This is a genomic window from Streptomyces sp. ADMS (assembly GCF_033441795.1).
Classification (GTDB): Bacteria; Actinomycetota; Actinomycetes; order Streptomycetales; family Streptomycetaceae; genus Streptomyces.
The window spans coordinates 1-57,671 of record NZ_JAVFVX010000036.1 but is presented as its reverse complement, the minus strand read 5'-3'; the positions used below and the strand labels follow the sequence as shown (position 1 = coordinate 57,671).

General features: G+C 68.9%; 50 protein-coding genes and 4 pseudogenes (1 of these 54 running past the window's edge). 23 read left to right on the top strand and 31 right to left on the bottom strand.

What is annotated here, in order from left to right; all coding sequences use genetic code 11:
• The 4 genes from RB628_RS17860 to RB628_RS17845 form a co-directional block, all read left to right on the top strand.
• On the top strand, positions 1-305 hold the 3' end of the coding sequence (locus tag RB628_RS17860) for a TetR/AcrR family transcriptional regulator (protein WP_318321452.1). It extends 388 nt beyond the left edge of the window; 305 of the gene's 693 nt are visible here — the last part of the coding sequence; its start codon lies beyond the left edge, outside the window; it ends in the stop codon at positions 303-305.
• A 299-nt stretch (positions 306-604) separates the two neighbouring features.
• A complete protein-coding gene (locus RB628_RS17855) occupies positions 605-1,585 on the top strand; it encodes an endonuclease/exonuclease/phosphatase family protein (RefSeq protein WP_412180679.1) in 981 nt (326 codons plus the stop codon).
• Between the two features lie 109 nt (positions 1,586-1,694).
• Positions 1,695-2,963: an MFS transporter gene (locus RB628_RS17850; RefSeq protein ID WP_318321450.1), complete on the top strand. Its 1,269-nt coding sequence runs from the start codon at positions 1,695-1,697 to the stop codon at positions 2,961-2,963.
• A gap of 335 nt (positions 2,964-3,298) precedes the next feature.
• Positions 3,299-3,871 carry a dihydrofolate reductase family protein gene (locus RB628_RS17845; protein WP_318321449.1) on the top strand — a complete coding sequence of 191 codons (573 nt, stop codon included), beginning with the start codon at positions 3,299-3,301 and terminating at the stop codon, positions 3,869-3,871.
• A gap of 242 nt (positions 3,872-4,113) precedes the next feature.
• Here RB628_RS17845 and RB628_RS17840 read toward each other — a convergent pair whose 3' ends face one another.
• Genes RB628_RS17840 through RB628_RS17825 form a run of 4 tightly spaced genes read right to left on the bottom strand, consistent with a single transcriptional unit; the run spans position 4,114 to position 5,481 of the window.
• On the bottom strand, positions 4,114-4,314 hold the full coding sequence (locus tag RB628_RS17840) for a hypothetical protein (protein ID WP_318321448.1): 201 nt from the start codon (positions 4,312-4,314) through the stop codon (positions 4,114-4,116).
• Complete coding sequence (locus tag RB628_RS17835; protein WP_318321447.1) at positions 4,311-4,478, bottom strand: hypothetical protein; 168 nt, start codon at positions 4,476-4,478, stop codon at positions 4,311-4,313. The genes RB628_RS17840 and RB628_RS17835 overlap by 4 nt, the downstream gene beginning before the upstream one ends.
• 32 nt (positions 4,479-4,510) lie before the next feature.
• Positions 4,511-4,963, bottom strand: a complete 453-nt coding sequence (locus tag RB628_RS17830; protein WP_318321446.1) for a hypothetical protein — start codon at positions 4,961-4,963, stop codon at positions 4,511-4,513.
• Between the two features lie 5 nt (positions 4,964-4,968).
• On the bottom strand, positions 4,969-5,481 hold the full coding sequence (locus RB628_RS17825; RefSeq protein WP_318321445.1) for an ATP-binding protein: 513 nt from the start codon (positions 5,479-5,481) through the stop codon (positions 4,969-4,971).
• 302 nt (positions 5,482-5,783) lie between these two features.
• Between RB628_RS17825 and RB628_RS17820 the strand changes: the two genes are divergently transcribed.
• The 5 genes from RB628_RS17820 to RB628_RS17800 all read left to right on the top strand — a co-directional run bounded on the left by RB628_RS17820 (position 5,784) and on the right by RB628_RS17800 (position 9,096).
• On the top strand, positions 5,784-6,653 hold the full coding sequence (locus RB628_RS17820; protein ID WP_318321444.1) for a helix-turn-helix transcriptional regulator: 870 nt from the start codon (positions 5,784-5,786) through the stop codon (positions 6,651-6,653).
• A gap of 29 nt (positions 6,654-6,682) precedes the next feature.
• Complete coding sequence (locus tag RB628_RS17815; protein WP_318321443.1) at positions 6,683-6,883, top strand: DUF397 domain-containing protein; 201 nt, start codon at positions 6,683-6,685, stop codon at positions 6,881-6,883.
• 140 nt (positions 6,884-7,023) lie between these two features.
• A complete protein-coding gene (locus RB628_RS17810) occupies positions 7,024-7,875 on the top strand; it encodes a hypothetical protein (RefSeq protein ID WP_318321442.1) in 852 nt (283 codons plus the stop codon).
• Positions 7,876-8,583: a hypothetical protein gene (locus tag RB628_RS17805; RefSeq protein WP_318321441.1), complete on the top strand. Its 708-nt coding sequence runs from the start codon at positions 7,876-7,878 to the stop codon at positions 8,581-8,583.
• A gap of 57 nt (positions 8,584-8,640) precedes the next feature.
• On the top strand, positions 8,641-9,096 hold the full coding sequence (locus RB628_RS17800) for a hypothetical protein (protein WP_318321440.1): 456 nt from the start codon (positions 8,641-8,643) through the stop codon (positions 9,094-9,096).
• A gap of 220 nt (positions 9,097-9,316) precedes the next feature.
• Here RB628_RS17800 and RB628_RS17795 read toward each other — a convergent pair whose 3' ends face one another.
• From RB628_RS17795 to RB628_RS17780, 4 genes and pseudogenes are all read right to left on the bottom strand, one after another.
• Positions 9,317-11,071, bottom strand: a complete 1,755-nt coding sequence (locus RB628_RS17795; protein WP_318321439.1) for an NAD+ synthase — start codon at positions 11,069-11,071, stop codon at positions 9,317-9,319.
• A gap of 130 nt (positions 11,072-11,201) precedes the next feature.
• Positions 11,202-11,444, bottom strand: a pseudogene (locus tag RB628_RS17790) (IS200/IS605 family accessory protein TnpB-related protein); the annotation flags it as partial.
• A 70-nt stretch (positions 11,445-11,514) separates the two neighbouring features.
• Entirely contained in the window at positions 11,515-12,138 is a 624-nt protein-coding gene (locus RB628_RS17785; RefSeq protein ID WP_318321438.1) for a DUF305 domain-containing protein, read from the bottom strand.
• Entirely contained in the window at positions 12,135-12,812 is a 678-nt protein-coding gene (locus tag RB628_RS17780) for a DUF3105 domain-containing protein (RefSeq protein WP_318321437.1), read from the bottom strand. The genes RB628_RS17785 and RB628_RS17780 overlap by 4 nt, the downstream gene beginning before the upstream one ends.
• A gap of 325 nt (positions 12,813-13,137) precedes the next feature.
• On the opposite strand from RB628_RS17780, the gene RB628_RS17775 reads away from it, so the two are divergent.
• On the top strand, positions 13,138-14,499 hold the full coding sequence (locus RB628_RS17775) for a glutamine synthetase family protein (RefSeq protein WP_318321436.1): 1,362 nt from the start codon (positions 13,138-13,140) through the stop codon (positions 14,497-14,499).
• A 74-nt stretch (positions 14,500-14,573) separates the two neighbouring features.
• Here the strand turns inward: RB628_RS17775 and RB628_RS17770 are convergent, their stop codons facing one another.
• Together RB628_RS17770 and RB628_RS17765 are read right to left on the bottom strand one after the other, a co-directional pair.
• Positions 14,574-15,020 carry a VOC family protein gene (locus RB628_RS17770; protein ID WP_318321435.1) on the bottom strand — a complete coding sequence of 149 codons (447 nt, stop codon included), beginning with the start codon at positions 15,018-15,020 and terminating at the stop codon, positions 14,574-14,576.
• Positions 15,021-15,063: 43 nt separating this feature from the next.
• Positions 15,064-15,579 carry a pyridoxamine 5'-phosphate oxidase family protein gene (locus RB628_RS17765; protein ID WP_318321434.1) on the bottom strand — a complete coding sequence of 172 codons (516 nt, stop codon included), beginning with the start codon at positions 15,577-15,579 and terminating at the stop codon, positions 15,064-15,066.
• 174 nt (positions 15,580-15,753) lie between these two features.
• Here RB628_RS17765 and RB628_RS17760 point away from each other — a divergent pair, with 174 nt between their 5' ends.
• Positions 15,754-18,759: a bifunctional [glutamine synthetase] adenylyltransferase/[glutamine synthetase]-adenylyl-L-tyrosine phosphorylase gene (locus RB628_RS17760; protein WP_318321433.1), complete on the top strand. Its 3,006-nt coding sequence runs from the start codon at positions 15,754-15,756 to the stop codon at positions 18,757-18,759.
• A 43-nt stretch (positions 18,760-18,802) separates the two neighbouring features.
• Here RB628_RS17760 and RB628_RS17755 read toward each other — a convergent pair whose 3' ends face one another.
• Entirely contained in the window at positions 18,803-19,684 is an 882-nt protein-coding gene (locus RB628_RS17755) for a phosphatase PAP2 family protein (RefSeq protein WP_318321432.1), read from the bottom strand.
• Between the two features lie 133 nt (positions 19,685-19,817).
• Positions 19,818-20,852 carry a LacI family DNA-binding transcriptional regulator gene (locus RB628_RS17750; protein ID WP_318321431.1) on the bottom strand — a complete coding sequence of 345 codons (1,035 nt, stop codon included), beginning with the start codon at positions 20,850-20,852 and terminating at the stop codon, positions 19,818-19,820.
• Between the two features lie 440 nt (positions 20,853-21,292).
• Here RB628_RS17750 and RB628_RS17745 point away from each other — a divergent pair, with 440 nt between their 5' ends.
• From RB628_RS17745 to RB628_RS17730, 4 genes are all read left to right on the top strand, one after another.
• Positions 21,293-22,567 carry an extracellular solute-binding protein gene (locus tag RB628_RS17745; protein ID WP_318321430.1) on the top strand — a complete coding sequence of 425 codons (1,275 nt, stop codon included), beginning with the start codon at positions 21,293-21,295 and terminating at the stop codon, positions 22,565-22,567.
• Positions 22,568-22,679: 112 nt separating this feature from the next.
• On the top strand, positions 22,680-23,684 hold the full coding sequence (locus RB628_RS17740; protein WP_318321429.1) for a sugar ABC transporter permease: 1,005 nt from the start codon (positions 22,680-22,682) through the stop codon (positions 23,682-23,684).
• Between the two features lie 19 nt (positions 23,685-23,703).
• Positions 23,704-24,603 carry a carbohydrate ABC transporter permease gene (locus RB628_RS17735; protein WP_318321428.1) on the top strand — a complete coding sequence of 300 codons (900 nt, stop codon included), beginning with the start codon at positions 23,704-23,706 and terminating at the stop codon, positions 24,601-24,603.
• A gap of 238 nt (positions 24,604-24,841) precedes the next feature.
• On the top strand, positions 24,842-26,527 hold the full coding sequence (locus RB628_RS17730) for a glycoside hydrolase family 13 protein (RefSeq protein ID WP_318321426.1): 1,686 nt from the start codon (positions 24,842-24,844) through the stop codon (positions 26,525-26,527).
• Positions 26,528-26,644: 117 nt separating this feature from the next.
• Here RB628_RS17730 and RB628_RS17725 read toward each other — a convergent pair whose 3' ends face one another.
• Complete coding sequence (locus RB628_RS17725) at positions 26,645-27,982, bottom strand: ferredoxin reductase family protein (RefSeq protein WP_318321425.1); 1,338 nt, start codon at positions 27,980-27,982, stop codon at positions 26,645-26,647.
• A gap of 312 nt (positions 27,983-28,294) precedes the next feature.
• Between RB628_RS17725 and RB628_RS17720 the strand changes: the two genes are divergently transcribed.
• The 4 genes from RB628_RS17720 to RB628_RS17705 all read left to right on the top strand — a co-directional run bounded on the left by RB628_RS17720 (position 28,295) and on the right by RB628_RS17705 (position 37,567).
• Positions 28,295-29,677 carry an alpha-amylase family protein gene (locus RB628_RS17720; RefSeq protein ID WP_318321424.1) on the top strand — a complete coding sequence of 461 codons (1,383 nt, stop codon included), beginning with the start codon at positions 28,295-28,297 and terminating at the stop codon, positions 29,675-29,677.
• Between the two features lie 103 nt (positions 29,678-29,780).
• Positions 29,781-35,285 (top strand): pullulanase-type alpha-1,6-glucosidase, encoded by a 5,505-nt coding sequence (gene pulA, locus RB628_RS17715; RefSeq protein WP_318321423.1) that lies wholly within the window; start codon positions 29,781-29,783, stop codon positions 35,283-35,285.
• 70 nt (positions 35,286-35,355) lie between these two features.
• Positions 35,356-36,978, top strand: coding sequence for a fused response regulator/phosphatase (locus RB628_RS17710; RefSeq protein ID WP_318321422.1), 1,623 nt, complete (start codon positions 35,356-35,358; stop codon positions 36,976-36,978).
• A gap of 232 nt (positions 36,979-37,210) precedes the next feature.
• Positions 37,211-37,567 (top strand): isomerase, encoded by a 357-nt coding sequence (locus RB628_RS17705; RefSeq protein ID WP_318321421.1) that lies wholly within the window; start codon positions 37,211-37,213, stop codon positions 37,565-37,567.
• A 51-nt stretch (positions 37,568-37,618) separates the two neighbouring features.
• Here RB628_RS17705 and RB628_RS17700 read toward each other — a convergent pair whose 3' ends face one another.
• The 4 genes and pseudogenes from RB628_RS17700 to RB628_RS17685 all read right to left on the bottom strand — a co-directional run bounded on the left by RB628_RS17700 (position 37,619) and on the right by RB628_RS17685 (position 41,567).
• Positions 37,619-38,338: a TetR/AcrR family transcriptional regulator gene (locus tag RB628_RS17700; RefSeq protein ID WP_318321420.1), complete on the bottom strand. Its 720-nt coding sequence runs from the start codon at positions 38,336-38,338 to the stop codon at positions 37,619-37,621.
• Between the two features lie 56 nt (positions 38,339-38,394).
• Positions 38,395-39,041, bottom strand: a pseudogene (locus tag RB628_RS17695) (flavin reductase family protein).
• Between the two features lie 47 nt (positions 39,042-39,088).
• The gene (locus RB628_RS17690; protein WP_318321419.1) at positions 39,089-41,017 is read right to left on the bottom strand and encodes a hypothetical protein; all 1,929 of its coding nucleotides are present in this window, start codon (positions 41,015-41,017) and stop codon (positions 39,089-39,091) included.
• 49 nt (positions 41,018-41,066) lie between these two features.
• Positions 41,067-41,567 (bottom strand): tetratricopeptide repeat protein, encoded by a 501-nt coding sequence (locus RB628_RS17685; protein ID WP_318321418.1) that lies wholly within the window; start codon positions 41,565-41,567, stop codon positions 41,067-41,069.
• A gap of 149 nt (positions 41,568-41,716) precedes the next feature.
• Here RB628_RS17685 and RB628_RS17680 point away from each other — a divergent pair, with 149 nt between their 5' ends.
• A complete protein-coding gene (locus RB628_RS17680; RefSeq protein ID WP_318321417.1) occupies positions 41,717-42,172 on the top strand; it encodes a hypothetical protein in 456 nt (151 codons plus the stop codon).
• A 77-nt stretch (positions 42,173-42,249) separates the two neighbouring features.
• Here RB628_RS17680 and RB628_RS17675 read toward each other — a convergent pair whose 3' ends face one another.
• From RB628_RS17675 to RB628_RS17650, 6 genes and pseudogenes are all read right to left on the bottom strand, one after another.
• Complete coding sequence (locus RB628_RS17675) at positions 42,250-43,806, bottom strand: DUF1996 domain-containing protein (protein ID WP_318321416.1); 1,557 nt, start codon at positions 43,804-43,806, stop codon at positions 42,250-42,252.
• Between the two features lie 221 nt (positions 43,807-44,027).
• Positions 44,028-44,538: pseudogene (locus tag RB628_RS17670) on the bottom strand (LuxR C-terminal-related transcriptional regulator); the annotation flags it as partial.
• Positions 44,539-44,666: 128 nt separating this feature from the next.
• Entirely contained in the window at positions 44,667-45,251 is a 585-nt protein-coding gene (locus RB628_RS17665) for a winged helix-turn-helix domain-containing protein (protein WP_318321415.1), read from the bottom strand.
• A 317-nt stretch (positions 45,252-45,568) separates the two neighbouring features.
• Positions 45,569-46,597, bottom strand: coding sequence for a glutamine synthetase (gene glnII / locus RB628_RS17660; protein ID WP_318321414.1), 1,029 nt, complete (start codon positions 46,595-46,597; stop codon positions 45,569-45,571).
• Between the two features lie 329 nt (positions 46,598-46,926).
• Complete coding sequence (locus RB628_RS17655) at positions 46,927-47,562, bottom strand: hypothetical protein (protein WP_318321413.1); 636 nt, start codon at positions 47,560-47,562, stop codon at positions 46,927-46,929.
• Between the two features lie 97 nt (positions 47,563-47,659).
• Positions 47,660-48,031, bottom strand: coding sequence for an arsenate reductase family protein (locus tag RB628_RS17650; protein WP_318321412.1), 372 nt, complete (start codon positions 48,029-48,031; stop codon positions 47,660-47,662).
• 129 nt (positions 48,032-48,160) lie between these two features.
• Here RB628_RS17650 and RB628_RS17645 point away from each other — a divergent pair, with 129 nt between their 5' ends.
• Positions 48,161-48,469, top strand: a complete 309-nt coding sequence (locus RB628_RS17645; RefSeq protein ID WP_318321411.1) for a hypothetical protein — start codon at positions 48,161-48,163, stop codon at positions 48,467-48,469.
• Between the two features lie 197 nt (positions 48,470-48,666).
• Here RB628_RS17645 and RB628_RS17640 read toward each other — a convergent pair whose 3' ends face one another.
• Positions 48,667-50,307 (bottom strand): alpha/beta fold hydrolase, encoded by a 1,641-nt coding sequence (locus RB628_RS17640; protein ID WP_318321410.1) that lies wholly within the window; start codon positions 50,305-50,307, stop codon positions 48,667-48,669.
• Positions 50,308-50,585: 278 nt separating this feature from the next.
• On the opposite strand from RB628_RS17640, the gene RB628_RS17635 reads away from it, so the two are divergent.
• On the top strand, positions 50,586-50,843 hold the full coding sequence (locus RB628_RS17635) for a hypothetical protein (protein ID WP_318321409.1): 258 nt from the start codon (positions 50,586-50,588) through the stop codon (positions 50,841-50,843).
• 22 nt (positions 50,844-50,865) lie between these two features.
• On the opposite strand, the pseudogene pspAB reads toward RB628_RS17635, so the two are convergent.
• The 4 genes and pseudogenes from pspAB to glnA all read right to left on the bottom strand — a co-directional run bounded on the left by pspAB (position 50,866) and on the right by glnA (position 54,477).
• A pseudogene (gene pspAB, locus RB628_RS17630) lies at positions 50,866-51,487 on the bottom strand (PspA-associated protein PspAB).
• 40 nt (positions 51,488-51,527) lie between these two features.
• Entirely contained in the window at positions 51,528-52,451 is a 924-nt protein-coding gene (htpX, locus tag RB628_RS17625) for a zinc metalloprotease HtpX (protein WP_318321408.1), read from the bottom strand.
• A gap of 149 nt (positions 52,452-52,600) precedes the next feature.
• Positions 52,601-52,867, bottom strand: a complete 267-nt coding sequence (locus RB628_RS17620) for a hypothetical protein (protein WP_318321407.1) — start codon at positions 52,865-52,867, stop codon at positions 52,601-52,603.
• A gap of 200 nt (positions 52,868-53,067) precedes the next feature.
• A complete protein-coding gene (gene glnA, locus RB628_RS17615) occupies positions 53,068-54,477 on the bottom strand; it encodes a type I glutamate--ammonia ligase (RefSeq protein WP_318321406.1) in 1,410 nt (469 codons plus the stop codon).
• Between the two features lie 197 nt (positions 54,478-54,674).
• Here glnA and RB628_RS17610 point away from each other — a divergent pair, with 197 nt between their 5' ends.
• Complete coding sequence (locus RB628_RS17610; protein WP_318321405.1) at positions 54,675-55,142, top strand: RDD family protein; 468 nt, start codon at positions 54,675-54,677, stop codon at positions 55,140-55,142.
• A gap of 110 nt (positions 55,143-55,252) precedes the next feature.
• Here RB628_RS17610 and RB628_RS17605 read toward each other — a convergent pair whose 3' ends face one another.
• The 3 genes from RB628_RS17605 to lipA form a co-directional block, all read right to left on the bottom strand.
• Positions 55,253-55,951 (bottom strand): DUF4191 domain-containing protein, encoded by a 699-nt coding sequence (locus RB628_RS17605; protein WP_318321404.1) that lies wholly within the window; start codon positions 55,949-55,951, stop codon positions 55,253-55,255.
• Between the two features lie 72 nt (positions 55,952-56,023).
• Positions 56,024-56,224 (bottom strand): hypothetical protein, encoded by a 201-nt coding sequence (locus RB628_RS17600; RefSeq protein WP_318321403.1) that lies wholly within the window; start codon positions 56,222-56,224, stop codon positions 56,024-56,026.
• A 303-nt stretch (positions 56,225-56,527) separates the two neighbouring features.
• Complete coding sequence (gene lipA, locus RB628_RS17595; protein WP_318321402.1) at positions 56,528-57,493, bottom strand: lipoyl synthase; 966 nt, start codon at positions 57,491-57,493, stop codon at positions 56,528-56,530.
• Positions 57,494-57,671: the final 178 nt, after the last annotated feature.

The window sequence follows — 57,671 nt, the reverse complement described above, 5'->3', positions numbered from 1 at the left end:
TGGTCAACCGGTCCTCGGCGTTCCTGCACAACGTCCAGGCCCAGATGAAGAGCAGCCCCAAACTCTGGGCCGCCTACCACGCCACCGTCATCGAACCGCGCCGTCTGCGCGGCGCCGAGCTCTTGCGCCGCGGCCAGCGCAACGGCGAGATACGCCCGGACCTCGACGCCTCGATGATGTACGACCTCTTCCTCGGCCCCATGCTCCTGCGCGTCGTACTGCGCCCCGAGGTGGATCTGCCGGAGGGCCTCGCGGAGCAGATCGTCGACACGCTGCTGGAAGGTCTGCGGCCGGTCGCCCCGTAATCGGCAGTTTGTACGCCCGACGGACCGCCCGGCGCTCGACTGTGCGTGTTTCGTCACAGAGGCCGTCCACCGGACGGGAACCGGAACTGGTCGCGCCGACTTGTTCGTCATCGTCCCCGTACGGCCGTCCTGGGACGGCGAGAACGGAACCGATCATCCCCTAGGGTCTTAGAGGCGGGGGGACGGACGGTGTGCACAGCAGGTTGTGAGGCGACGGTATGGCCCAGCAGGCGTACATGACGGAGACGGACAACGGAGGCTCGGCACCCGAGCGCCGGGGACCCCGGCTTCGGCGCCTGATGAGCCGTCTGGTGGCCGGCTGGCGGGGCGACCCGAGAATCTGGCGCCGGGGCCTGATCGTCGCGGCGCTGGCACTGCTGCTGGCCCTGGTGATGCTGCTGCACGCGCAGATCCCCAACCGTATCGGCAACCTCGGCAGCCTCACCGAGACGTTCCTGCCCTGGTTCGGCATCGTCCTCGTACCGCTGCTGCTGGTCCTGGCGCTGATCCGGCGCTCCGCGACCGCGCTGATCGCGGTACTGCTGCCCACGTTGGTCTGGTTCAGCCTCTTCGGCGGACTCCTCGGCAGCAACGCCGGCACCGGCGGCAACCTGACGGTGGCCACCCACAACGTCAACGCGGAGAACCCGGACCCGTCCGGCACCGCCCGCGAGGTGGCCGGCTCCGACGCCGACGTCCTCGCCTTGGAGGAGCTGACGGAGACGGCTGTCCCGACATACGCGAACGCCCTCGCGTCGACGTACAAGTACCACTCGGTGCAGGGCACCGTCGGCCTGTGGAGCAAGTACCCGATCAGCGTCTCCCGGCCCGTGGACATCAAGCTGGGCTGGACCCGCGCGATGCGCGCCACCGTGGCGACACCGGAGGGACCGGTCGCGGTGTACGTCGCCCACCTCCCGTCGGTACGGGTGAAACTGGAGGCCGGGTTCACGGCCCGTCAGCGCGACCGGAGCGCGAACGCGCTGGGCGAGGCGCTCTCCGACGAGAAGCTGACGCGCAAGATCCTGCTCGGCGACCTCAACGGCACGATGAACGACCGCGCGCTGAACGCGGTCACCGCCCAGATGCGCTCGACGCAGGGCGCGTCGGGCAGCGGCTTCGGGTTCAGCTGGCCGGCGTCCTTCCCGATGGCGCGGATCGACCAGATCATGGTGCAGGGCGTGGAACCGGTCAGCTCGTGGTCGCTGCCGCGCACGGCGAGCGACCACCTGCCGATCGCGGCGAGGGTGAGGATTCCCTCGTCCGCAACGGGCTCGTAACGCGGGAGAACCCCGCAGGAATACCGGGCGTGGCAGCGTTTGTTCCGTACTTGAACATAAACTGTACGGACCTACGCCCGCCGCACCCTTCGAAAGGCCCCGCGCTCTCATGTCCCGGCCCACGCCGACCACCCTGTCCGCCCGCAGGACCACACCCCTGGCCCTGCTCGCCCTCGCTGTGGGTGCTTTCGGCATCGGCACGACCGAGTTCGTGATGATGGGCCTGCTGCCGGACGTCGCAGGCGACCTGGGCATCTCGATCCCGTCCGCCGGGCACCTGGTCTCGGCGTACGCGCTGGGCGTCGTCATCGGCGCCCCGCTGCTCGCGGCGGTCACGGCCCGGATGCCGCGCCGGAAGGTCCTGATCGGCCTGATGGGCCTGTTCATAGCGGGCAACGCGCTTTCCGCGTTCGCACCGACCTACGACTACCTCCTGGCCGCCCGCTTCCTGAGCGGGCTGCCCCACGGCGCCTTCTTCGGCGTGGGCGCGGTGGTGGCCACGACGATGGTGGCCCCGGAGCGCAAGGCACGCTCGGTGTCCCTGATGTTCCTGGGCCTGACGGTCGCGAACGTGGTCGGCGTCCCGGTGGCGACGGCGATGGGCCAGCAGCTGGGCTGGCGGGCCACCTTCCTCGGCGTGAGCGTGATCGGCGTGGCGGCGATAGCTGCGCTGGCACTGCTGATCCCGGATGCGCGGGTGGAAACACCGGTGGCAGGCCTGCGAGGCGAACTGGCCGCGCTGAGGTCGCTGCCGGTCTGGCTGGCCCTCGGTACGACGGTGGCGGGCTTCGGCGCCCTGTTCTCGGCGTACAGCTACATCACGCCGATGCTCACGGACTCCGCCGGCTACGCCGACTCCAGCGTCACCCTCCTGCTGGCCCTGTTCGGCGTGGGAGCGACGATCGGCAACCTGCTGGGCGGCCGCCTCGCGGACCACGCGATGCGGGGCACGCTGTTCGGTGGCCTGGTGTCGCTGATCGTGGTGCTGGGCGCGTTCCCGCTGCTGATGAGTACGCCGTGGAGCGCGGCGCTGGCGGTCATGCTGCTGGGAGTGGCGGCGTTCGTCACGGGCTCCCCGCTCAACCTGATGGTGATGGAGAGGGCGTCGACGGCCCCGTCCCTGGCGTCCTCGGCGAACCAGGCGGCCTTCAACCTCGCGAACGCCGGGGGAGCGTGGGTGGGCGGTCTCGCGTTGGCGACGGGATTCGGCGTGACGTCTCCGGCGCTGGTCGGAGCGGGGCTGGCGGTACTGGGGCTGGGTGTCGCGGGGGTCGCGTACGTGGTGGACCGGCGCGGAGTGAGGGTGACTCCGTCGGCGGGCCGGGAGCGGTTGGTGGCGTCGCACGTGCCCGCGCAGGCGGAGAAGGTGCACCACTGAGGGGTGCTTTCCCCCACCCGCCCGTTGCCGGTCCGTTCGCCGGGCGCCGTCGAACTCCTCGACGCCGCCCGGCATTTCCCACCCACCCGGCGCCTTGGGGCGCCGGGCCGCTCAGCCTTCCTTCTCACCTCCCGCCCCCGCCGCTTCTTCGGTCAAGGCCGGGGCAGCCGCCTTTCCCCGCCCGCGCCGCCTACTGAGGCGGACGCATGGGCAATCGTCGTCGCGTTCGTGGCCGATGGCCGATGGCCGATGGCCGATGAGTTTCACCGCGCCCCGGAGTCAGTAAGTGAGAATCGGCTGAGAACCAGCCACGAGACACCCCCAGGAGCCCCGGGATGCGCACCCTGATCAGTACCGCTTTCGTCTCGCTCGACGGCGTAGTGGAGGCCCCGGGCGGCGAGCCCGGTTACCGGAACGCTGGCTGGACCTTCAAGGACATCGAGTTCCTCCCGGAGGCGTTCGAGATCAAGGACCGGGAGCAGAAGGAAGCCGCCGCGATGCTGCTGGGTCGCGTCAGCTACGAATCGTTCAGCTCAGTCTGGCCGGACATGGAGGACTTCGCGGACTACAAGGTGATGCCGAAGTACGTCGTCTCCACCACCCTCACCGAGGGCGACCTGGTCCCGAACTGGGGCGAGACCACGATCCTGCGCTCGCTCGACGACGTCGCCGCGCTGAAGGAGACCGAGGGCGGCCCGATCATCATCCACGGCAGCGCCACCCTCACCCGCGACCTCTCCGACGCCGGCCTCATCGACCGCTACCACCTGCTGGTCTTCCCGCTGCTGCTCGGCGCGGGCAAGCGCCTGTTCAGCGCCACGGACAAGGACACCCAGAAGCTGAAGCTCGTCGAGTCCGAGACGTACGCCAACGGCCTGCAGAAGAACGTCTTCGACGTCGTCCGCTGACGTCGTCTCCGACTCGTCGCCTAGTGAGAGTCCGAACTCCTGTACCCGCCCTCAGCCCTCACTCGCTCCGTTGACCGGGACCGGACTCAGATGGTGGCAACAGCACGTGCACACCAGATAATGCAGTCCCGGAATACCGCTCTCCCGGGGCTCCGCGTCCTGGCACCGGTCATGGGTGCCGATGGTGCAGAGGCTGGACAGGTACGGGGGTTCCGGAGGCCAGGTCGGCTGCGGGGTGTGGGTCACTCGTCCTTCCCCCGGTCGGTGTCGGTCATGGGGTAGAGCGGGATCACGTTCCAGGTGGCCCCCCATGGGTCCCGGTGGTCGCCGTTGTGCCCGTGGGGGAGGACGCACGCGCCTACCTCGCTGAGGATCGGAACGCGGTAGAACAGGGAGGCACGGACCGCCCCGCACCGGTTGGTGGGCGTCGATGGCGTGGTCATCGATCGCCTCCGGCGTAGGCGTGGCGGTAGCTCGCCCACAGTTCCCGCCCGCTCTCGCAGCCGTCCTGTGCTTTGCGTACGCGCTTACAGCCGTCGACGCACTTGCGGGTGTGCTCGTGCCACAGGCGGTAGGCGCGCAGCATGGGCAACTCTGCCTGCCTCACGGCCGCACTGACTCTGGTACCCCTTGCGCCGCTCATCGGACGCCATTCCCGGCCGGGACCGTGTGGATGGCGAGGCTGTCGAGGTCGAGACGGAAGTGGGCCGACAGCACCAGGACGCGCCGTCGCCTCCACCTCAACACCCGTTCCCGTGCCGTCCAGTACGGCCGTACACGGGCCGCACACAGTGCCGTGACCGCTTCCGCAGCCAGGCACTCGGTGAGGGCGGGCAGATACGGCCGTGACAGGCGGGACGCCGAACCGTCCAGAGGTGCCCGGTCGGTGCTGTACGGCGACCGGCGCGAAGGCGGCACCCGTGCGGAGAGGATCGGGTAGTCCCCTACGTTCTTACTGGTCGCGACAGTTCGAACTGCAATCGGCACCTTGTGGCGGGTGCCGGTGCCGGTGGCGGGCAGCAGGAGGGGCAGGCCCCAGAGGGCCAAAGCCACCAGTGCCCATTGCAGAGCCCCAGCGCTACGCTCGGCCATGTTCATCAACTCCCATGCGGTTGGTGGGCCACGCCCCCGGACGGTCGCCGAGTCGCGGGGGGTCTCTGTTCGCTGTTCGGGGCGGTGTTCACGCACACTCCTCTGGGGATCGAGAGGGAGCACCACGTCACCTCTCCACCGCGACTGACGCCCCACTCGCGCGCGATGGCGGCGACGATCAACAGCCCTCGGCCGCTCTCGTCGTCGTGCCCTGCCACGCGGGGTTTGGCCAACTTCGGGGTTCCGTCGGCGACTTCGACACGCAATTCGTCGGCGTACAGCTGCTGTACGCGGAGGTTCACCGAGGCGCCATCAGAGTGCTGGATGGCATTGGTGACCAACTCGGAGACGACCAGCGTCGCGGGTTCGATCATCGAGGGCAGATCCCACAGGCGCAGATGGGCGGCAGTGATCCTCCGTATGTGCCGGACGCGGGAGTAGGCGGGGGCGAAATACACCTCGAAGGCATGGAGCACGGCTGGCTCTGTGGCCGACAGGGCTTGTGAGGTCTTGCGCATGGTGCCCTCGCATCGTCGCTGGTGGTTGGGTGCTGCTTGCCGTACGGCCCCGAAGCCTCGTTCGGACCTGCCCCGCGCGCCCCGAGACGGCCGCTCTGGATCAGCGCGCTCAACTACCGTGCCGCGTGTGCGATTTACTGTGCAAGCTCAATTGTGGTGACGCTAAAATTGGCACATGCCCAAGCATGGGCAGGGGGTTGTTCAATGAGATGCAGAGGGTGGCACGCTCAGGGACAGGCCACCCGACGGCACTGAGCACAGGGCACGTTGAGCACCGGCAGGGTTGGGGAGAGGATTACGCAGTGGCAGCAAAGCGCGGAGCGACCTTCCGACGCAGGGAATTGGGCAAGGAGCTGCGCAAGCTCAGGGACAGGAAGGGTGAGACGCTCCAGGAGGTGGCCAATGCGCTCGGGTTCTCCCACACGAAGCTCGCGCGAGTGGAGATCGGCGAGAACGACCTGCCGCGTGTGAGTGACCTCGAAGGCCTCATCGACCACCTCGACATCGACCTCCCCCATGAAGACCGGGAGCTGCTGCTCCAACTGCACCGGGAGTCGTTGAGCAAGGAGCCGTGGATGCCGTACAAGGCGTTCATGCCGTCGAGGATGCCGACGTTCCGTGGCCTGGAGCAGGACGCGAGGGTGATGCGCGCCTGGCAGCCGTCCTTCGTCTTCGGACTGCTCCAGACGGAGGAGTACGCCAGCGCTCTGTACCGGATCGCGAAGCCGGTCGACGAGACGACGAGCGAGTACGTGGAGCAGAACGTTCGGCTGAGACTGGAGCGGAAGGAGCTGATCACCCGCTCGGAAGATCCGCTGGAACTGCGCGTCATCATGGACGAGACAGCGGTCCGACGGATGGTGGGCGGCCCCGAGGTGATGCGCGCTCAGTACGAGGAGATCGCGAAGTTGGGCGAGCTCGAGAACGTGACCGTCCAGATCCTGCCTCACGACGTTGTGACGTACCGCACGGAATCCAACTTCATTCTGCTGGACTTCTCCGAGACACTCGACCCTGTGGTGGAGGTCGACATGCCCAACACGATCAGCGTCACCGACGAGCGGCGGGATGTTCAGAGGCACATCCGCCGCTTCGACGCCATGCGCGACAGCGCCCTTCCCCCGGCTCGCACAGCCGGGTTCCTGGAAGCCCTAGCACGAGAGTGGACGTAGCCATCATTACCAAGATCACGGCCCTTGAAGTGGCCGACGAATCCGCCTGGTTCAAGTCCTCGTACAGCAACGACACGGGTGGCGCGTGCGTCGAGATAGCGGCGTGTGCCGACCACGTCGGCATCCGCGACTCGAAGGACAGAACCGGCCCCGCACTCGTCGTGCCGACTGAGGCCTGGGCCTCGTTCGTCGGCCTCGTGCACGCCGGGGATGGCGCATATCCCGTGTGACGACACCCTTGGCCCGACGTCGCCGTAACTCGAAGGCGCCGTCGGGCGAAAGTCGAGCTGTCAGTTCGAACAGCACCAAGACGCTGTCGTCCTGGCATGGGGTGCTCGACGGAGACGGCCGGCCGCAGCGGGTAGACCAGGTGCGGAACAACACCGGCGGCACCACGGCCAAGTCGGAGTACTACACCTACGACGAGGTCGGCCGACTGCGGAGCAACTGCTCATCCGCTACCAAGGCCGACAACTGCCCGTCCAGTTCGCCGACCACGACCTACACCTACGACAAGGTCGGCAACCGCCTGACACAGACCGCCCCCAGCAGCAGTACCGCCTACTTCTACGACATCGCGGACCAGCTCACCAAGGCAGTCACCGGCACCAGTACCACGAACTACAGCCACGATGCCGATGGCAACCGGACCACTGACGGAATCGATGCCCTCGCCTACGATGGCGCCAACCGTCTGAAGTCGAAGGGAACGACCACCTACACGTACGACGTCGACGGCAACCGCGCCACCTCGGTCAAGAACGGCACCACCACGTCGTACGCCTGGGACATCAACAACGAACTCCCGCTGCTGGCAGGGGAAAGCACTGGTTCCGGTGGCTGGTCGGCCGCCTACACCTACAACGAGCTCGGCCAGATCGAATCCACCAAACAGCCGCAGGGCACCTTCTACTACCACCACGACCTGATCGGCACGGTCACCGACCTCACCAACTCCACCGGCAGGGAAATCGCCAACTACACCTTCGGACCGTTCGGCGAGAACCCCACGAACCTGAACCTCGGGGCGGAGGACGCACCGCTCAACCGCTTCGGGTTCACAGGCGAGTACACCGACCAGACCATCAGGAACGACTTCGACGCGGTCGCCACCAGCATCAACCTACGGGCCCGGAACTACGATCCGAACACGGGCCGCTTCACCAGCCGCGACCCGTACGTCCCCGACGCGAGCACGCCCTACACGCAGGCCTACGCCTAGGTGGAGAATGCGCCCACCAGCCGCACCGACCCGAGCGGCATGTGCAGCATCACCACGCAGATGAAGGACCTGTTCACAGGCAAGTGGGGCTGGGGCAGCAACTGCGTCCAGGAGGACCGCGAGACCGCGCCGCAGCACCCGGCGGTCCAGTCTGCGAAGGCCATCTCCGACAAGGTCACCAGGGGAGCCGTCGAGGCAACGGGCCAGGCGAGCCTCGGCTTTCTCGACGGCCTCACGTTTGGCGCCTTCACCTCCCTCAGCGGTGCCCAGGTCACCTGCCAGCCGATGTACAACGCCGGCCTGTACGCGAGCATGGTGCCCTTCCCCGTAGGGGGAGGAAAGCACCTTGCCCTCGAAGGGGCTGAACACGTCACTGTCTCCGTCTGGACGAGGATTGCTGCCATGCAACCCGTGTACGCAAGCACGGTGCTGCCGAGGTCGTTCAACCTGCTGACCGCGGGTGGCCGCCAGGTCTGGGTGCATCCGAACGCGACGAAGCACATGGTCGAAGAGATCATGTACAACGCGTTCTCGCGCAATCTGAAGACCGAGGAGCTGTTGGTCAGCCTGACCAGAGCAGTAGATGCGGCGACCGCGAATGGCATGCAGTACGGTCGGAGGGTTCTCAGCCACGGTTGGGAGCTGATCATTGTTCCGGCAAAAGGTGGGGGCAATCCAGTGCTGAAGCATGCGCGAAGGCTCGGGTGACAGCGGATGCCGTTCACAATTCTGGGAGTAGGTCCGAATCGGGAGTTCCACGTCGAGGTGGACGAGTACGTCCCACTGACCGTTCAATGGGCGGGTTACTCGCGCCTCCGGGACGCACCGCGATCTGTGGTGCTCGACATCGGGGATTCCCTGGTCGAGATCAAGCCAGACCGGAACGACGGCGAGGTGGTGGAAGTCGTGCTGGTCGAACTAGTTCGACCAGAGTGCTTCGACGACTTGCTCGATATTGCCGAGACGACCGAGATTGAGATCAATCCTGGTGTCCCGTGCGTGTCGTTCGACGAATCCGACCAGGAAGATTCCGAGGGGAGCGTGCGCCTGTACACAGACGGTTTGCGGATTCGCTTCGCGGGCGGGCGGGCGGTAAGGAGAGTCGGTGACATGAAAGCGATGTTTGGCTTCTCCGATCTGGGGCATCTGGTCGAGTTCGCTGTGAGGCTTGAGCCTGACCTGATGGCTCGGTTGCGGGCGTTGTGCGATGGGGCCAGGTAAGCGGGCACATCGCCGAAGACACCTCCCGTGTTCATCGAACACGGGAGGTGTCTTCTGGTCATCGCCAAGCCGACGCCCACCGCGTGGTCCGACCGACGCTGGTGGTCGCGTTCGAGGAGCCCCACCGCGAGGTGATCGGCAAGATCGCGGCAGCCGAACCGGTGCTCGGAGGACTGCTGTCCGCATGCCTCGCCAAGCAGCCCGCGCGAGCCCCCGCCCCCTACACCGACTCCCGCCACCCATTGGTAATAGGCAGCCGCCGATCCTTCCCGAACCCCTTCGCCGAGATCTTCGTCCCCGGCGGATACTGCCGCCGCTTGTACTCCGCCGTGTCCACCATGCGCAGCACCCGCGTCACCAACTCCGCGTCGTACCCGGCCGCGACAATCGCATCGGCACCCGAGTCCCGGTCCACGTACAGCTCGAGAATCGCGTCCAGCACCGGATAGTCCGGGAGCGAATCCGTGTCGATCTGTCCCGGACGCAACTCCGCACTCGGCGGCTTGGTGATCGAGTTCTCCGGGATCGGCGGAGTCTGGCCCCGCTCCTCCGCCGCGCGGTTGCGCCACTCCGCCAGGCGGAAGACCGACGTCTTGTACACGTCCTTGATCGGGCCGTACGCGCCCACCGAGTCGCCGTACAGCGTCGAGTAACCCACCGCCAGTTCGCTCTTGTTTCCCGGCGCCAGGACGATGTGGCCCTCCTGGTTGGAGATCGCCATCAGCATCGTGCCTCGCAGCCGTGACTGGAGGTTCTCCTCCGCCAGGCCCGTCAGGCCCAGCGAGTCCATGTACGCGTCGAACATCGGCGCGATCGGCACCGTACGGAGGTTCAGGCCCGTCCGCTTCGCAAGTTCCGCCGCGTCGCCGATCGAGTGGTCGGACGAGTACTTGGACGGCATCGCCACCCCGTACACGTTCTCCGCGCCCACCGCGTCGCACGCCAGCGCCGCCACCAGAGCCGAGTCGATACCGCCGGACAGGCCGATCAGGACCGACCTGAAGCCGTTCTTCGCCACGTACGCCCGCAGGCCCACCACCAGCGCCGAGTACATTTCCTCGTCGTCGTCCAGGCGCTCCGCGTACGCGCCCGTCAGCTCAGGGGCGTACGCCGGCAGCGGCTCCTCGGACACCACGACACGATCGATACGCAGACCGTCGTCCACCACCCCCTCCGGAGCGTCGGCCAGGGCCGCCGGAAGGTCCAGGTCCAGGACCACGCAGCCCTCCGTGAACTGCGGTGCCCTCGCGATCACCTCGCCGTCCCTGTCCACGACGATCGAGTCGCCGTCGAAGACCAGCTCGTCCTGGCCGCCGACCATCGCCAGGTACGCGGTCGTGCAGCCCGCCTCCTGGGCACGCTTGCGGACCAGCTCCAGGCGCGTGTCGTCCTTGTCGCGCTCGAACGGGGAGGCGTTGATCGAGAGTAGGAGGTTTGCCTTCGCGGAGCGCGCCGCCGGTACCCGGCCGCCGTCCTGCCAGAGGTCCTCGCAGATCGCGAGCGCCACGTCGACGCCGTGCACGCGCAGTACGGGCATGGTGTCGCCCGGCACGAAGTAGCGGAACTCGTCGAAGACGCCGTAGTTGGGGAGGTGGTGCTTGGCGTACGTCAGGAGCACCTCGCCGCCGTACAGGACGGCGCCCGCGTTGCGCGGGGAGCCGGCCGGGCGGCCGAACTTCGGCAGGTCGCTCTCGGAGCGGTCGAGGTAGCCGACGACCACCGGCAGCTCGCCGAAGCCCTCGTCGGCGAGGCGCGCGGCGAGCGAGCGCAGGGCCGCGCGGGACGCCTCCACGAAGGAGGAGCGCAGGGCGAGGTCCTCGACGGGGTACCCGGTCAGCACCATCTCCGGGAACGCGACGAGGTGCGCTCCCTGCTCGGCGGAGTGCCGGGTCCAGCGGAGGACCGAGTCCGCGTTTCCGGCGATGTCGCCGACGCGCGAGTCGATCTGGTTCAGGGCGAGGCGTAGTTGAGGCACGCCGCCAAGTGTAATCGTCAATGCGACGCGATGGGGTGGCGGAGAGGTGTGGGTCACCCCACGTCCCTCCGCCCCGGGTGACCGTCAGTACCTTCCTCAGTGGCGGTACGACTCCACGTAACCGTTCCTGGAGACCGAGCGGGAGTGAGTCCTGTTGCCAGGACCCATGCTCAGCCGAACGCCCCGGACGGTGTTGGGCGTTCTGGTTGCCCGTGTTCGTTCCGCGTCCGGGCCCGACGGACCGTGTCCGTGGTCCGGGGATGCGGGGGCGGGTTCCCTCACGCCCAGGAACACCCATTCCGGCCTGGACGGTCCGATGCCCCTGCTCATCTCTCCGGTGAGCAGGGGGTGGTGTCGTCCGTCGCTGGTCTGGGGCGTACGCCACGTACACCCCAACCATCCGGCTGACCCGCTTCCTTCCAGAAAAGGGCCCAGAAAAGGGTCTAGGAAAGGGCCTTGGCGCCGCGCTCCTTCAGCATCCCCGCCATCAGGGAGATCTCCGACTCCTGCGCGTCGACCATGCCCTGCGCGAGCCGCTTCTCCACCCCCACCTCGCACCGGTCCACACACCCCTCGGCCATGTGGACACCGCCCTGGTGGTGCTCGGTCATCAACTGGAGATAGAGGACCTCGGCCTGCTTGCCGCTGAGCTTGCCCAGCTTCGTCATCTCGGTGTTGGTCGCCATGCCCGGCATCAGCGCGCCGTCCTTGCCGTCGGCCATGCCCGCCATGTCCATCCAGGACATGGGCGCGGCCGAGGACACCTTCGGCAGCTCCCACAGATCGAGCCAGCCCAGCATCATGCCGCGCTGGTTGGCCTGCGTCTGCGCGATGTCGTAGGCGAGCCGCCGGACTTCCTCGTCGTCCGTCCGGTCGCGCACGATGTACGACATCTCGACGGCCTGCTGATGATGGACCGCCATGTCACGGGCGAACCCCGCGTCCGCCGAGTCGGCGGCGGGCGCCTTCATCCCGGAGTCGCCGCCGTCGGCGACCGCGTACGTGATCGCGCCGGCAGCGACGAGCGCCGTCGCGGCGGCACCGGCGATCCAGGGCGCCCGCCTCACTGGGACAGTCCGTTCGTGCAGGCGGCGCCCGGCTCGGGGGTCTGCTCGCCCTGCACGAACTCCTCGAGGAACTTGTCCACGTTCGGGTCGGTGGCACTGGTCACCGTGCGCTGCTTGCCCCACGCGGAGAGCATGATCGGGTCCGCCTGCTTGTCGTCCGGGCTCATCAGCGTGTACGGCGTCTTCTTCACCTTGGCCGCGAGCGCGTCGATGTCGGTCTTCGCCGCCTTGCTGTTGTACGTCACCCACACGGCGCCGTGTTCCAGCGAGTGCACGGCGTTCATGTTGTTGATCGCCTTGGTGTAGACGTCGCCGTTGCAGTTCATCCAGACCGCGTTGTGGTCGCCGCCGACCGGGGGTTCCATCGGGTAGTCGACGGTCTTGGTGACGTGGTTCTGGGTGAGCTTCGTGTCCCAGGTCTTCACACCGTCGGCGTCGGTGACGAACTTGCCCGTGCCCTTGGAGTCGGACGCCGCGGTGTCGCTGTCGTCGGACTGCGACCGCACGAGGACCGCCGCGCCGACGACGAGGCCGGCCACTACGACGACGCTCACACCGATCGTGAGGATCCGGTTCCGGCGCTCTCGCGAGCGCTCGGCGCGCCGCATCTCCTCTATGCGCGCCTTGCGCGCCGCGCTGCCACTGTCATTGGCGCTCTTCTTGGCGGAACCCATGGGATCGATCCTTCTGGGGAAAGGGGCGGTCGGTCGGACGATCGGTCGGTCCTCTGATCGTAATCCGTGGCCACTGATCGTAATCCTCGACCGTCCGCAACGGTTCCGGTCCGGGATCACCCATTACGGATGTCGCCGCGAGCAGGCAAGATGAGGGGCAGAGCAGTACACCTGTCGTACGTGAGGCGTTCAGTCCGAGGTCGGCTGGACGATCAAGGTGCGCAACGTGCATGAAATGCTGTTGTGGTGTGATGCTCAGGTGCCCGACCGCCTTCCGTGGTGCGGGAGACAGGCGGCCTGACCAGCAAGGATGGGGAAGCGGAAGATGGACAAGCAGCAGGAGTTCGTGCTCCGGACGTTGGAGGAGCGTGACATCCGGTTCGTCCGGCTGTGGTTCACGGACGTGCTGGGCTTCCTCAAGTCCGTGGCCGTGGCCCCGGCCGAGCTGGAACAGGCCTTCGACGAGGGCATCGGTTTCGACGGCTCCGCGATCGAGGGATTCGCTCGTGTATACGAGTCGGACATGATCGCCAAGCCGGATCCGTCGACGTTCCAGATCCTCCCGTGGCGCGCGGAGGCCCCCGGCACGGCCCGGATGTTCTGCGACATCCTCATGCCGGACGGCTCCCCGTCCTTCGCGGACCCGCGCTACGTCCTCAAGCGGGCCCTCACGCGCGGCTCCGACCTGGGCTTCACCTTCTACACCCACCCGGAGATCGAGTTCTTCCTTCTGAAGGACAAGCCGCTGGACGGCACCCGCCCGACCCCGGCCGACAACTCCGGCTACTTCGACCACACCCCGACCCACGTCGGCCAGGACTTCCGCCGCCAGGCGATCACCATGCTGGAGTCCATGGGCATCTCGGTCGAGTTCTCCCACCACGAGGGCGCCCCGGGCCAGCAGGAGATCGACCTCCGCTATGCCGACGCGCTCTCCACGGCGGACAACATCATGACGTTCCGCCTGGTCATGAAGCAGGTGGCGCTGGAGCAGGGCGTACAGGCGACGTTCATGCCGAAGCCGTTCTCCGAGCACCCGGGCAGCGGTATGCACACGCACCTCTCGCTCTTCGAGGGCGACCGGAACGCGTTCTACGAGTCCGGCTCGGAGTACCAGCTCTCGAAGGTGGGCCGCTCCTTCATCGCGGGCCTGCTGAAGCACTCGGCGGAGATCGCCGCCATCACCAACCAGTGGGTCAACTCCTACAAGCGCATCTGGGGCGGCTCGGAGCGCACCGCGGGCGCCGGCGGCGAGGCCCCCTCGTACATCTGCTGGGGCCACAACAACCGCTCGGCCCTGGTCCGCGTCCCCATGTACAAGCCCGGCAAGACGGGCTCGGCGCGCGTGGAGGTCCGCTCCCTGGACTCGGGCGCGAACCCGTACCTGGCGTACGCCGTCCTGCTGGCCGCCGGCCTCAAGGGCATCGAGGAGGGCTACGAGCTCCCGCCGGGCGCCGACGACGACGTATGGGCCCTCTCGGACGCGGAGCGCCGCGCGATGGGCATCGAGCCCCTCCCGCAGAACCTGGGCGAGGCGCTGACCCTGATGGAGCGCAGCGAGCTGGTCGCCGAAACGCTCGGCGAACACGTGTTCGACTTCTTCCTGCGCAACAAGCGCCAGGAGTGGGAGGAGTACCGCAGCGAGGTCACGGCCTTCGAGCTGCGGAAGAACCTGCCGGTGCTGTAGAGCGGGCAGGCGAGTGGGCGGGACATTCCCGAGGCCGCAGCGGCGGCCCCGGGAACACACCGGGGAAATGGCCGCTACCGTGCGTCGGCCGCCATCTCCGTCAGGAGCGTGTGCAGCGGCTTCGCCGCCCGTTGCCGGTACTCCTGGATCGCCCAGCCGTTGCCGTCCGGGTCCTTGAAGTACATGAACGTGGCGCCGTCGTCCGGCGTGTACTGCATCGGCTCCGACACCTCCAGGCCGCGTTCCACCAGCTCGGCGTGGGCCGCCTTGATGTCGGCGACGCACAGCTGGAGGCCCTGGTAGGAGCCCGGTGCGGGCGTCGGGCCGTCCATCGTCTCCCAGAGGGAGTCGCTGAGGGCGATCGAACAGCCCGAGCCCGGTGGCGTGAGCTGGACGATGCGCATCCCCGGCATGACCTCCTGGTCGATGTCGACGTGGAAACCGGCCTTGTCGCGGTAGAAGTCACGGGCCCGGTCGATGTCGCTCACGGGCAGCGGGATCACTTCGAGCGTGTACTGCATCGCTGGTCCTCCAGATAGCTTCACGTCGTCCCTGACGGGCGCATCAGCCGAACCGCCACCGAGTCTGGCTGAACGGCTCACCCTTACCGAAGCCGAAAACCGTGCGGGGCGCCACCGAAAAGACCACGGCGTGTCCGGGACCGTGGTGGAAGAACCCGTTCCGCACCTCGAAGTGCCAGAAGCCGCCGTACTTGGTCTCCCAGGCCGTGGCCAGCTCGCGCAGACGGCCGTCGTCCGAGACCCGGACGGCCTCGCCCTCCACCACCAGGTCGTAGCCCTTGTTCCAGGTGCTGGTGCCCGTAGTCAGCACGACCTGCGGGTTCTGTTCGAGGTTTCTCGCCTTGCGCTCCTCGGGGCCCGTGCAGAAGTGCAGTGCGCCGTCCGACCAGACCGCGGGCAGCGGGGTGACGTGAGGGCGGCCGTCGGCCCGCACCGTCGAGATCCAGAAGAGCTCGGCCTCGGCGAGCATCCTTTCCGCGTCGGCCCAGGCGGTCGTGGTGGCGGCGCTGTCGCTGTAGCGGGGATCGAGCCGGGTCTGCGGGGTGGGTGAGCCGGACATGGGGCGGCCTCCTCGACATAGGTGTTCCCGTCTGGGTGCTGACCCCGGGCGGCGGTGGAAATCATCGGTCCGGCCGGTGGACATCACTCCGGTCCGCCCGGCGCTTACCCCGGACTCTCCGGTTAGGCTCGTGCCCGTACGACCTTGATCCGATGGTCCGACGGGAGGCCCGGGATGATGGCGCCGGGGCGCAGGAGCAGTACCTTCACTCGGCTGCTGCGGCACGGCTTCACCGATCCCTCCGCCGCCGAGCGGCTCCTCGACAGCGTGGAACTCGCGCCCATGCGGGACGACCCGGTGCTGCTCGACGCGCTGGGCGCGACCGCCGACCCGGATCTCGCACTGCTCGGCCTCGTCCGGCTCGCCGAGGCGCAGGACGGCCGCACCGCCCGGCACGAGCTGCTCGACACGGTGATAGCGGCCAAACCGCTGCGCGACCGGCTGCTCGGAGTGCTCGGCGCCTCCGCCGCACTCGGCGATCACCTGATCCGGCATCCGCGCGACTGGCAGGCCCTCGTCACCTACGAGCCCCGGGATCTCCATCCCGGAGTGGAGGAGTTCGAACGGGGTCTCGCCGAGGCCACCGACCCCGTGTCACTGCGTGTCGCCTACCGGCGCTGCCTGCTGTCCATCGCCGCCCGCGATGTGTGTGGTACCACCGACATCGCCGAGACCGCCGCCGAACTGGCCGACCTCGCCACCGCGACCCTGCGCGCGGCCCTGGCCATCGCCCGCACCGCCGCGCCCGACGACGCCGCGCAGTGCCGGCTCGCCGTGATCGCCATGGGCAAGTGCGGTGGCCACGAGCTCAACTACGTGTCCGATGTCGATGTCATCTTCGTCGGCGAGGCCGTCGACGGGGCCGATGAAGGCAAGGCGCTGCGCGCCGCCACCCGGCTCGCCTCGCACCTGATGCGGATCTGCTCCGAGACCACCATCGAGGGGAGCATCTGGCCCGTCGACGCCAACCTGCGCCCCGAAGGCCGCAACGGGCCGCTGGTACGCACCCTCAGCAGCCATCTCGCCTACTACCAGCGCTGGGCCAAGACCTGGGAGTTCCAGGCCCTGCTGAAGGCCCGCCCGGTCGCCGGTGACGTCGAACTGGGGGAGGAGTACGTCGCCGCGCTCGCCCCGCTCGTCTGGCACGCCGCCGAGCGCGAGAACTTCGTCGTCGACGTGCAGAAGATGCGCCGCCGGGTCGTCGAGAACATTCCCGTCGCCGAGGTGGAGCGGGAGCTGAAGCTCGGCCCGGGCGGCCTGCGGGACGTCGAATTCGCCGTCCAGCTGCTCCAGTTGGTGCACGGGCGGGCGGACACCTCGCTGCGCAGCGGAACCACCCTGGACGCGCTCAACGCGCTCGCCGCGGGCGGGTACGTCGGGCGCGCGGATGCCGTACAGCTCGACGACGCCTATCGGTTCCTGCGGTCCATGGAACACCGCATCCAGCTGTTCCGGCTCCGGCGCACCCACCTCGTCCCCGAGAGCGAGGCCGATCTGCGGCGCATCGGGCGCTCGTTGGGGCTGCGCACCGATCCGGTCGCCGAGCTGAACCGGGAGTGGAAGCGGCACGCGTCCGTCGTACGACGGCTGCACGAGAAGCTCTTCTACCGGCCGCTGCTCGACGCCGTCGCCCAACTCGCCCCCGGCGAGAGCAGGCTGAGCATCGATGCGGCACGGGAACGGCTGGTCGCGCTCGGGTACGCCGATCCGGCCGCCGCGCTCAGGCACCTGGAGGCGCTGGCCAGCGGTGTGAGCCGGAAGGCGGCCATCCAACGGACGCTGCTGCCCGTCCTGTTGGGCTGGTTCGCCGACTCCGCCAACCCGGACGCCGGGCTGCTCAACTTCCGCAAGGTGTCGGACGCGCTGGGCCGAACCCCCTGGTATCTGCGGCTGTTGAGGGACGAAGGGGCCGCCGCCGAGAACCTGGCCCGCGTCCTGTCGGCCGGGCGCCTCGCCCCCGACCTGCTGATGCGGGCGCCGGAGGCCGTCGCGCTGCTCGGTGACGGCGACGGGGCGGGTGGGCTGGAGCCGCGCGAGCGGGACCACCTGGAGCAGGAGATACTGGCCGCCGTCGGCCGCGCCGGCACCGGCGAACAGGGCGTGTACGCCGCGCGCGGAGTCAGGCGCCGCGAACTGTTCCGTACGGCCGCCGCCGACATCGTCGGCTCCTACGGCACCGAGCAGTCGCCCGCCGAGGCCGACCAGGGCGCCCTGGTGAACCGCGTCGGCGGCGCGATCTCCGACATCACGGCCGCGACCCTGGCCGGAACCCTGCGCGCGGTCGTGCGGGACGGGTGGGGGGACACCCTGCCCACCCGGTTCGCGGTGATCGGCATGGGCCGCTTCGGCGGGCACGAGCTGGGCTACGGCTCCGACGCCGACGTCCTGTTCGTGCACGAACCCCGGGAAGGCGTCGACGAGCACGAGGCCGCCAAGGCCGCGAACGCCGTCGTGTCCGAGATGCGGCGACTGCTCCAGGCGCCCAGCGCCGACCCGCCGCTGCTCATCGACGCGGATCTGCGCCCCGAGGGCAAGTCGGGGCCGATGGTCCGGACCCTGACGTCGTACGAGGCGTACTACCGCCGCTGGTCCCTCGGCTGGGAGTCACAGGCGCTGCTGCGGGCCGAAGTCGTCGCCGGGGACGAGGAGTTGGGGCGCCGCTTCATCGAGCTGATCAACCCGCTGCGCTACCCGGCGCAGGGGCTCGGCGACGACGCGGTGCGTGAGATCCGGCGCCTGAAGGCGCGTATGGAGTCGGAGCGGATGCCCCGCGGCGCCGATCCGACCCTGCACACCAAGCTCGGGCGGGGCGGACTGTCGGACGTGGAGTGGACCGTCCAGTTGCTGCAACTCCAGCACGGGTGGGCCGAACCCGGGCTGCGGACGACCCGTACCCGCGAAGCCCTCGCCGCGGCCTGCGCCGCCGGACTGATCGCCGGGGAGGACGCGGCTGTCCTCGACGAGGCGTGGGTCCTGGCCACCCGGGTGCGCAACGCCGTGATGCTGGTGCGCGGGCGGGCCGGGGACACCTTCCCCTCGGACGGGCGGGAGCTGGGTGCGGTGGGACGGTACCTGGGGTACGGGCCGGGGCATGTCGGCGACATGATCGACGCGTACCGGCGGACCACCCGGCGGGCCCGCGGTGTCGTGGACACGCTGTTCTACGGGGCGTCGGTGTGAGAACGCAAGGTGTGAGAACGCAGGCCCGGCTGTCCCGCCGGGATCATGGTCTGACCGGGAGCAGCAGGCCGCCCTGCCCCCGCGCCGGGACCAGTTTCGGGAGGGCGTAAGGGAGTCTGCCGTACCAGAGGCGGGCCACCGCGAAGCCGAAGGCCAGGCACATGAGGCCGCCCACCGCGTCCAGCCAGAAGTGGTTGGCCGTGGCGACGATCACCACCAGGGTGGCCACCGGGTAGAGGAGCCCGAGCACGCGCACCCAGGGGACGGAGGCCAGGGCGAAGATCGTCAGACCGCACCACGTGGACCAGCCGATGTGCATCGACGGCATCGCCGCGTACTGGTTGGACATGTGCTTGAGGTCGCCGGAGGCCATCGAGCCCCAGGTGTGGTGGACCATCACCGTGTCGACGAAGTCGTTGCCGTTCATCAGGCGGGGCGGGGCCAGTGGATACAGGTAGTAACCGACCAGTGCCACCGCAGTCGTCGCGAAAAGGGTCAGACGTGTGGCCGCGTAACGGCCCGGGTGACTGCGGTACAGCCACACCAGGACACCGAGAGTGACGATGAAGTGCAGTGTGGCGTAGTAGTAGTTCATGCCCACGATCAGCCATGTCACCGAGTTGACCGCGTGGTTGACCGACTCCTCGACGGCGATGCCCAGGGTGTGCTCGGCCTTCCAGATCCAGTCCGCGTTGCGCAGCGCCTCGGCCTTCTGCTCCGGCACGGCGTTGCGGATCAGTGAGTACGTCCAGTAACTGACCGCGATCAGCAGGATCTCGAACCACAAGCGTGGCCGGCGGGGAGCACGCATCCGGCGCAGGAGTCCCCCGGCCACGCGGCCGTTCCCCTCCGCCGTCTCGTCCGGGACGGAGTGCGGTGCGGCCCGGTCGTGGCCTTCCCTTGTCGTCACGGTCGTCTCGCCCATGGACACAGAGTCTGCCAGATACGGTCCCTCACCCAGATCATCCCCTGGTCCTGTCCGACCCGCACGTTCTACGGCAGGGACACGCGGCCCGAACTCCTACCGGGGGATGGCCTGGAACGGGGCATTCTCCACCCTAGGAACGAGTGCGTTCCCCAGGGGCGGAGGCCGTCGAACCCCGGACCACCAGCTCCGGCATGAACACGAACTCGCTGTGCGGGGCCGGCGTACCGCCGATCTCCTCCAGGAGTGTGCGTACGGCGGCCTGGCCCATCGCCGGGACCGGCTTGCGGACCGTGGTGAGGGGCGGGTCGGTGAAGGCGATCAGGGGGGAGTCGTCGAAACCCACGACCGAGACGTCCCGGGGGACCTCCAGGCCGCGCTGCCGGGCCGCCCGTATCGCGCCCAGCGCCATCATGTCGCTCGCGCACACCACCGCCGTGCAGTCACGCTCGATGAGCGCCGCGGCCGCCGCCTGGCCGCCCTCCAGGGTGTACAGCGAGTGCTGGACGAACCGCGACTCGACGTCCTGTGCCGTCAGGCCCAGCAGATCCCGCATCGTCCGGACGAAGCCCTCGATCTTGCGCTGCACCGGCACGAAACGCTTCGGGCCCAGGGCCAGGCCGATGTGGGTGTGGCCGAGGGAGACGAGGTGGGTGACGGCGAGGTTCATCGCCGCTCGGTCGTCGGGGGAGATGAACGGCGCCTGAACCTTGGGGGAGAAGCCGTCGACCAGCACGAACGGCACGCCCTGGGCGCGCAGTTGCTCGTAGCGCTGCATGTCGGCGGAGGTGTCCGCGTGCAGCCCGGAGACGAAGATGATGCCGGCCACGCCCCGGTCGACGAGCATCTCCGTCAGCTCGTCCTCCGTCGAACCGCCCGGCGTCTGGGTGGCCAGCACCGGGGTGTAACCCTGCCGGGTCAGGGCCTGCCCTATGACCTGCGCCAGGGCAGGGAAGATCGGGTTCTCCAGTTCCGGGGTGATGAGGCCCACGAGGCCCTCGCTGCGCTGCCGCAGCCGGACCGGGCGCTCGTAACCCAGTACGTCGAGGGCGGCGAGAACGGACTGGCGGGTGGTGGCGGCGACGCCCGGCTTCCCGTTCAGGACCCGGCTGACCGTCGCTTCGCTCACCCCCGCCTGGGCGGCGATGTCGGCAAGCCGTGTGGTCACAGGGCTGGACTGTACCGGCCGGCCCTCGCCTTGCCCACCGAACGGACGCCGGGCACGGGCTGTCGAACGGCCCGCCGGACGGCCGGACCGGCCGCCCGCCGCTGGGGGTTGCTGCGTCATCGCGCTCCCTCGTGTGTCTGGCGTGTGTCTGATGGGGCGTACATGGCAAGAGCTTGCAGAGTCTTGCATAAGTGTCCCAGATCTCGCTGAGCGGCGGCAAAGTGCGGCAGGGTAAGGGATCTGGCGGTGGTCCGAGGGGTCACGGCGCGGTAACTGTCGTCGGTTCTTGCACTTTTTTTCTGCAAGGTCTTTCGTCGCGCTTGCATGGCTGTTACGTTCACGTCGCCCGGCGGCGGCAACGGCGCGGCCGGCAAGTCGGCGGAAACGGCGGACGGGGCCGTTACCGTCAGTACACGGGCTTTCACCCTCAAGGAGAACTCATGCGGCGTGGCATAGCGGCCACCGCGCTGGTGGCGTCCATCGCCCTCGCGGCGACGGCCTGCGGCGGAGACGACAGCGCCAGTGACAAGGCCGACGGTCCGGTCACCATCACCTGGTGGGACACCTCCAACGCCACCAACGAGGCACCGACCTACCAGGCCCTGGTCAAGGAGTTCGAGGCCGTCAACAAGGACATCAAGGTCAAGTACGTCAACGTCCCCTTCGACCAGGCGCAGAACAAGTTCGACACCGCCGCCGGTGCCTCCGGCGCCCCGGACGTGCTGCGCTCCGAGGTCGGCTGGACGCCCGCCTTCGCCAAGAAGGGCTTCCTGCTGCCGCTCGACGGCACCGAGGCCCTCACCGACGAGGCCAAGTTCCAGCCCAGCCTGATCGAACAGGCCAGGTACGAAGGCAAGACGTACGGCGTCCCGATCGTCACCGACACCCTCGCGCTGGTCTACAACAAGGAACTCTTCGCGAAGGCCGGCCTCACCGAGGCGCCCAGGACCTGGGCCGACCTGAAGACGGCCGCCGCCACCATCAAGACCAGGACGGGCGTCGACGGCTACTGGGGCTCCACCCAGGCCTACTACGCGCAGAGCTTCCTCTACGGCGAGGGCACCGACACCGTCGACGCCGCCGCCAAGAAGATCACCGTCAACTCGGCCGCCGCCAAGAAGGGTTACGGCACCTGGCTCGGCCTCTTCGACGGCAAGGGCCTGCACAAGGCGGACACCACCGCCGACGCCTACGCCCACATCCAGGACGCGTTCGTCACCGGCAAGGTCGCCGCGATCGTCCAGGGCCCGTGGGAGATCACCAACTTCTACAAGGGCGCCGCGTTCAAGGACAAGGCCAACCTCGGCATCGCCACCGTCCCGGCCGGCTCCAGCGGCAAGGCGGGCGCCCCGACCGGCGGCCACAACCTGTCCGTGTACGCGGGTTCGGACGCCGCGCACCAGAAGGCCGCGCTGAAGTTCGTCAACTTCATGACCTCGGCGAAGTCCCAGGAGACCGTCGCCCTGAAGAACTCCACGCTGCCCACCCGCGACGACGCCTACACGGCCGAGGTCAAGGCCGACCCGGGCCTCGCCGGCTACCAGGGCGTCCTGGCCGCCGCCCAGCCCCGCCCGGCGCTGCCCGAGTACAGCTCTCTGTGGGGCCCGCTCGACACCGAGCTGCCGCAGATCGCGGGCGGCAAGGAGTCCCTCGACAAGGGCCTGGCCAACGCGGAGACCGCGATCGCCAAGCTGGTCCCGGACTTCAGCAAGTGACCCCGAGTGGCCGTCGGAACTGCCCGGTCGGACCCGGGGGACAGTTCCGGCGGCCATCGGCCTGTCAGCCGTACCCCCTGATCTTCCAAGATCTTCCAGAAGGTGTCGAACCATGACAGTCGCCATCGACCGCGCGACCGGCAAGCGCCGCGGTGAGCCCGGGCAGCGCCCCGGACGGCTCGATCGTCTCAAGCACGCCTACCAGAAGTACTGGTACGCGTACGCGATGATCGCCCCCGTGGTCGTCGTGCTCGGCGGCCTCGTGCTCTACCCGCTCGTGCGCGGCTTCTATCTGACGCTCACGGACGCCAACAGCCTCAACTCGGCCCGTACGATCGGCGTCAACCACATCGACGCCACCTACAAGTTCATCGGCTTCGACAACTACGCCGACATCCTGTGGGGCGACACCGCGTACGACCGCTTCTGGTCGCACTTCATCTGGACGATCGTCTGGACCGCGCTCTGTGTGGCCCTGCACTACTGCATCGGCCTCGGCCTCGCCCTGCTCCTCAACCAGAAACTGCGCGGGCGCACCTTCTACCGGCTGATCCTGGTCCTGCCGTGGGCCGTGCCCACCTTCGTCACCGTGTTCGGCTGGCGGTTCATGCTCGCCGACGCCGGCATCATCAACTCGATGCTCGACGCCGTGCACCTGCCGTCACCGCTGTGGCTGGAGGACACCTTCTGGCAGCGGCTCGCCGCGATCATGGTCAACACGTGGTGCGGGGTGCCGTTCATGATGGTCTCGCTGCTCGGCGGTCTCCAGTCCATCGACTCCACGCTGTACGAGGCCGCGGACATGGACGGCGCGAACGCCTGGCAGCGGTTCCGGTACGTCACCCTGCCGGGCCTGCGCTCCGTCAGCTCGACTGTCGTACTCCTCGGCATCATCTGGACGTTCAACCAGTTCGCCGTGATCTTCCTGCTGTTCGGCAACACCGCCCCGGACGCGCAGATCCTCGTCACCTGGGCCTACTACCTCGGCTTCGGCCAACAGCCGCGCGACTTCGCGCAGTCGGCGGCCTACGGCATGCTGCTGCTGGCCATCCTCGTCGTCTTCACCTCCTTCTACCGCCGCTGGCTGAACCGCGATGAGCAGCAGCTCGCGATCTGAGGCAGGAGCTCCCGTACCCATGAGTGCCATGACCGTGCAGAAGTCCGAGCAGTCGGACCCGGCCGACACCACCGCAGCCCCGCAGCCCCGCGGGCGCCGGGGCCTCGCCACCACCCTCGCCTCCCACGGCATCCTGACCGTCGCGAGCCTGATCGCGCTCTTCCCGATCGCCTGGCTGCTCTTCCTGTCCCTCGGCCCGGACAAGGACGACTACCTCCACCCCGGGGGCATCTGGGACAAGATGACGCTCGACAACTACTCGTTCGTCCTCCAGCACACCAACTTCTTCGACTGGATGAAGAGTTCGCTGATCGTCTCGCTCGGTACGACGGTCATCGGGGTGATGGTCGCGGCGACCACCGGGTACGCGGTCTCCCGGATGCGCTTCCCCGGCTACCGCAAGTTCATGTGGGTGCTGCTGGTCACCCAGATGTTCCCGATCGCCGTACTCATCGTGCCGATGTACCAGATCCTCTCGGACCTCCAGCTCATCGACAACTACCTCGGTCTGATCCTCGTCTACTGCTCGACGGCCGTGCCGTACTGTGCCTGGCTGCTCAAGGGATACTTCGACACGATCCCCTTCGAGATCGACGAGGCGGGACGCGTCGACGGGCTGACCCCCTTCGGCACCTTCGCGCGACTCATCCTGCCGCTCGCCAAGCCGGGCCTGGCGGTGGCCGCGTTCTACAGCTTCATCACCGCGTTCGGCGAGGTCGCGTTCGCCTCGACGTTCATGCTGTCGGACACGAAGTACACCTTCGCGGTCGGCCTGCAGAGCTTCGTCAGCGAACACGACGCCCAGCGCAACCTGATGGCCGCCACCGCGGTACTGGTCGCGATACCCGTCTCCGCCTTCTTCTACCTGGTCCAGAAGAATTTGGTGACCGGCCTCACGGCGGGCGGTACGAAGGGCTGACGCCCGAGACCGGGAAGAGACTCCCGTACGCGCCTAGTCGTACGGTTTGGCGGGCCGCGGTGGCCATCCGACCTCGCTGTCACCGCGGGCCGCCCAAGTCCGCAGCGGTTCGGCAGCGCCGCCCCGAAAGGGCGCGGGGAACTGCGCGACCAGCCACGACGGACCCGCAGGTTCAAAACCGCCCCGCCCCAGCAGAAACCGACCCATGACCCGAACTCCGTTACGTACCAAGGACGTTATGAGCCAGCACACCGCCGCTCCGGCCCCGACCTCCGCCGTCACCGCCGCCGACCTCGCCGCTCGCGGTGACTGGTGGCGCGACGCGGTGATCTACCAGGTCTACCCCCGCAGCTTCGCCGACAGCAACGGCGACGGCATGGGTGACCTGGAGGGCGTACGAACCCGGCTGCCGTATCTGCGCGACCTGGGCGTCGACGCCGTGTGGCTCAGCCCCTTCTACGCCTCCCCGCAGGCCGACGCCGGCTACGACGTCGCCGACTACCGCGCCGTGGACCCGATGTTCGGCAACCTCCTGGACGCCGACGCCCTGATCCGCGACGCCCACGAACTGAACCTCAGGATCATCGTCGACCTGGTCCCCAACCACTCCTCCGACCGGCACGAGTGGTTCAAGCGGGCGTTGCACGACGGCCCCGGCTCACCGCTGCGGGACCGTTACCACTTCCGCCCCGGCAAGGGCGAGAACGGTGAACTCCCGCCCAACGACTGGGAGTCCATCTTCGGCGGCCCGGCCTGGACGAGGATCACCGAGCCGGACGGCACCCCCGGCGAGTGGTACCTGCACCTCTTCGCTCCCGAGCAGCCCGACTTCAACTGGGAACACCCGGCCGTCGGGGACGAGTTCCGCTCGGTCCTGCGGTTCTGGCTCGACATGGGCGTCGACGGTTTCCGTATCGACGTCGCACACGGACTGGTGAAGGCGGCAGGCCTACCGGACCTGGGTTCCCACGAGCAACTCAAGCTGCTGGGCAACGATGTCATGCCGTTCTTCGACCAGGACGGCGTACACGCCATCTACCGCGAATGGCGCCTGGTCCTCGACGAGTACGCGGGAGAGCGGATCTTCGTCGCCGAAGCCTGGACCCCGACCATCGAGCGCACGGCGAACTACGTCCGCCCGGACGAACTCCACCAGGCGTTCAACTTCCAGTACCTGGCGACCTATTGGGAGGCGGCGGAGCTGAAGGTCGTCATCGACCGCACCCTGGACGCCATGCGCCCGGTCGGCGCCCCCGCCACCTGGGTCCTTTCCAACCACGACGTCACCCGCCACGCCACCCGCTTCGCCAACGAGCCCGGCCTCGGCACACAGATCCGCCTCGCCGGAGACCGCGCGCTGGGCCTGCGCAGGGCCCGCGCGGCAACCCTGTTGATGCTGGCGCTGCCGGGTTCGGCGTACGTCTACCAGGGCGAGGAGTTGGGCCTGCCGGACGTCGTCGACCTCACGGACGAGGTCCGCCAGGACCCCGCGTACTTCCGGGGTGAGGGCCAGGACGGCTTCCGCGACGGCTGCAGGGTGCCGATCCCGTGGACCCGCGAGGGCTCGTCGTACGGCTTCGGCGACGGCGGCTCCTGGCTTCCGCAGCCCGCGGAATGGGCCGAGTTGAGCGTCGAGGCGCAGGAGGGTACGGCGGGCTCGACCCTGGAGCTGTACCGCGCCGCCCTCACCGCCCGACGCGAACACCCCGGCCTCGGCGCGGGCGACTCCGTCGAGTGGCTGAAGGCGCCGCAGGGCGTCCTCGCCTTCCGGCGCGGCGAGTTCGTGTGCGTCGCCAACACGAGTGGCGAGGCGGTCACGATCCCGGCGTACGGCGAGATCCTGGTCGCCAGCGCCGAGGTGACCGTGGTGGACGACGAGGCGAAGCTGCCGGCGGACACGACGGTGTGGTGGACGACGGTCTGAGAGTCCCGCGAGGACACGCTTCTCGCAAGCACCTCCGGTCCAACCTGCAGTGCCCGCCGCCCAGTTCGGGGCGGCGGGCACTGCTGCGGTCAGTAGGGGATGCCGACTTGTTCCCGGTCAGGCCAGGCCGAACTTCTCGGCGTGCACCTGTCGCGCGGGGACCCGCAGGGCTCGCAGGCCGGCGAGCGCGGCCGCGGTCATGGCGGGCGGGCCGCAGACGTACACGTCGCGTTCGATGACGTCGGGGACCAGCCGGTGCAGACTGTCCGGACCGAACGGCGGGGCGCCCTCGGCGGTCCTGCCGGTGAGCAGGTGCAGCCGGCCGCCCCGGAGCGCGACCAACTGGCGCACCTCGTTCAGCAGCACGGCGTCGGCCTCGCTGCGAACCCGGTACAGCACGACGACGTCACCAATCGCCTGTTCCTCGAGCATCGCCCGCACGGGCGTGATCCCCACGCCGCCGGCGATCAGGAGGGCGCCGGGCCGGGTCCGGTGCAGCGAGGTGAACGCCCCGTACGGCCCCTCGACGAAGGCGCGGCTGCCGACCGGGACGTTGCGCAGGCCGGCGCTGGCGCTGCCGACCGCCTTCGCCGTGAGGCGCAGCCCCCGTCCGTCGGGCGCCGCCGACAGGGAGAAGGGGTTGGCCAGCCACCAGTGGTTGTGCCCGGGGAACCGCCAGATGCAGAACTGGCCCGCGCGGGCGGGGAGTTTGTCGAGGTGTCGGCCGGTGACGTACACGGAGACCACGTTGTCCGACTCCGGCACCACGGCCGTGACATGGAACCGGTGGTAGGCGTTGCGCCACAGGGGCACGGCGATCCGCCCGGTCACCAGGGCGCCGAAGGAGAACAGCCACAGGAACCACCAGTACGCCGTGGCGAACGTGGAGGACGCGAACGTCGTCGTCTCCTCCAACTGGTGGACGAACGCCAGGCCCAGGGCCACGTAGAGCAGCAGGTGCAGCCCGTGCCAGACCTCGTACCGCAGTCGCCGCCGCAGGGGCCGGGTGGAGATCACGGCGATCACGAGGATGAAGGCCGCGGCCCACATGCCCAGCAGAGAAGCCACCACCCCGCTCAGGGCGACGAACGTCTTCCCCATGGACGCGTCGTCGAGCGTCGCGTACCCGAGCACCACCAGCGTGGCGTGGGTGAGGACGGTCCACAGCAGGGAGAAGCCGACCCAGCGGTGCCACACCGTGAGCCGGTCCATCCCGATGCGGCGGTCCAGCCACGGCAGCCGGGCCACCAGCAGCAGCTGGAACAGCATCAGCAGGGCCGCGTGCAGTCCGAAGAACTTCGCGACCGTGAGCACCCCGTTCTTGCCTGAACCGGCGCTGAGGAACAGTGCCTCGACAGTCACCACGTTGACGATGACGAAAGTCCACATCGCCCATCGCGCCGCGTCCACCGGAAGCACGGTGCCGCTGCGCACCGGATTGCTCGTCGCCGCCATGGTTGCCTCTCATCCCCCGTGGCCGCGGTACTCGCGGCCCGTACGCGCAAACCCCATGAAGACCGAGGGATTCGGCTGAACGCACACCTCGATCGGGAAAGGATACGGCGGGCGGGACCGATCTGTTCATGCCGGAACCAGTGAATCTGACCGCTTTCGGCGGGTTGGGCGCACGCGAAGAGGGAGCAACCCCAAGGGTTGACGGCTCGGCAGGCGACTCGTACCTTCTGGTCGGTTGAAAATTTTCAGCCATCTTGCAGCAAGAACCGGCAAGAGATCTTGCTTGGACCTTCAACGGAGAAGGACCCCCACATGGCCAGTAGAACCCTCTCCGGCGCGCTCGCCCTCGCGGCGGGCGCGTCGATGGCGCTCGCGGTCCCGACGGGCACCGCCAACGCCTCCCCGCCCGGCGCCAAGGACGTCACCGCCGTCCTCTTCGAGTGGAACTTCGCCTCGGTGGCGAGGGAGTGCACCAACAGCCTCGGCCCCGCCGGCTACGGCTACGTCCAGGTCTCCCCGCCCGCCGAGCACATACAGGGCTCGCAGTGGTGGACGTCGTACCAGCCGGTGAGCTACAGAATCGCGGGTCGGCTCGGTGACGCCACCGCCTTCAAGAGCATGATCGACACGTGTCACGCGGCCGGCGTGAAGGTCGTCGCCGACACCGTCATCAACCACATGTCGGCGGGCAGCGGCACCGGCACCGGCGGCTCGTCGTACGGCAAGTACAACTACCCCGGCCTGTACTCCTCCTTCGACTTCGACGACTGCACGGCCACCATCAGCGACTACACCAACCGCGCCAACGTCCAGAACTGCGAACTCGTCACCCTCGCCGACCTGGACACGGGCGAGGACTACGTCCGTTCCGCCATCGCCGGGTACATGAACTCCCTGCTCGGCCACGGCGTCGACGGCTTCCGCATCGACGCGGCCAAGCACATCCCGGCCGCCGACCTGGCCAACATCAAGTCGCGGCTGAGCAACACGTCGGTGTACTGGAAGCAGGAGGCCATCTTCGGCAGCGGCGAGGCCGTCCAGCCCACCGAGTACACGGGCAACGGCGACGTCCAGGAGTTCCGCTACGCGTTCGACCTCAAGCGGGTTTTCAACAACGAGAACCTCGCCTACCTGAAGAACTACGGCGAGGGCTGGGGCTACATGAGCAGCGGCGTCGCCGGTGTCTTCGTCGACAACCACGACACCGAGCGCAACGGCTCCACGCTCAGCTACAAGGACAACGCCGACTACACCCTCGCCAACGTCTTCATGCTCGCCCACCCGTACGGAGCCCCGGACATCAACTCTGGCTACGAGTTCTCCGACACGGACGCCGGGCCGCCCAACGGCGGTACCGTCAACGCCTGTTGGCAGGACGGCTGGAAGTGTCAGCACGCCTGGCCGGAGATCCGGCGCATGGTCGCCTTCCGCAACGCCGCGCGCGGAGAGTCCGTCACCAACTGGTGGGACAACGGAGGCGACGCGATCGCCTTCGGGAGGGGCGGTAAGGGCTACGTCGTCATCAACCACGAGTCGAGCGGTCTGAGTCGTACGTACCAGACCTCGCTGCCCGCCGGGACGTACTGCGACGTCCAGAACAACACGACGGTCTCCGTGAACAGTTCGGGTCAGTTCACCGCGACCCTCGGCTCCAACACCGCCCTGGCGATCTACCTCGGCAAGTCCACTTGCTGAAAGTTCTTACTGTTATTTTCACGACCCTTGCTGTAAACCTTTCGGCGGCGGTACGGTCGCGCGGGGTCGGACCCGAAGAGCCGTGATCGCAAGGAGTCCATCCGTGATACCGAGATGGCCGTCGCCGACAAGGCGCCGCACAGCCCGTACCACCCACGTTGCCCGTACCACCCGTACCACTCACGCCGCCCACGCCGGACGAGTCGCCGCGCTCACCGTGATCGCGCTGACCGCGGCCCTCGTCCAGCCCCTGGCTGCCGGAACCGCCGGGGCCGCCACCCCGCCCGCGCCCCCATCCGACGCGAAGCTGGCGAAGACCGCCGCCCGTAACGACCTGACCCGCGAGCAGTTCTACTTCGTGCTGCCGGATCGTTTCGCCAACGGCGACAAGGCCAACGACAAGGGCGGCCTCACCGGCACCCGCCTCACCACCGGCTACGACCCCACCGACAAGGGCTTCTACCAGGGCGGCGACCTCAAGGGCCTCACCAGCAGGCTCGACTACATCAAGGGCCTCGGCACCACCGCCCTCTGGATGGCCCCGATCTTCAAGAACGAGCCCGTACAGGGGACCGGGACTGGGGGTACCTCCCAGGCTTTCGGCTCTGGGGGAGCCTCCGCCGGGTACCACGGATACTGGATCACCGACTTCACCCAGGTCGACCCGCACTTCGGCACCAACCGGGATCTCGAAACCCTCATCTCCAAGGCGCACGCCAAGGGCATGAAGGTCTTCTTCGACGTCATCACCAACCACACCGCCGACGTCGTCGACTACGAGCAGAAGTCCTACGACTACCTCTCCAAGGGTGCCTTCCCGTACCTCACCAAGGACGGCGAGCCCTTCGACGACGCGGACTACGCGGACGGCACCAGGGCCTTCCCGAAGGTCGACACCGGCTCCTTCCCGCGCACGCCCGTCGTCCCGGCCGCGAAGAAGAACACCAAGGTCCCGTCCTGGCTCAACGACCCGACGATGTACCACAACCGGGGCGACTCCACCTGGGCCGGTGAGTCGGCCACGTACGGCGACTTCGTCGGGCTCGACGACCTGTGGACCGAGCGTCCCGAGGTCGTCAGCGGCATGGAGAAGATCTACGAGAAGTGGGTACGGGACTTCGGCATCGACGGCTTCCGGATCGACACCGTGAAGCACGTCAACATGGAGTTCTGGACCCAGTGGGCCACCGCGCTGGACGCGTACGCGGCCAAGAAGGGGCGCGACGACTTCTTCATGTTCGGTGAGGTGTACTCCGCCGACACATCCGTGACCTCGCCGTACGTCACCCAGGGCCGTCTGGACGCGACGCTCGACTTCCCCTTCCAGGACGCGGCACGCTCGTACGCGTCCCAGGGCGGCAGTGCCCAGAAGCTCGCCTCCGTCTTCGGCGACGACTACAAGTACACGACCGACAAGGCCAACGCGTACGAGCAGGTCACTTTCCTCGGCAACCACGACATGGGCCGGATCGGGACGTTCCTGCGACAGGACAACCCGGACGCCACCGACGCCGAACTGCTCGCCAAGGACAGACTCGCCAACGAGCTGATGTTCCTCAGCCGCGGCAACCCGGTCGTCTACTACGGCGACGAGCAGGGCTTCACCGGCGCGGGCGGTGACAAGGACGCCCGCCAGACGATGTTCGCCTCGAAGGTCTCCGACTACCTCGACGACGACGAACTCGGCACCGACCGCACCCACGCCGAGGACGCCTACGACACGAGTGCACCGCTCTACAAGCAGATCGGCGCTCTCGCCAAGCTCCGCAGGGCCAACCCGGCCCTCGCGGACGGCATCCAGACCGAGCGCCACGCGGCCGACGGCGCCGGCGTCTACGCCTTCTCCCGCACCGACGCCAAGTCCGGCACCGAGTACGTCGTGGCCTTCAACAACGCGGCCGAGGCGAGGACGGCGACCTTCGCCACCGGCTCGGCGGACATGGCCTTCAAGGGGATTCACGGCACCGACACCAAGGTGACCAGCGGCACCGACAGGAAGATCACCGTCACCGTCCCGGCCGGCTCCGCGATCGTCCTCAAGGCCGCCGGCAGGCTCGCCACGCCCACCACCAAGCCCTCCCTCACCCTCACCGCCCCGCCCACCGGCGCCACCGGCACGGTGAACATCACCGCCGATGTCGACGGCGGCGGGCTCAACCGGGTCGTCTTCGCCGCCCAGGCCGGAGGCGGCAGGTGGCAGACCCTCGGCTCCGCCGACCATGCCCCCTACCGGGTCACCCAGACCATAGGCAAGGACGTTGCCGCCGGAACGTCCTTGCGCTACAAGGCAGTTGTGATCGACCGCGCCGGACGTACGGCGAGCGCCACGGCGACCTCCGTCACGGGCACCCCGCCCGCCCCCGAGGTCCCCACGGCGTCCTCGCGTGACCACGCGATCGTCCACTACAAGCGCGCGGACGGTGACTACACCGACTGGCGCCTGTACGCCTGGGGCGACATCGCCGACGGCGAGGGCACGACCTGGCCCGCCGGCCACGGCTTCGTCGGGCGGGACGCGTACGGCGCCTTCGCCTACGTCGAGCTCAAGCCCGGTGCCTCCAGCGTCAGTTACCTCGTCATCGACAAGGACGGCAACAAGGACGTCTCCGCCGACCGCTCGATCGACGTCACGAGAACCGGCGAGATCTGGGTCGAACAGGGCAGGGAAGCCGTCCTGACGGAGAGGCCCACCGCCGACCACCCCGAGCAGGACACGACCAAGGCGGTCCTCCACTACCACCGCGCTGACGGCAACTACGACGGCTGGGGTCTGCACGTCTGGTCCGGCGCCGCGAACCCCACGGACTGGTCGCAGCCCCTGGAACCGGTGCGGACCGACGCCTACGGCGCGGTCTACGAAGTACCGCTCAACGAGGGCGCCACCAGCCTCGGTTACATCATCCACAAGGGTGACGAGAAGGACCTCTCCACCGACCAGGCCCTCGACCTCAGGACCGACGGCCACGAGGTCTGGCTCCTGAACGGCCAGGAGAAGTACTTGCTCCCGCAACCCGAGGGCAGCTCGGCCGCCCTCGACCTGACCACCTCCGAGGCCGTCTGGATCGACCGCGACACAGTTGCCTGGAACGGCAACGACACCGCCGCCTCCACCCAGCTGCTCTACTCCCGCACCGGCTCGATCACGGCGAAGGACGGCGCGCTGACCAGCACCGACGAGCGTCGGCTCCGCCTCACCAGGTCGTCCCTCACCGACGCCCAGAAGGCCAGGTTCCCGCACCTGAAGGCGTACACCGCCTGGACGGTCGACATGCGCGACCGCGACCGGGTCCGCGAGGCACTCCGCGGCCAGGTCGTCGCCTCACAGCGCGCCGCGAACGGAGCGGTGCTCGCCGCCACGGGCGTCCAGATCGCCGGCGTACTGGACGACCTCTACGACGGATCGGACGCCGATCTCGGGCCGGCGTTCCGCAAGGGCCGTCCGACGCTCTCCGTGTGGGCGCCGACGGCGCAGTCGGTGAAACTCGACCTCGACGGCTCCACGGTCGCCATGAAGCGGAACGACACCACCGGCGTCTGGTCCGTCACCGGCGGCAAGTCCTGGAAGAACAAGCCATATCGGTACGTCGTGAAGGTGTGGGCCCCGAGCGTCGCCGAGGTCGTCACCAACGAGGTCACCGACCCCTACTCCGTCGCTCTGACCGCCGACTCCGAGCGCAGCCTCGTCGTCGATCTCGACGACAGGTCCCTGGCGCCGGGCGGCTGGACGTCGTACAGCAAGCCCAAGGCCGCACCGCTCACCGACGCCCAGATCCAGGAGCTGCACGTCCGGGACTTCTCGGTCGCCGACAACACCGTGCCCGCGAAGGACAAGGGCACCTACCTCGCCTTCACCGACAAGGACAGCGACGGCTCCAGGCACCTCCGCGCGCTGGCGAAGGCCGGCACCTCGTACGTCCACCTGCTGCCCGCCTTCGACATCGCCACCATCCCCGAGAAGAAGGCGGACCAGGCGGCCGTCGACTGCGACCTGTCCTCCTTCGCCGCCGCCTCCGACCAGCAGCAGGAATGCGTGGCCAAGACCGCCGCGAAGGACGCGTACAACTGGGGCTACGACCCGTACCACTACACCGTTCCGGAGGGCTCCTACGCGAGCGACCCGGACGGAACGCGCCGCACCGTCGAGTTCCGGCAGATGGTGAAGTCGCTCAACAGCGACGGGCTGCGAGTCGTGATGGACGTGGTCTACAACCACACCCCCGCCAGCGGCCAGGCGAAGACGAGTGTCCTCGACAAGGTGGTCCCCGGCTACTACCAGCGCCTTCTCGCCGACGGCTCGGTGGCCAACTCCACCTGTTGCGCCAACACCGCGCCCGAGAACACCATGATGGGCAAGCTCGTCGTCGACTCGATCGTCACCTGGGCCAGGGATTACAAGGTCGACGGCTTCCGCTTCGACCTGATGGGCCACCACCCCAAGGCCAACATCCTGGCGGTCAGGAAGGCCCTCGACGCGCTCACCCCCAGGAAGGACGGCGTCGACGGAAAGAAGATCATCCTGTACGGGGAGGGCTGGAACTTCGGTGAGGTCGCCGACGACGCCCGCTTCGTGCAGGCCACCCAGAAGAACATGGCGGGGACGGGCATCGCGACCTTCTCCGACCGCGCCCGTGACGCCGTGCGCGGCGGCGGCCCCTTCGACGAGGACCCGGGCGTCCAGGGCTTCGCGTCCGGGCTGTACACCGACCCCAACTCCTCGACCGGCAACGGCACTCCGGCCGAGCAGAAGGCCCGCCTCCTGCACTACCAGGACCTGATCAAGGTGGGCCTCTCCGGCAACCTCGCCGCCTACCGCTTCACCGGCACCGACGGCGAGGAGGTCACGGGCGCCCAGGTCGACTACAACGGCCGGCCCGCCGGTTACGCGGACGCACCCGGCGAGGCCCTCGCCTACGCCGACGCGCACGACAACGAGTCGCTGTTCGACGCGCTCGCCTTCAAACTGCCCGCCACGACGAGCGCCGCCGACCGGGCCCGTATGCAGGTCCTCGCCATGGCCACGGCCACTCTCTCGCAGGGCCCGGCGCTCTCCCAGGCCGGCAGCGACCTGCTGCGCTCCAAATCCCTCGACCGCAACTCCTACGACAGCGGCGACTGGTTCAACGCCATCCACTGGAACTGCGCGAACGGCAACGGCAACGGCTTCGGGCGCGGACTGCCCATGGCGGCCGACAACGCCTCCAAGTGGGCTTACGCCAAACCCCTGTTGACATCCGTCGAGGTCGGCTGCGCCCAGATCGGGGGTGCCTCGTCCGCGTACCGGGATCTGCTGAGAATCCGTACGACGGAGAGTGACTTCTCCCTCGACACGGCCGGACAGGTGCAGTCGAAACTCTCCTTCCCGCTGTGCGGCAAGAACGAGACGCCCGGCGTGATCACCATGGAACTCGGCGATCTCGTCGTCGTGTTCAACGCGACGCCCGAGCGCAGTGAGCAGCGGGTCGTCTCGCTCGCCGGGGCCTCGTACGCCCTGCACCCGGTGCTGCGGGCAGGAGCGGACCGTATTGTCAGGTCAGCCACGTACGAGCGGGGATCGGGCACGTTCGCCGTTCCGGGGAGGTCCGTCGCGGTATTCACCCGCACCGCCTGACAAGGGCATATCGTGGTGGGGCAGACCGTGAACCTCCGGTCTGCCCCACCTGTGTCCCCAGGGCGGCCAGATGGACGGCAACGGCAAGTGGACAGACACCACCGTGCTGGTCGTGGACGACACCGCGGCCAACCGGTATGCGATGAGTGCCCTGCTCCGCCGCGTCGGTTACCAGGTCGTAGCAGCCGCGAGCGGCAACGAGGCGCTCGCCGAACTCGACGTACGGCTGCGCAGGGGCACCCTGCCCGACGTGGCCCTCATCGATATGAAACTGCCCGACATGACCGGGGTCGAGCTGTGCCGCCGGCTCAAGGCCCGCCCGCACATGGCCGGCCTGCCCGTCGTGCACTTCTCGGCCTCCTCCGTGTCCCGGTGTGACCGCTGCGACGGCCTGGACGCGGGCGGTGAGGCATATCTGACGATGCCCGCCGAGCCCGAGGAGATCGACGCGGTGCTGCGGGCAGCGGTGCGCGCCGCGCGGCTGCGGGCGGGCGACCAGGCACTGGCGCGGCGGCTGACCCGGCTGTCGGAAACCGTCTTCACCATCCAGGAGGCGCGCTCCCTGCAGGAACTCGCCGACGCCGCCGCCGAGGGCACCGCGCGGCTCACCGGCTCGCCCGCCGCAGTGTTCATCCTCGGTCCGGACGACGAGCTGTACCGCGCCACCTCCCGCGACCGCACCTCCCTCGCCATGCCGGACGAGAGCGCCCACCGCGTCGTGGCGGATCTGCTCCGGCGGCTCACCCGCGGGCACAGCGGGGTGCGGATCACCACGGTGCCCGCGCCGCTGTGGCCCGCCGGGTTCTTCCGGCCGGGCGTGGAGCACGACGCCCGTCTGGTGCTGATCCCCACCGAGGACGGCAGGACGTCGGTGTGCCTGGCCACGCCCACCCGCGGGGTGCGCAGAGTGAGCCCCGAGAGCGAGTCACTGGTCGCCCGGCTCGCCCAGGCCGCCGTGCTCGCCGCCGAACCGCTGCTCATGTACCAGGTCGAGCGGCATGTCGCCCTCACCCTCCAGCACAGCATCCTGCCCCGCCCCGACCGGCTGTCCGACCTGCCGGGCATCGACGTCGTGGTCCGGTACGTGCCCGCGTCCCGGGACGCCGAGATCGGCGGCGACTTCTACGCGGCCGTGCGCACCGACGACGGCGTGCTGGCCGCGGTCGGTGACGTCGTCGGGCACTCGCTGGACGCGGCCACCGTCATGGGCGAGATCCGCTACGCGCTGCGCGCCTACTGCGTCGACGAGAGTGACCCCGCTGTGCTCGCCCAGCGCCTCGACCGGATGCTCCAGCGCTACCACCCCGAGGTCACGGCCACCGTGTGTCTGGTCCACGTCGACCCCTCCACCGGGCGCACCCTCATCGCCAACGCGGGCCACATCCCGCCGCTGATCATCCGCGGCACCAGCAGCGCCGACTACGCCAAGGTCGAGGGCCCGCTGCTCGGCGTGGGCCTCGCCCATCCGCCGCCCACCGAACTGTTCCTCGAACCCACCGACCGGCTCCTCATGGTCACCGACGGTCTGATCGAGACCCGGGGCACCGACCTCGCGGACTCGCTGGAACACCTCCGCGCGGCCGCCACCGGTGCGCTGCCCGGCCTGGACGCCCTCTGCGACACGCTGCTGGTCTGCTTCGGACACGACCGGGAGGACGACATCGCGATGCTGGCGCTGCGGCTCGCCGAGTGAGCGCTCCGCTGGATGTGCGGTTCGATCGCCGCGGGCCGCGGCCCGCGGCGATCGAACCGCTGGGGGCTGGTCGCGCCCACGCGGCGGAAGCCTCATATGGGCACAGCCCCGCGCCCCTTGCGGAGCGTGGGTTTCGCACTCGACTTCCCCCGCGGCTGCTCAGGTTCGGCCGGTCGGGGCACGCCGGTTAGGGTGAGGTGGCCGTGACGTCGTTTGAACAGGGGTTTGATCCATGCCGCAGATCACCGTCGACTACTCGGGTCCGCTGACCGAGGCCTTCGACCGGCGTGCGTTCGCGCTCGCGCTGCACGAGGAGGTCGTCGCGACGGCGAAGGCGAAGCCCGACGCGTGCAAGACGCAGTTCCGCCGCACCGAGGACGCCACGGTCGGCGCGGACACCGACGGCCACGCCATCGTGCACGTCTGGATCGGCATGCTCACCGGGCGCACGGTGGAGACGAAGGCCCAGCTGACGGAAGCCGTACTGGAGCTCGTGCGCACCCATGTGAAGCCTGTCGAGGGGCTCGCCCTGCACGCCTCGGTCGAGGTCCGCGAACTCGACGACTCCTACCGGAAGTTCGACAGTTGACCTGTCCGGTCGACCTGACTGACCGACCCGTCTGGCCGAGCGGTCCGTGGCTTACGAGGCGAGCGAGATGAGCCGTGCGACCAGATCGCTGAACGGGCCGTCGGTGGGCTCCTGCTTGAACATCCGCCGCAGCAGCGCGGCCATCTCCTCGTCATAGGCGGCGCTTACGGCCGCCAGTGCCGCGAAGTCGTGCACGAGCTGCGCCTCCAGTTCCCCGCGCGGTACGCGCCGCCCGTCCAGCCAGATCAGCGCGGTCGACTCGACGAGCGATATCCACGTCCGGATGACCAACTCCAGCCGGGCGGGCGCCTCTTCGACCTCCAGATCCAGATGCGACAGGATCTGGACGTACGCGGCCTGTCGTACGGCGTCGATGAGCGCGTTCGTCGCCGAAACGTTGCTGGAGCGCACCCCGTCCGCGGACACCGCCGGACCCCCGCGCATCAACGCCGCGAAACCGGGCCCGTGTTCGTCGACGAAGTCGAAGAACCGGCGCATCACGCGCAGCAGCCGCGCCCCCAGCGGACCCTCGTGCGGCTCCACGAACCGGCCCGCCAGATCGTCCGACGCCCGCTTCAACGCGGCCTCGTACAGGCTGAGTTTGCCGGGAAAGTAGTGGTAGACCAGTGGGCGCGAGATGCCCGCGGCCGACGCGATCTCATCGATGGAGACCTCGTCGGGCGAGCGGCGGCTGAACAGTTCGAGGGCGACGCCGATCAACTGCTGCCGGCGTTCCTCGACTCCCATTCTGCGGCGAACCCCGGTTGTCATGCGAACACCTTACCGATCGAATACGGCTCGCAACGGACCGGTCCGACCGAGGATGTTCACAAATCCAGCACAAGTGGACCGCGCCGTGCCCGCGACACGCAGATCAACATCGAGTCCGCCCGTTCCGTATCGGTCAGCAGCTCGTCGCGATGGTCCACTTCCCCTGCCAGCACCCGCTGTTGGCAGGTTCCGCAGAACCCCTGCTCGCACGAGTACGCGATGTCCGGCAGCTCCGCCCGTACGGCGGCCAGCACGGTCGAGTCGGCCCGGAGCCGGCGAGCGGGAAGCGGTTGCGCGGGCCGCGCACCCCGACCGTCATGCCCGCCCGCAGCTCCTCGTGCACCTCGCGCGAGCCCCGGTGCCCGCCCGGCACCAGCCGCGTGGCGACGGTGTACGCCGAGGTGTCCGCAGGGTCCCCGCACAGCGAGTACTGCCGGACGAGCCCCGACGGCAACACCACATCGAGATGAGCCCCCGGCGCCCAGCCTGGCAACGCCCCTCCCTCCAGGCGCAGTTGTACGACCCCGTCGGCGACCGTCTCATGCGCGGCGACCGTCAGCCGCAGAGCCCGGGAGCGAGGCCGGCCGGAGACCGGCTCTGGCGGCGCGGGCAGCGGCCACAGCGCCGAGGCCTCGATCCGTCGCCGCATGGCCCGCCGGGCGAGCAGCGCGGCCCCGGCGGCGAGCGCGAGAGCCACTGCCATACATACGGCTCCGCCGGTGGGCACGACAAGCCCCCACCGGCCCGCACCTAACGCAACCCACTGATGGCCCGCCCATCCTCAAGGGTCCCCTTGAGCCCGGCCTGTGCCCCCTGCCGGGTCTTCGCCGCCAGCAGGGCACCCCGCGAGGACGAACGCACTCCGCCCGTCGCCGTGATCGACGCCGTGTTCTCCGCGCCGGCGGCAAGCATGTACCACTCACCCGCCCCCGACTTCCACAGCACCCCGGCAAGCACGTTCGGGTCGCGGTAGCCGCACGCCGGCGTGTTCTCGGACTTCGCCGCGACCGCCCCGTACTGCCCGCCCGGCGTGTGGAACTGGGCCAGCACCCGGGCGCCCTCACCCCGCCAGGTCTCGGCGCGGGTGCACACCCAGTCGGCGGCGCCGCTCGCGTCGGGCAGCGGCTGCTCGGCGTACTGCCAGGCGTTCACGGAGCGCACGCCCTGGGAGTGCATCGCGGCGAGGGAACACGCGAACGGCGACCACGTGGCCAGCGCGGTCGGTGTGGACGTCTCGCGGGGTGCGGTGGGGCGGCCAGTGGTGAGGTGGGCCGGGACGAGTTCGCCGAGGTCGCTCAGCAGACGGGCGCCCCCGGCATCGGTCACCTGGAGGGTGTTCCAGGACCGGCAGGTACCGGTCTGCGCGACCGGGCTGGCCAGCGGCCCGGTCACCCCGTCGGTCAGCCCCAGGTCGATCGGCGTCGAGGCCGGCTTGCGCAGGTCCCGCATCTCCGCCGTGCGCACCCAGGGCGCCGTCAGATAACGGACGTTGCCGTCGGCCCGCTGGAGGACCACCGCGTCCGCCTCGGCGCCGGTCGCGCCGTCGACGCGGGCGAAGTCGAGGGCGGCCCCACTGGTGCCGTCCTTCGGTTCGGCGTATCGGGCGATGCGCAGACCGTCGTACAGGATCACCACGCGAGCCGCGTCGACAGTGCCCGCGTACAGCAGCTGGGGTGGGCCGGCCGGACCGCCGGACGGGGTGCCCGTGGTCGCCGAGACCTGGACCGTCTCGCCGGGGCGCGCCCAGATGGCGAGGGCGCGGCGCAGCAGGGCTCTGTCGCCGACCAGGTCACCGCGCGCGGGCCAGACGGAGAAGTCGGTGCGCGCGGAGGACTTCCAGGTGGTGGCGGCCACCAGGGTCAACCGGGCCGGGTCCAGGGCGGCCTCGGCGGCCGGGTTCTGCGCGTACGCGGGGGCGGCGGCGCCGTCCGGGGCCCAGCCGTCGCCGGGCAGGCCGACCAGCGTGCCGCACACCGCGACGGCCGCGGCGCCGACGAGCGCGGCTTTCAGGTGCTGCCTGCGCCGCATCAGGTCGGTCGGGCGCGCGTGGAGCGAACAGGGGTCGAACTCGGCGGATTCGAGCAGCGCGTACTGCGCGGGGACCTCGTCCGCCTCGCGGAGCGCCTCGGCCGGCCGGTCGACCCCGGCGGCCTCCAGAGCGGTGTGCACGTCGGAGTCCGGGAGCTTCTCCAGGCCACGCAGGACGTACGCGGCCCGGGCGGGGCCGGACAGGGCCGACAGCCGCTGGTCCAGGGCGAGTTCGTCGGCGCCGCCCGAACGGGGGAAGAGCCGCAGGCCCCACACCTGGGGGAGCAGCGGCGGCAGCTGAGACCGCTTCGGCAGCGTGCGCCCTCGCCACGGCTGCCCCGCCGCCAGCGCCGTCCGCAGCACCTGGAGGCGGACGAGCGCGTAACCGGGGTCGCCCGCGCGGCCCTTCGGCTGGGCCGGGATCGAGGCCGAGGCCGTGCGTCCCCTGGGCAGCGCCCGCTGGGTGAGGGCGTGCGCGGTCAGGACACGCCGGTTGCGGCCGAGGCTCGGCGGCAGCACCAGATAGGCGAGCCGGACGAGCCGGGGGTAGTGCTCGACGAGCGCGGCCTCGGCCTGCTCCACGTCGACGACGGGGCGGGCCTTGGCGCGGCTACCGCCGGCGGGGTTCGGGGCGACATCCTTTGACTGCACGTTCAGCAGAACGAGCGAATCGTCGGATGGTCACCTGGCCCGCCGTGAACTACCCCTCGGGCTCGGTGAGCAGGCGGGCGTAGTTCGCCATCGAACGCTGGTAGCGCGGAAGATGGGCAGCGAGGGCGCCGAGGACCAGCGAGAGGCCCTCGCGGTCGCGGCCGAGACCGGACAGGCACAGCGCCAGACACGCTCGTACGGCGTCGTCCAACTCGTCGGAAGGGGCGTCCAGTTCGGGGGTGAGCAGCTTGACGCCCTCCTCGGCCTGCCCGAGGTTCCGCAGCGAGCTCGACAGCTGGATCTTCGCCCGCCGCCCGCGGTAGCCACCGAGCCCGCGCGCGAGCGCCTCCCGGTAGAGCGGCACCGCCTTGTCGGAACGGCCCGTGGAGTCCCACGCGCAGGCCTGCTCGAACGGGCCGTAGGGGCTGCCGTCGGGGAGTTCGGCGACGAGGGTGTCGATCACCGCGCGGAAGCCGGCCGCGTGCGCCTCGTCGTATTCGTCGAGGGTGGCCCAGGCGGCAGTCGTACGCTGCTCCCAGTCTTCGTTCATCGGCTCACTCTCGCACGGGTGTGCGGCGGGAGGGGAGCCCATTGAGCGCTGGGCGCGTGTGAGCCGTATCGAAGAGGAGGCCCCTTGCCGGGGCTGTCTGCGGCATGGGCCGATCGGGCTCGGCGTCGGAACGACCGGAGGAACGACAGATGAGGTTGACGCGACCGAAACTTGTGGCGGCCGGAGCCGTGGCGGTGCTGGGACTGGCGCTCACGGGCTGCGGGGGCGGTGACGAGCACGCTTCCGGGCACGATGCCACCGACGCGGTGCCGGTCGCAGCCACCGGCAGCCTCGAACAACTGGCGAGCGAGGCGGGCTGCAAGCCGAACATGCAGACGGACGAGGACACGATCCGCCAGGCCGTCTGCAAGAGCTCCGACGGCAAGTTCGTCCTCGCGACCTTCGCCACCGACCGCGGTCAGGCCGAATGGCTGAGCGGGGCGAAGGACTACGGCGGCTACTACCTAGTCGGCCGCAAGTGGGTCGCAGTCGGCGCCGAGAAGACGGTCGCGGCACTGCGTGGCACGCTCGGCGGGACCCTGGAGGAAGGGTCAGCTCACATGAATCCCGGTGGCAGCCACAACAAGAGCGGTCACAGCAGCTGACCGCGCGGGCCGAAGGCAAGCGAAAGCCGGCGGTGGGAGATCCCACCGCCGGCTTCCTCATGTGCTGCTCGGTGTGCCTACTGGCAGTTCTGACCGCTGTTGATGCAGTTGACCATCTCATTCATCGTGTTCTCGTCGAAGAAGTTGATGAAGTCGTTGTGGTCGGTGATCGCCTTGTGCAGCTGGTCCGGGAAGCCGTCCACCGCGAACGGGTTCACGATCTGTCCGTTCTGGATCTGCGGAGCCGGAACGTCGTAGACCAGACGGGCCTGGAGCTGGGGGATGGCCTGGAAACCGTTGGCACAGCTACCGTCCGCCTCGACGAAGTCGATGTGGGTGCGGTGGTTGGCGCTGTCGATGTTCTGGCCGTCCCAGCAGCTCTGGAAGAAGGACGTCCGTACCACCGAGCTGCCCGCGGGGCAGATCGGGTACTTGTCCGTCAGCTGGCGGTCCTCGAAGCCGGTGCAGCTCCAGTTGGTGTTGGCGTTGTTGAGGCCGTTGGTGAAGGCCTTGGCGTCACCGGTGATGATGCGCAGGGCCTGCGGCATCGCGACGACGTCGCTCGTCTTGTTGCCGACGAACTTCAGCTGCGCCTCGCTGGCCTGGAGGATCTTGCCGATGTTGCCTTCCGCGCCGCCACCGAGGTCGTTCGCGTCGAACTCGGCCGTACCGTCCTGCAGGCGCAGCACCGGCCAGTAGTACGACGACTTGTCGCCCTGGTTCTGGCAGCTGGTGTCGGCCTGGAGGAACTCCTGGTCGCTGGTGAAGGCGTTGTTGTCCTGGTTGCCGACGTAGTCGTGCGTGTGCTGCGCGCCGTTGTCGACACCGGGAGCGACGATGATGTTGTCCGAGTTGTGGTTGTCGTTCCCGTTGGTGCCGCAGCTCGTGGTGAAGCTGCCCGTCGAACCGCCGTTTCCGTTCGCGGCGAGACCGTTTCCGTTGACACCCTGCGGGCCGCCGTTCGGCTGAACCTGGGTGATGTCCTGGAAGTCGGCAGCCACCGGGCCGTTGATGACCTGACCGTCATTGCCCTGGTCCTGACCACCGTTGCCTTGGTCCTGACCGTCATTGCCCTGGTCCTGACCGTCATTGCCCTGGTCCTGACCGTCGCCGCCACCGTTGTTGTTGCCGTTGCCGTTGCCGCCGTCGACGACCTCCGGCTGCTCGGCCGGAACACCCGTACACCCGGCAAGCTGGTCGGCTCCCTGGGGAGTCCTACCGCCCGCGTTCCTGATGTTGATGTTGATCCGGTCGAGGGTGGCCACCCGCTTGGACTTCAGCGGGCCGAGGATGGCGTTGTTGACGAAGCTGGCATCCCCCGCCTGGGCCTGGCGTGTGTCCGCGAGGCGCTTGTAGGCATCCGTGACCTGCTGGTCGAGCTTCGCCAACTCCCCGGCAACGGCCTTCCGGGCCTTGCGCGGCACATTGGTGAGCTTCTGGCCGACATCCGGGCAGGAGATCGTCGCGATCTGTGCGGCAACGGCCTTCGTTCGGTTCTGGGCGCCGTTCCTCTCGTGTGCGGAGGCGTAGAAATTCGCCCAGACAAGTCCACCACCACCGATCGCGAGGGCCGCGGATGCGGCCACGGCGCGAACGGCCAGTGGTGAGCGTCGTTTACGTGCATTGCGTCCCATGGAACTCCTCTGACTTCCTTGCGGGGCTATCGAGGCGCCCGACAGGAGTGAAGCGGCGTCATCACATACGCGGGGGACCCCAGGAGTGTTCAGCCGCCTCAGAAATTGATGAGAGATTCGCGGGACAATTCGACCCCAACTTCACCCGTGATACCGGGAGTTGCGGATCTCTTACGGCAAGTGTTCGACAGAGGGGCGAATGCCATCGGTTTTGGCTGTTTTCAGCGACCCTGGTCCAGATGGGTGAGTACCGTCAGGACACGGCGATTGTCGTCGTCCGACACCTCAAGACCCTTTTGGTTGGGCGAAGATGTTGGACAGGTGCTTGGCGATCGCCCGCTCCGCTACCACGAGATGCCCCGCGATCGCCGCGTTCGAACGTCCCTGGGCCATGAGACCCAGCACCTCCAGCTCCCGTAACGTCAGCCGCCCCAGTGGCCGGCCGTCCCCGGCACGCCCCGTCAGCAGTTGCTGGATCACCTGCGGGTCCATGACGGTGCCGCCCGCCGCGACCCGCCGTACGGCGTCCATGAACTGCTCCGCGTCGAACACCCGGTCCTTGAGCAGACGGCCGACCCCGCCGACCCCGTGGGCCGGCAACTCCCGTGCGTACAGCCGCTCCACGTGCTGTGACAGCACCAGCACCCGCCCCGGCAGCCCCGGCCGTGCCCGGCGGGCCCGCAGAGCGCACCGCAGCCCCTCGCCGGTGTGCGTCGGCGGCAGGCGTACGTCGTACCCGGTTCCCGGCTTCGCTCGAACCGGGAGGTGCCCCCATCGGCGACGTCCGGCGCCGGCTCACGGGCCCGGTCACCCGTACCTGGGGGTGGTGCCAGCCCCACCCCTCCCGTGCACGCGGTCGGTCAACGCGCGATCGGGGGCGTGTACTTGTACCCCACCCGCCGTACCGTCCGAATCGCGCCCCGGTGCCGCACGCCGAGCTTGCGGCGCAGCCGGGCGATGTGGACGTCGACGGTACGGCCGTCACCCACATGTTCGTAGCCCCACACCGTGGTGACCAACTGGTCGCGCGTGTGCACCCGGTTGGGGTGGGCGACGAGATGGGCGAGCAGCTCGAACTCCAGGTACGTGAGATCGAGCGGCTGCCCGTCGACCTCGGCGGTGCGCTGCACGTTGTCGACGTGTACGAGGGGACGGCCGCCGTCGGCCGCCGACTGCGCGGGTTCCGGCCCCAGTTCGGGGTCCGGGAGCGCGAACGGCGGTACGGGCGGCTGCTGGTCGGCAGGTACGAGCACCAGGTAGCCGATCATCGGCGGCCGGCCCGGCAGCGTGGGCAGCGTGTGCGGGGGAGCGGGCAGCCAGGTGGTACCCGGCGGCAGGAGGTCCGCGACGTCGACCGCCCCGTCCCGGTCGACGGCACGCAGCCGGTGCTGTGCGGAGCCGCCGGGGGAGGAGGGCAGGGGGGAGAGAGTACGAGTGGTCGCCATGAGAGGTCAGCTCTTTCGCGCGAGGAGTTCGTCGGGGGACGTACGTCGTGCGCGTCGGCGGAAGACCGAGAGGTACGGCGTCAGAGGGGCCGTACGGCTGGTGTCAGAGGGCCGACGCGTTCGTCGCGCGACAACACACCCGGTCGAAGTCGTGGTGCTGGCGGGAAGGCCAGAAGGGCTCGAGGTCGTGACGACCTGTCGCGATGCACTTCTGGAAGCTGGCCATGGATCCATTGAAGCAGAGAACGGGCGAAGCGGAGAAGGGGTGTCCACCTTCCGGTGGACACCCCTTCTCACTGTCTGGGATCAGACGGGGATCAGACCTGTCCGGCCTTCTCCAGGGCGGAGCAGCAGGTGTTGACGATCAGCCGCGTCACGACGTACGGGTCGACGTTGGCGTTCGGACGGCGGTCCTCGATGTAACCCTTGCCGTCCTTCTCGACCTGCCACGGGATGCGGACCGAGGCGCCACGGTTGGAGACACCGTACGAGTACTCGTTCCACGGGGCGGTCTCGTGCAGACCGGTCAGGCGGTCGTCGATGCCGGCGCCGTAGTTCTTGACGTGCTCGAGCGGCTTCGAGCCCTCACCGAGGGACTCGCACGCGGTGATGATCGCGTCGTAACCCTCGCGCATCGCCTTCGTGGAGAAGTTGGTGTGCGCACCGGCGCCGTTCCAGTCGCCCTTCACCGGCTTCGGGTCCAGCGTCGCGGAGATGCCGAAGTCCTCGGCGGTGCGGTAGAGCAGCCAGCGGGCGATCCACAGGTGGTCGGAGACCTCCAGCGGGGAGACCGGGCCGACCTGGAACTCCCACTGACCGGGCATGACCTCGGCGTTGATGCCGGAGATGGCGAGACCGGCCTTGAGGCAGTTCTCCAGGTGGGCCTCGACGATCTCGCGACCGAAGATCTCGTCGGCGCCGACACCGCAGTAGTAGCCGCCCTGGGGGGCCGGGAAGCCGCCCTCGGGGAAGCCGAGCGGACGGGAGCCGTCGAAGAAGGTGTACTCCTGCTCGATGCCGAAGATCGGCTCCTGAGCGGCGAACTCCGTGGCGACCTCGGCCAGCGCGGCACGCGTGTTGGACGAGTGCGGCGTCATGTCGATGTCGAGGACCTCGCACATGACGAGGATGTCGTCACCGCCGCGGATCGGGTCCGGGAAGGAGGCGACCGGCTTGAGCACGCGGTCCGAGGAGTGCCCCTCGGCCTGGTTCGTGGAAGACCCGTCGAAGCCCCAGATCGGCAGCTCGGCGCCCTTGGCGTCGTCGGCGAGGATCTTGGTCTTGGAGCGGAGCTTGGCCGTCGGCTCGGTGCCGTCGATCCAGATGTACTCAGCCTTGAAGGTCACGAGGACACATCCTTCGGGGTGGGTCTAGGCGCACTTGCGGGTGCTGCGGCGCTGCGGCACTGGGGCGCCGCTCTTGTTGCCCGCGAGCCTGTCAACAGGCGATTTCCCGATCATTGCTCGAATGTGAACCCCGTGTTACCTGGTGTTCTTGTGGCGCGTCTCACGTGGGGAGGGCGGCGCGGGGCCGCGGAGGGGAAAGTGCCGGGGACGTCCCCCGGACTCGTATGCGAAGGGGTTGAGGGTGCTGAGGACTGAGGAGGCGGTGGGTCCTGCCGCCCCTGGCCGAGAGCGGCAGGACCCTTCTTCACGCGCGTCTCAGCGGTGGAGCCTCACCCCACCTTCTCGATCAGAGCGCGGCGGATCAGGAACTTGCCGGGTTCGCGGACCTGCTCGAAGGCCGCGTTGTTGAGCAGAGCGCAACTGCCGGAGACCGAAGTGACCTCGACAGTCGTGGACTTGTCGTTGTCCAGGTTGGTGACGCGCAACCTGGTCCCGGCGGGGAACTGGTTGCTGGACGCGGCGGGGGCCCCGCCCTCTCCGGAGAGGGTGACGGTGGACCCGTTGCACACCTGCTGCCCGCCGCCGGGTGCGGCCGGTGCGGCGGGCGAGGCGGTCTGAGCGGGCGACGGAGGCTGGGTGGCGGGTGGCGTGACCTGGGAGTCCTGAGCCGACTCCCCAACCACGCACCCGGACGCCTCCTGCTGGACCTTGATCTGTGCGACGACCGCCTCGCGGTTGGCGATCCGGGCCGCCGACTGGGCGTCCGGGGTGGCCCGTTGGCCCGCGACGAACGTCTGGTTGTTGCCGAGGGCGGTGGCGAGCCCCTGGCAGACGGTCGAGTCGGCGGCGGTCTGCGCGGCGTTGGACGTGGCCGCCATGGTGAAAGCACCACCGCCCGCCACCACGCCGGCACCGATCAACAGCGCGAGCTTCTTCTTCGTGCCGACAGTTCTTCTGCGCGACATGCGCGCCTCCTGAAGAGATAGGGGAGCGTACGTCGCTATGTACGAGATACCGAACGAGGTTACTCAGGGGGCACGGTGGCCGCCGAAGTAACGTACGTCACACGGTTCGACGCCGTGACAACGCGTCCCGTACGGCCTCGTCCGTCCTGGCCACGAGGGCACTGCCGTCGTCGGCGGTGATGATGGGCCGCTGGATGAGCTCGGGGTGCGCGGCGAGAGCGGCGATCCACTGTTCCCGCGCCTCTGCGTCGCGGGCCCACGCCCTCACTCCGAGCTCCTTGGCGACGGCTTCCTGGGTCCGGGTGATGTCCCAGGGATCGAGTCCGAGCCGGTCGAGTACGTCACGAATCTCGTCCTCGGTGGGCTGGTCCTCCAGGTAGCGGCGGACGGTGTAGCCGGCCCCTTCCGCGTCGAGCAGCGACAGTGCCCCGCGGCACTTGGAACAGGCCGGGTTGATCCAGATTTCCATGGGGCTCACGGTACGCCAGAGGCCTTGTGGCCAGGGGCTTTTGTCAGTGCCGGGCAGTAGAATAGAAGCAGTGTTCGAGGGTGGCGCCGGGGGTTTCGGTGCCACCCTGACCGCGACAGGAGGATGTCTGTGCCCGCTGCCGCTCTCAAGCCGTTGCCCACCCAGTCCACCGCCAGGAGGGGGGTCCTGCTCGAACTGCCGTGCGCGCCCGTGGAGAAGCGCCCGCTGCCGCCGGGCCGACCCCGCGACTGGTACGTCACGCACAACCGTCGCCTCAAGGCGATGCGCCTCGCGATCGCCCTGCTCGACTCGGGCGTCTACATGCCGAACCAGGCTCGCAACGAGACGATCCGCAACGCGGCGGACCTGATCGGCGTCCACTCACCGTCGGACACCACCTGCCACATGGTGCGGGCGCTGATGCGCTACTCGCGCTGAACAAGGCGCCGGGTGCCCTGCTTGTCCCAGGGCGCCCGGCACTTCCGTCTCCAGCCCGGCTGGGCCCCTCTCTGGGGGAGTTCGAGCACAAGCGCCTTCAGTGCGGCCGGGTGTCTGGGGGTCTGGGGGCGCAGCCTTTAGGGGCAGGAGGGGACGGGCAGGGGCGGCGGGGGCGGAGAACCCCGCCCGCCAGCCGCTCACGCATACCGCTCCAACAACCCGCCCACGTAACCCTCGAGCCGCCCCTCAAGCGTCCTCGCCGTCAGATCCACCCGCCCCAACTCCCGCCAGGGCCCGGCGAGTTTTCCGGCGTCAGGGGCGTAGGCCAGTGCGTCGAGCAGCCGCCAGTACAAATGGTCCCGTCCGTCGGCCGGTCGGCGCCCACCCTGCGCCTCGTAGCGCTCCCGGAAGCCGAGCCCGTACTCCGCACCGTGCAGCAGCGCGAGCGCCGTGGAGCAGTGGGCGACGTCGAGGTCGGCGGGGCCCCACGAGGTCTCGACCCAGTCCACGACCCCGCTGATCCGCAGGTTGTCGCCCGCGCCCTCGAACAACACGTTCCCGGGGTGGAAGTCCCGGTGCAGGAAACACCCGTCGTACGCGGGAGCCTCGCGCCGGATCACGTCCACGGCCCGCTCCCACAACTCGCCGCCCGGCGTACGCACCCGTTCGGGAGACGTCCAGGCCTGATAGGGCCGCGGGCGCTGCTCTGGTTCCTTCGGTACGACCCGGTGGATCCGTACGAGCTGGGCCGCGAGCAGATCCAGCCGCCGTTCCAGGTCCTCCGCGTCGTCGACCCGTACCTGCCCCGGCATCAGCGACATCAACAGCGACGGATGGTCGCAGTGTTCGGCGGTGGTGTCGACGGCGATCAGCCGGGGCACGGGGATTCCGTCCCGGTCCGCCAGCATCGTCAGTACGTCCGCCTCCCGGGCCAGCAGGTCCGGCGCGTGATGCCGGAAGAACGGCTTCACGAAGGACCGCAGCACCAGACCGCTGTCGTCGTCGAGGCTCAGTCGGCGCATCTGGGAGCTCCAACCGCCGTACAGCGTCAATGCGTCACGTACGGATCGCCCATCCGGCAAGTGCTTGGCCACCCAGCAGCGCGTCGCCGTCCAACCGCGGTCGTCCAGCCCGGTGAGCACGGCGTCCACGAACCCCCTCCGGTCGTCCGCGTGTTCGCGGAACCACAGTCCCAAGAAGTGGTCCGCGTCGCCGAGTTCGAGGCGTGTGAACTGCGCACGGGCCGCCAGTGCCTCTGTCACCGCGTCGGTCACCTCGGCCGGGATGATGTGATCGCTGCCCGGAACCGTCAGTACCGCCCGCCCCTCGTACGCCCGCAGCACTTCCAGCGCGGGCGCCCCGCGCCAACTGTCCGGCGTCCGGATCAACTCGCTGAAGCGGCCGTCCCCGTCACCGAACGGCACACCCCACGCCTCCGCCCCGTACACCGCGGGTGCGCACAGCCCCAGAGCGGCGACCCGCCCGCCGTAGTGCCCGGCGAGATCGGCCACCGTCTGACCACTCATGCTGAACCCGACCAGAACCAGGGGACTGTCCGCCGGGACACGCGCGTCAATGACGCCGACGGCCTGCTCGAAGCGTCGCCGCAAGCTCAACTCGCTCAGCGCACCCGTGCTTTCACCATGTCCGGAGAAGTCGAAGGCGAGCCCGTGGCAGCCACGCGCGACGAACTCGGCGAGCAGCGGCACCAGCCGTTCCTTGCTTCCGGCGCCGGCGCCGTGCAGCAGAACGACGGTGACCCCGCCCGGATCACCGCCGTACACCCCGCTGAGTCGTTCACCGTCGAAGCCGAACGTGAAGGGAGGCAGCTCACTCATACGCCCATTCACTCACGCCACCCAGGTCATCCATGTCAGTCACGTCACTCATGTCACCCACGGAGAAATGCGGATGCGGCGGCTCCCCCTCCGTCCCTACGCTGGACAGGCGTAGCGAGGCTGTCGAGACCGCTTCCCGACGGACAGGCACCACTCGCGGGACCCGGGGCTACTCTCTACGCACCGACGGACGGGCGCCCACCCCCAGCACCCCGTCGGCGTACACCGTCACGCACATCACCGCTCAGCCACCCACGCCACTCACAAGGAGTCCCGTCATGGGCACCTTGATCATTTCCGCGACCGTCGTCCTGATCGTCATGGGCTTCAACAACACCATCCTGTGGCTCGCCGCGGCCGGCCTGCTCTTCGTCTACTTCCGCTACGGCCGCACGGGCAGCGGCACGGCGGCCTCCTCGTCCGGGAGCGGCGGCCCGTCCGCGGGTTCCTCGCCCGCCAGCTACCGCGCCTACCGCGAGCGCCGGGACCAGCAGGCCAAGTGGGAGCGCCGCTACCGCCGGGAGCGGGGCCAGTAGTGAGGGTGCCCCTCGGTCGATCTCACAGACCGGGGGCACTCCACACCGGGAACCACCGGCTCAGGTCCTGCTCGATCCGCAGGTCATCGCCGAGCGCGGCCCTCACCTGCAACTCCAGTGCACTGTCCCGCCGTTGGCCGTCGGCGTGACCGTCATCACCGGTCAGCGGCGAGAAGGGACAGAAGGTTCCGCGCTTGTAGAGGTAGACAAGCCCAAGCCGCGCCCCACCTGCACCCCCACCTGCACTCTCCGCACGCTCGAACCCGATGACAGAACACAACAGCTGCGGCCCGAACCCACTCGCCTCCAGCGCACTGTTGACCGCGTTGCAGATCCCCGACCAGCGCGGGCAGATCCTCGGGCCCGCGCCGTGACACCAGCCACGGGTACCCGTACTCGTCCCGGACCAGCTCAACCGGCGGCCCGGTCCGTCCCGTATCCGCGTCGAGCAGTGACTGCACCTCCTCGCGTACGTCGTCGAAGGCCGCGCCCTCCACGGTGGCGAAGCACACCGATCCCCGGCCAGTGGGCGTGAAGCCGGCCGCCGCCTGGAGGGGCACGGCGGCCGACGGCAGCCCGAAGAGCCGGTCGAGATCGGGCGCGACGGGCTTGGCGCGCCCCAGCAGCATGTCCAGCAGCCCCATCGACTCTCCTCGGCTCACGACTCGCCGCGGACGACCCACCTCACGGCTTCCCGGACCCGGGAGCCGCCACCTGGCCCAGCTCGGCGGAGATCTGCCCCAGTTGATCGAGTCGCTGCTCCAGACTCGGATGGGTGGAGAAGTACCGGGCCAGGCCCGGCTCCTTGCCGAGGGCGGGCGTGAAGTAGAAGGCGTTGAAGGCCTGCGCGGTCCGCAGGTCCTTCGACGGGATCCGCGCGATGTCGCCGGAGACCTTGGTGAGCGCGGAGGCCAGCGCCGAGGGCCGCCCGGTGAGCAGCGCGGCGGAGCGGTCGGCGGCCAGTTCCCGGTACCGGGACAGAGCACGGATCAGCAGGAAGCTGAGCGTGTACACGGCCGCGGAGACGCCCATCACCGCCATGAAGACGACGGCGGTGTTCTGGTCCCGTCGGCCCCCGCCGAACAACTGGGAGTAGAAGGCGAACCGCACGACGAGCCCTGCGATGACGCCGAGGAAGGACGCGACGGTGATCACGGCGACGTCCTTGTGTGCGACGTGGGAGAGCTCGTGCGCGAGCACACCCTCCAGCTCCGCCGGTTCCAGCCGTCGCAGCAGTCCGGTGGTCACGCACACCACGGCGTGATCGGCGTTCCGCCCGGTCGCGAATGCGTTCGGCATATCCATGTCCGAAACGGCGACCGAGGGTTTGGGCAGGTCGGCGACGGCACACAGCCGGTCGATCACCCCGTGCAGCTGCGGATACTCCTCCCGCTCCACGACCCGCCCGCGCATCGCGAACAGGGCGACCCGGTCGGAGAACCAGTACTGCGCTGCGAGGAACCCCGCCGCGACCACCACGACCAGCACCCAGGACTTCAGCAACACGATCAACGCGGCGACGAAGGCCACGTACAGCAGTCCGAGCAGAAACAGGGTGACCGTCATCCGCACGGTCAGCCGCCGATCGCTCCGCAGTCGGCTCGACATCCGCCTCACCCCACAGTCAGGCACCCGCCCCACTGTCCAGTGTGCACCTGCCCCTACCCATGAAGCGGCCCCGTTCTGTCCTGGGCCAGGTAAAAGGAAGCCGCGAGCGCCTGGCAGCACTTCCTGTGCTGGCAGGCGCACCCTGGGTACTAGTAGGGGGCCCGGAACCGGGTGTACCCCAGCAGCAGGATGATCGCGGCGACGCAGCCCACGACCACGGCCGTCGACATCCACGACGACCTGCGCGGCCCCGACGCCTCGGGTTCACCCCGGAACGGTATCGGCTCCGGCGGGTTCTCCTTCCAGCGGGCCGCGAGCATTCGCGCCCGGGCCGAAGGCTCCTTGTGCGGGGCGTCGCGCGCCCACCGGTAGTCGAACTCCCACTCGCTGTCGTCGTGCTCGGACTTCCCCGTCATCCCGGTTGCCTTCCGTGTCCCGTCTGTTCCCATGACCGTGCGAGGACTGTGAAGCATAGTGCGCCCCTCTGACAGCGCCTCTCCGCGCACAGGAACGGCCCCTGACACGCCAACGCGAAAACGTCAGCGCCCCCGCCACCGAAACCGGGGCGAGGGCGCTGACGTACACCGTTACCGGGCGCCTGGCGGCGCCGGCCGACTCACACGTCGAAGTACAGCTCGAACTCGTGCGGGTGCGGACGCAGCTGCAGCGGCGCGATCTCGTTCGTGCGCTTGAAGTCGATCCACGTCTCGATCAGGTCCGGCGTGAACACGTCGCCCTGGAGGAGGAACTCGTGGTCGCGCTCCAGGGAGTCGAGGACGGCCGGGAGGGAGGTCGGGACCTGCGCCACGCTCGCGTGCTCCTCGGGAGCCAGCTCGTACAGGTCCTTGTCGATCGGCTCGGCCGGCTCGATCTTGTTCTTGATGCCGTCCAGGCCCGCCAGCAGCAGTGCCGAGAAGGCGAGGTACGGGTTGCCGGAGGAGTCGGGTGCCCGGAACTCGACGCGCTTGGCCTTCGGGTTGGAGCCCGTGATCGGGATACGCATGGCCGCGGAGCGGTTGCGCTGCGAGTACACCAGGTTGATCGGGGCCTCGAAGCCCGGGACCAGGCGGTGGTACGAGTTCACCGTCGGGTTGGTGAAGGCGAGCAGCGACGGGGCGTGCTTGAGGATGCCGCCGATGTAGTAGCGGGCGATGTCCGACAGGCCCGCGTAACCGGCCTCGTCGTAGAAGAGCGGGGAGCCGCCCGTCCACAGCGACTGGTGGACGTGCATGCCCGAACCGTTGTCACCGAAGATCGGCTTCGGCATGAAGGTCGCGGTCTTGCCGTTGCGCCAGGCCACGTTCTTCACGATGTACTTGAAGAGCTGGAGGTCGTCGGCCGCGGCGAGCAGCGTGTTGAACTTGTAGTTGATCTCGGCCTGGCCGGCGGTGCCCACCTCGTGGTGCTGGCGCTCGACCTGGAGGCCGGAGTTGGCCAGCTCCAGGGAGATCTCCGCACGCAGGTCGGCGAAGTGGTCGACCGGCGGGGTCGGGAAGTAACCGCCCTTGTAGCGGACCTTGTAGCCGCGGTTGTCCTCCAGCGCACCGGTGTTCCAGGCGCCCGCCTCGGAGTCGATGTGGTAGAAGGACTCGTTCGCGCTGGTCGCGAAGCGCACGCTGTCGAAGACGTAGAACTCGGCCTCGGGACCGAAGTACGCGGTGTCCGCGATACCGGTCGACGCCAGGTACGCCTCGGCCTTCTTGGCCACGTTGCGCGGGTCACGGGAGTACTGCTCGCCCGTGATCGGGTCGTGGATGAAGAAGTTGATGTTGACCGTCTTGTCGCGGCGGAACGGGTCGACACGCGCGGTGGAGAGGTCGGCGCGGAGCGCCATGTCGGACTCGTGGATGGCCTGGAAGCCGCGGATCGAGGAGCCGTCGAAGGCAAGTTCCTCGTCCGGGTCGAAGGCCGTCGCCGGCAGTGTGAAGTGCTGCATCACACCCGGCAGGTCGCAGAAGCGGACGTCGACGAACTTGACGTCCTCGTCCGCGATGAACTTCTTGGCCTCGTCGGCGTTCTGGAACATCCAGCTCCTCCTACTCCCGGCCGTCCGTGCCGGGGTGGTAGTTCGTTCGTGCGGCCAGTGCGGTGGCACACGTTGGATCCGACCATAGGGACAGGTGATTTCTCAGGCATGACCCATTTGTTTCGACCAAGTTAACCGGACTCGGGCCGGGCGACCCACCTGTGGGTATCGAAATCCGGGCGCAGTACGGTGGCCGGGTGGACAACAGGCAAGTAATCGGATCGTGGCTCTCCGGACCGCGCGCCGCCGCGGAGGAAGCCGGTGTCGACTTCGGATACCGGGGCGAACAGCTCGGTCTGCCGAAGGAGGGCCCCGGTTCGATCGCCCGCCCGGGCCGCCGGCTCGGCGCCCTCGCCGTCGACTGGGGTATGTGCCTCTTGATCGCATACGGCCTTGTGGCGGACAGCTATCACGAGGCGGCGCAGATCTGGGCGCCGCTCATCCTCTTCGTGCTGTTCCTTCTCACGCTGAGCACGCTCGGTTTCACCCCGGGCAAGCGGCTTTTCGGCCTGCGGGTCGTCGCCGTGGACAGCGGTCGCGTCAGTCCGCCGCGCGCCGCGCTGAGGACTCTCCTGGCCTTCCTCGCCATCCCGCCCATGATCTGGGACCGTGACGGCCGCGGGCTGCACGACCGGCTGGCGCGCACGGTGGAAGTGCGGATCTAGCTCAGATCCAGCTCGCGCGTGGCATACGGCGATGCATGACATACGGCGATGGGGGCACCCGGAGTGATCCGGGTGCCCCCATCGCCGTATGTCATGCGAGGCCGCTCGCCTCAGCGCATCTTGCCGCCGCGCGGCATGCGCATCCCCTTGGGCATCGGGCCCTTCGGCAGCGGCATGTTGCTCATCAGGTCGCCCATCGCCCGCAGCCGGTCGTTGGTGGCGGTCACCTGGGGGCCGGCCAGGACGCGCGGAAGCTTCATCATGGTCGTGCGGAGCTTCTTCAGCTCGACCTGCCCCTCACCCGTGCCGACCAGCAGATCGTGCACCGGCACGTCCGCGACGATGCGGGCCATCTTCCTCTTCTCGGCGGCCAGCAGGCTCTTCACCCGGTTCGGGTTGCCCTCGGCGACCAGCACGATGCCGGCCTTGCCGACCGCACGGTGCACCACGTCCTGGCTGCGGTTCATCGCCACCGCCGGAGTCGTCGTCCAGCCTCGGCCGATGTTGTCCAGCACGGCCGCAGCGGCACCCGGCTGGCCCTCCATCTGCCCGAAGGCGGCCCGCTCGGCCCGGCGTCCGAACACGATCGCCGTCGCGAGGAAGGCGAGCAGGAGGCCGAGAATGCCGAGATAGATCGGGTGACCGATCAAGAAGCCGATCGCGAGGAAGACACCGAGGGTGCTGATTCCGACAGCCGCGAGTACAAGACCGATCTTCTTGTCGGCCTTGCGGGTCATCTTGTACGTCAGGGCGATCTGCTTGAGTCGCCCGGGGTTCGCGGCGTCCGCCGCGGTTTCCTTCCTCGCCATGCCGTGAAGTCTACGTGGCTCTGGAAGCGCCGACGACGGCGGTGCCGTCGGGAGGAGGGCCGGGGGGCGTGGTCAGAGGTGGGTGGCCATGGCCTGTTCGAGGACGCGCTGCGCCTCGACCCGGTCCTTGGCGCGGCGACGGTCCTCCAGAACGGAGGTCCAGGCGTTCTGGCGGGCGGTGCGCTGGCCGCTGCTCATGAGCAGCGACTCGACGGCGCGCAGCGCATCGGTGAACGACGGGATGGGTGTGGCGCGGACGGGCGCGGCCTGCATGGTGGAGGTCCCCCCTCGGAACGGCTCTGGGTAAGGGTGTACATCGTGTAGAACCAGGGTCACTGATTGGTGTTACCAGGGCGTGACTTGCCGGTCAAACACCGATGAAGCCTTGATACGGAAGGTGAAACCGCCGATGCGGCCCTGACGTATGCCCTCAACTGCGAGGACGGTCAAGACCGCATCGATTCGGCCGTTACTGGCCAGTAGTCACTTGTGCGCGAATTCACACGTCTGCCGCACCCTTGCTGGGCAGGGAGGGTGACGGTGTGTCAGAGGCCGTACCCGAATCCGGGGCCTCGCTCAGACCGCCTGCGAGGCGATGTAGGAGCCACGCTTCTCGATGGCCATCTGGTACAGCCGCCCGGCGCGGTACGAGGAACGGACCAGCGGGCCGGACATGACACCGGAGAAGCCGATCTGCTCGGCCTCCTCCTTCAGCTCGACGAACTCGTGCGGCTTGACCCAGCGCTCGACGGGGTGGTGCCGGACGGTCGGACGCAGGTACTGCGTGATGGTGATCAGCTCGCACCCGGCCCCGTGCAGCTGGCGCAGGGCCTCGCTGACCTCCTCACGGGTCTCGCCCATGCCGAGGATCAGGTTCGACTTCGTGACCAGACCGTAGTCTCGCGCGTCGGTGATGACCTTGAGCGAGCGGTCGTAGCGGAAGCCGGGGCGGATGCGCTTGAAGATGCGGGGGACCGTCTCGACGTTGTGCGCGAAGACCTCGGGCCGGGAGGAGAAGACCTCGGCCAGCAGCTCCGGCACGGCGTTGAAGTCGGGCGCGAGCAGCTCGACCTTCGTACGCCCGCTCTCGCGCCCTTCGGTCTGCTGGTGGATCTGGCGCACGGTCTCGGCGTACAGCCAGGCGCCGCCGTCCTCCAGGTCGTCGCGGGCGACGCCGGTGATGGTGGCGTAGTTGAGGTCCATGGTGACCACGGACTCCCCGACGCGGCGGGGCTCGTCGCGGTCGAGGGCCTCGGGCTTGCCGGTGTCGATCTGGCAGAAGTCGCAGCGCCGGGTGCACTGGTCGCCGCCGATGAGGAAGGTGGCCTCGCGGTCCTCCCAGCACTCGTAGATGTTGGGGCAGCCGGCTTCCTGGCAGACGGTGTGCAGGCCCTCGCTCTTCACGAGGTTCTGCATCTTCGTGTACTCGGGACCCATTCTCGCCCGGGTCTTGATCCACTCGGGCTTGCGCTCGATGGGGGTCTGGGCGTTCCGGACCTCCAGGCGCAGCATCTTGCGTCCGTCGGGTGCGACTGCGGACACGATGGCTCCCTGTAGCTTCGATTCTTCGGCGTACACCAGGGTACGCCCGTGTGCTTCCCGCCCTCCGAGACGGGCAACCTTCGGGACCGGGGGTGCATTCCCGGTCCCGTCCCTGGGGGCTGTGCCCCCAGACCCCCTACGGCCCTGAACGGGCCTTGTCCTCAAACGCCGGACGGGC

Bases quoted from the DNA above. Each gene is read 5' to 3' on its own strand.
- RB628_RS17855 (WP_412180679.1), top strand. From the start codon at position 605: ATGAGCCGTCTGGTGGCCGGCTGGCGGGGCGACCCGAGAATCTGGCGC.
- RB628_RS17850 (WP_318321450.1), top strand. From the start codon at position 1,695: ATGTCCCGGCCCACGCCGACCACCCTGTCCGCCCGCAGGACCACACCC.
- RB628_RS17845 (WP_318321449.1), top strand. From the start codon at position 3,299: ATGCGCACCCTGATCAGTACCGCTTTCGTCTCGCTCGACGGCGTAGTG.
- RB628_RS17840 (WP_318321448.1), bottom strand. From the start codon at position 4,314: ATGACCACGCCATCGACGCCCACCAACCGGTGCGGGGCGGTCCGTGCC.
- RB628_RS17830 (WP_318321446.1), bottom strand. From the start codon at position 4,963: ATGGCCGAGCGTAGCGCTGGGGCTCTGCAATGGGCACTGGTGGCTTTG.
- RB628_RS17825 (WP_318321445.1), bottom strand. From the start codon at position 5,481: ATGCGCAAGACCTCACAAGCCCTGTCGGCCACAGAGCCAGCCGTGCTC.
- RB628_RS17780 (WP_318321437.1), bottom strand. From the start codon at position 12,812: ATGGGTTCCGCCAAGAAGAGCGCCAATGACAGTGGCAGCGCGGCGCGC.
- RB628_RS17775 (WP_318321436.1), top strand. From the start codon at position 13,138: ATGGACAAGCAGCAGGAGTTCGTGCTCCGGACGTTGGAGGAGCGTGAC.
- RB628_RS17770 (WP_318321435.1), bottom strand. From the start codon at position 15,020: ATGCAGTACACGCTCGAAGTGATCCCGCTGCCCGTGAGCGACATCGAC.
- RB628_RS17765 (WP_318321434.1), bottom strand. From the start codon at position 15,579: ATGTCCGGCTCACCCACCCCGCAGACCCGGCTCGATCCCCGCTACAGC.
- RB628_RS17760 (WP_318321433.1), top strand. From the start codon at position 15,754: ATGATGGCGCCGGGGCGCAGGAGCAGTACCTTCACTCGGCTGCTGCGG.
- RB628_RS17755 (WP_318321432.1), bottom strand. From the start codon at position 19,684: ATGGGCGAGACGACCGTGACGACAAGGGAAGGCCACGACCGGGCCGCA.
- RB628_RS17745 (WP_318321430.1), top strand. From the start codon at position 21,293: ATGCGGCGTGGCATAGCGGCCACCGCGCTGGTGGCGTCCATCGCCCTC.
- RB628_RS17740 (WP_318321429.1), top strand. From the start codon at position 22,680: ATGACAGTCGCCATCGACCGCGCGACCGGCAAGCGCCGCGGTGAGCCC.
- RB628_RS17735 (WP_318321428.1), top strand. From the start codon at position 23,704: ATGAGTGCCATGACCGTGCAGAAGTCCGAGCAGTCGGACCCGGCCGAC.
- RB628_RS17730 (WP_318321426.1), top strand. From the start codon at position 24,842: ATGAGCCAGCACACCGCCGCTCCGGCCCCGACCTCCGCCGTCACCGCC.
- RB628_RS17725 (WP_318321425.1), bottom strand. From the start codon at position 27,982: ATGGCGGCGACGAGCAATCCGGTGCGCAGCGGCACCGTGCTTCCGGTG.
- RB628_RS17720 (WP_318321424.1), top strand. From the start codon at position 28,295: ATGGCCAGTAGAACCCTCTCCGGCGCGCTCGCCCTCGCGGCGGGCGCG.
- RB628_RS17710 (WP_318321422.1), top strand. From the start codon at position 35,356: ATGGACGGCAACGGCAAGTGGACAGACACCACCGTGCTGGTCGTGGAC.
- RB628_RS17705 (WP_318321421.1), top strand. From the start codon at position 37,211: ATGCCGCAGATCACCGTCGACTACTCGGGTCCGCTGACCGAGGCCTTC.
- RB628_RS17700 (WP_318321420.1), bottom strand. From the start codon at position 38,338: ATGACAACCGGGGTTCGCCGCAGAATGGGAGTCGAGGAACGCCGGCAG.
- RB628_RS17685 (WP_318321418.1), bottom strand. From the start codon at position 41,567: ATGAACGAAGACTGGGAGCAGCGTACGACTGCCGCCTGGGCCACCCTC.
- RB628_RS17680 (WP_318321417.1), top strand. From the start codon at position 41,717: ATGAGGTTGACGCGACCGAAACTTGTGGCGGCCGGAGCCGTGGCGGTG.
- RB628_RS17675 (WP_318321416.1), bottom strand. From the start codon at position 43,806: ATGGGACGCAATGCACGTAAACGACGCTCACCACTGGCCGTTCGCGCC.
- RB628_RS17665 (WP_318321415.1), bottom strand. From the start codon at position 45,251: ATGGCGACCACTCGTACTCTCTCCCCCCTGCCCTCCTCCCCCGGCGGC.
- RB628_RS17655 (WP_318321413.1), bottom strand. From the start codon at position 47,562: ATGTCGCGCAGAAGAACTGTCGGCACGAAGAAGAAGCTCGCGCTGTTG.
- RB628_RS17650 (WP_318321412.1), bottom strand. From the start codon at position 48,031: ATGGAAATCTGGATCAACCCGGCCTGTTCCAAGTGCCGCGGGGCACTG.
- RB628_RS17640 (WP_318321410.1), bottom strand. From the start codon at position 50,307: ATGAGTGAGCTGCCTCCCTTCACGTTCGGCTTCGACGGTGAACGACTC.
- RB628_RS17635 (WP_318321409.1), top strand. From the start codon at position 50,586: ATGGGCACCTTGATCATTTCCGCGACCGTCGTCCTGATCGTCATGGGC.
- htpX (WP_318321408.1), bottom strand. From the start codon at position 52,451: ATGTCGAGCCGACTGCGGAGCGATCGGCGGCTGACCGTGCGGATGACG.
- RB628_RS17620 (WP_318321407.1), bottom strand. From the start codon at position 52,867: ATGACGGGGAAGTCCGAGCACGACGACAGCGAGTGGGAGTTCGACTAC.
- glnA (WP_318321406.1), bottom strand. From the start codon at position 54,477: ATGTTCCAGAACGCCGACGAGGCCAAGAAGTTCATCGCGGACGAGGAC.
- RB628_RS17605 (WP_318321404.1), bottom strand. From the start codon at position 55,951: ATGGCGAGGAAGGAAACCGCGGCGGACGCCGCGAACCCCGGGCGACTC.
- RB628_RS17600 (WP_318321403.1), bottom strand. From the start codon at position 56,224: ATGCAGGCCGCGCCCGTCCGCGCCACACCCATCCCGTCGTTCACCGAT.